The sequence below is a fragment of the Psychroserpens sp. AS72 genome (assembly GCF_038900375.1).
Taxonomy (GTDB): Bacteria; Bacteroidota; Bacteroidia; order Flavobacteriales; family Flavobacteriaceae; genus Psychroserpens.
Window position 1 is genome coordinate 115,343 of sequence record NZ_JBBMRC010000007.1, and the last position, 52,239, is coordinate 167,581.

The 52,239-nt window shown below is 32.0% G+C and carries 43 protein-coding genes and 1 pseudogene (1 of these 44 running past the window's edge); 25 read left to right on the plus strand and 19 right to left on the minus strand.

Annotated elements, in window-relative coordinates:
• On the minus strand, positions 1 to 1,698 hold the 5' portion of the coding sequence (locus WNY78_RS13550) for a putative LPS assembly protein LptD (protein ID WP_342873744.1). 1,080 nt of this gene lie to the left of the window's left edge; 1,698 of the gene's 2,778 nt are visible here — the first part of the coding sequence; its start codon is at positions 1,696 to 1,698; its stop codon lies beyond the left edge, outside the window.
• Positions 1,699 to 1,820: 122 nt separating this feature from the next.
• On the opposite strand from WNY78_RS13550, the gene WNY78_RS13555 reads away from it, so the two are divergent.
• The 14 genes from WNY78_RS13555 to bshA all read left to right on the plus strand — a co-directional run bounded on the left by WNY78_RS13555 (position 1,821) and on the right by bshA (position 16,466).
• Entirely contained in the window at positions 1,821 to 2,924 is a 1,104-nt protein-coding gene (locus tag WNY78_RS13555; protein WP_342873745.1) for an N-acetylmuramoyl-L-alanine amidase, read from the plus strand.
• 126 nt (positions 2,925 to 3,050) lie between these two features.
• The gene (locus tag WNY78_RS13560; RefSeq protein ID WP_342873746.1) at positions 3,051 to 3,995 is read left to right on the plus strand and encodes an MlaD family protein; all 945 of its coding nucleotides are present in this window, start codon (positions 3,051 to 3,053) and stop codon (positions 3,993 to 3,995) included.
• 8 nt (positions 3,996 to 4,003) lie between these two features.
• On the plus strand, positions 4,004 to 5,332 hold the full coding sequence (locus tag WNY78_RS13565) for a 4Fe-4S dicluster domain-containing protein (protein ID WP_342873747.1): 1,329 nt from the start codon (positions 4,004 to 4,006) through the stop codon (positions 5,330 to 5,332).
• 2 nt (positions 5,333 to 5,334) lie between these two features.
• Complete coding sequence (locus tag WNY78_RS13570) at positions 5,335 to 5,676, plus strand: hypothetical protein (RefSeq protein WP_342873748.1); 342 nt, start codon at positions 5,335 to 5,337, stop codon at positions 5,674 to 5,676.
• Between the two features lie 67 nt (positions 5,677 to 5,743).
• Positions 5,744 to 6,535: a (Fe-S)-binding protein gene (locus WNY78_RS13575; protein WP_342873749.1), complete on the plus strand. Its 792-nt coding sequence runs from the start codon at positions 5,744 to 5,746 to the stop codon at positions 6,533 to 6,535.
• Position 6,536: 1 nt separating this feature from the next.
• Positions 6,537 to 6,737: a hypothetical protein gene (locus WNY78_RS13580; RefSeq protein ID WP_342873750.1), complete on the plus strand. Its 201-nt coding sequence runs from the start codon at positions 6,537 to 6,539 to the stop codon at positions 6,735 to 6,737.
• Entirely contained in the window at positions 6,734 to 7,405 is a 672-nt protein-coding gene (locus tag WNY78_RS13585; RefSeq protein ID WP_342873751.1) for a hypothetical protein, read from the plus strand. Before WNY78_RS13580 ends, WNY78_RS13585 begins: the two co-directional genes overlap by 4 nt.
• A 15-nt stretch (positions 7,406 to 7,420) precedes the next feature.
• A complete protein-coding gene (locus WNY78_RS13590) occupies positions 7,421 to 7,936 on the plus strand; it encodes a PH domain-containing protein (protein WP_342873752.1) in 516 nt (171 codons plus the stop codon).
• On the plus strand, positions 7,923 to 9,419 hold the full coding sequence (locus tag WNY78_RS13595) for a PH domain-containing protein (protein WP_342873753.1): 1,497 nt from the start codon (positions 7,923 to 7,925) through the stop codon (positions 9,417 to 9,419). The genes WNY78_RS13590 and WNY78_RS13595 overlap by 14 nt, the downstream gene beginning before the upstream one ends.
• 45 nt (positions 9,420 to 9,464) lie before the next feature.
• Entirely contained in the window at positions 9,465 to 9,950 is a 486-nt protein-coding gene (locus WNY78_RS13600; protein WP_342873754.1) for an ABC transporter ATPase, read from the plus strand.
• 68 nt (positions 9,951 to 10,018) lie between these two features.
• Complete coding sequence (serB, locus tag WNY78_RS13605; RefSeq protein WP_342873787.1) at positions 10,019 to 11,242, plus strand: phosphoserine phosphatase SerB; 1,224 nt, start codon at positions 10,019 to 10,021, stop codon at positions 11,240 to 11,242.
• 77 nt (positions 11,243 to 11,319) lie between these two features.
• Positions 11,320 to 12,108, plus strand: a complete 789-nt coding sequence (locus tag WNY78_RS13610) for a PhzF family phenazine biosynthesis protein (RefSeq protein WP_342873755.1) — start codon at positions 11,320 to 11,322, stop codon at positions 12,106 to 12,108.
• 141 nt (positions 12,109 to 12,249) lie between these two features.
• Positions 12,250 to 15,207: a glycoside hydrolase family 3 N-terminal domain-containing protein gene (locus WNY78_RS13615; protein ID WP_342873756.1), complete on the plus strand. Its 2,958-nt coding sequence runs from the start codon at positions 12,250 to 12,252 to the stop codon at positions 15,205 to 15,207.
• Between the two features lie 122 nt (positions 15,208 to 15,329).
• Positions 15,330 to 16,466, plus strand: a complete 1,137-nt coding sequence (gene bshA, locus WNY78_RS13620; RefSeq protein WP_342873757.1) for an N-acetyl-alpha-D-glucosaminyl L-malate synthase BshA — start codon at positions 15,330 to 15,332, stop codon at positions 16,464 to 16,466.
• Between the two features lie 211 nt (positions 16,467 to 16,677).
• Here the strand turns inward: bshA and WNY78_RS13625 are convergent, their stop codons facing one another.
• Together WNY78_RS13625 and WNY78_RS13630 are read right to left on the minus strand one after the other, a co-directional pair.
• On the minus strand, positions 16,678 to 17,295 hold the full coding sequence (locus WNY78_RS13625; RefSeq protein WP_342873758.1) for a LysE family transporter: 618 nt from the start codon (positions 17,293 to 17,295) through the stop codon (positions 16,678 to 16,680).
• Positions 17,296 to 17,405: 110 nt separating this feature from the next.
• A complete protein-coding gene (locus WNY78_RS13630) occupies positions 17,406 to 17,915 on the minus strand; it encodes a YetF domain-containing protein (RefSeq protein ID WP_342873759.1) in 510 nt (169 codons plus the stop codon).
• 130 nt (positions 17,916 to 18,045) lie between these two features.
• Here WNY78_RS13630 and WNY78_RS13635 point away from each other — a divergent pair, with 130 nt between their 5' ends.
• The gene (locus tag WNY78_RS13635; protein ID WP_342873760.1) at positions 18,046 to 19,572 is read left to right on the plus strand and encodes a GH3 auxin-responsive promoter family protein; all 1,527 of its coding nucleotides are present in this window, start codon (positions 18,046 to 18,048) and stop codon (positions 19,570 to 19,572) included.
• Here WNY78_RS13635 and WNY78_RS13640 read toward each other — a convergent pair.
• Entirely contained in the window at positions 19,569 to 20,177 is a 609-nt protein-coding gene (locus tag WNY78_RS13640; protein WP_342873761.1) for a hypothetical protein, read from the minus strand. The genes WNY78_RS13635 and WNY78_RS13640 overlap by 4 nt on opposite strands.
• Before the next feature lie 157 nt (positions 20,178 to 20,334).
• Here WNY78_RS13640 and WNY78_RS13645 point away from each other — a divergent pair, with 157 nt between their 5' ends.
• Positions 20,335 to 21,597 carry a putative DNA modification/repair radical SAM protein gene (locus tag WNY78_RS13645; protein ID WP_342873762.1) on the plus strand — a complete coding sequence of 421 codons (1,263 nt, stop codon included), beginning with the start codon at positions 20,335 to 20,337 and terminating at the stop codon, positions 21,595 to 21,597.
• Complete coding sequence (locus tag WNY78_RS13650; protein ID WP_342873763.1) at positions 21,598 to 22,374, plus strand: TIGR03915 family putative DNA repair protein; 777 nt, start codon at positions 21,598 to 21,600, stop codon at positions 22,372 to 22,374.
• Here WNY78_RS13650 and WNY78_RS13655 read toward each other — a convergent pair.
• Together WNY78_RS13655 and WNY78_RS13660 are read right to left on the minus strand one after the other, a co-directional pair.
• Complete coding sequence (locus tag WNY78_RS13655; RefSeq protein ID WP_342873764.1) at positions 22,371 to 24,086, minus strand: FAD/NAD(P)-binding protein; 1,716 nt, start codon at positions 24,084 to 24,086, stop codon at positions 22,371 to 22,373. The two genes, WNY78_RS13650 and WNY78_RS13655, sit on opposite strands and share 4 nt — an antisense overlap.
• A gap of 84 nt (positions 24,087 to 24,170) precedes the next feature.
• Positions 24,171 to 24,983, minus strand: a complete 813-nt coding sequence (locus tag WNY78_RS13660) for a DUF1853 family protein (protein WP_342873765.1) — start codon at positions 24,981 to 24,983, stop codon at positions 24,171 to 24,173.
• A 247-nt stretch (positions 24,984 to 25,230) separates the two neighbouring features.
• Between WNY78_RS13660 and WNY78_RS13665 the strand changes: the two genes are divergently transcribed.
• On the plus strand, positions 25,231 to 26,352 hold the full coding sequence (locus tag WNY78_RS13665; protein ID WP_342873766.1) for a DEAD/DEAH box helicase: 1,122 nt from the start codon (positions 25,231 to 25,233) through the stop codon (positions 26,350 to 26,352).
• 232 nt (positions 26,353 to 26,584) lie between these two features.
• Positions 26,585 to 28,138 carry a DEAD/DEAH box helicase family protein gene (locus tag WNY78_RS13670; RefSeq protein ID WP_342873767.1) on the plus strand — a complete coding sequence of 518 codons (1,554 nt, stop codon included), beginning with the start codon at positions 26,585 to 26,587 and terminating at the stop codon, positions 28,136 to 28,138.
• A gap of 86 nt (positions 28,139 to 28,224) precedes the next feature.
• Here the strand turns inward: WNY78_RS13670 and WNY78_RS13675 are convergent, their stop codons facing one another.
• From WNY78_RS13675 to WNY78_RS13690, 4 genes are all read right to left on the minus strand, one after another.
• A complete protein-coding gene (locus tag WNY78_RS13675; RefSeq protein WP_342873768.1) occupies positions 28,225 to 28,977 on the minus strand; it encodes a hypothetical protein in 753 nt (250 codons plus the stop codon).
• 68 nt (positions 28,978 to 29,045) lie between these two features.
• Positions 29,046 to 29,801, minus strand: a complete 756-nt coding sequence (locus tag WNY78_RS13680) for a DUF6090 family protein (protein WP_342873769.1) — start codon at positions 29,799 to 29,801, stop codon at positions 29,046 to 29,048.
• A gap of 316 nt (positions 29,802 to 30,117) precedes the next feature.
• On the minus strand, positions 30,118 to 30,411 hold the full coding sequence (locus WNY78_RS13685) for a hypothetical protein (RefSeq protein ID WP_342873770.1): 294 nt from the start codon (positions 30,409 to 30,411) through the stop codon (positions 30,118 to 30,120).
• A gap of 10 nt (positions 30,412 to 30,421) precedes the next feature.
• Entirely contained in the window at positions 30,422 to 30,574 is a 153-nt protein-coding gene (locus WNY78_RS13690) for a YqaE/Pmp3 family membrane protein (RefSeq protein ID WP_194507304.1), read from the minus strand.
• Positions 30,575 to 30,758: 184 nt separating this feature from the next.
• Here WNY78_RS13690 and WNY78_RS13695 point away from each other — a divergent pair, with 184 nt between their 5' ends.
• The gene (locus WNY78_RS13695) at positions 30,759 to 31,187 is read left to right on the plus strand and encodes a PepSY-like domain-containing protein (protein ID WP_342873771.1); all 429 of its coding nucleotides are present in this window, start codon (positions 30,759 to 30,761) and stop codon (positions 31,185 to 31,187) included.
• A gap of 127 nt (positions 31,188 to 31,314) precedes the next feature.
• On the plus strand, positions 31,315 to 31,866 hold the full coding sequence (locus WNY78_RS13700; protein ID WP_342873772.1) for a DUF4251 domain-containing protein: 552 nt from the start codon (positions 31,315 to 31,317) through the stop codon (positions 31,864 to 31,866).
• Here WNY78_RS13700 and WNY78_RS13705 read toward each other — a convergent pair whose 3' ends face one another.
• The gene (locus WNY78_RS13705) at positions 31,867 to 32,496 is read right to left on the minus strand and encodes a TMEM175 family protein (RefSeq protein ID WP_342873773.1); all 630 of its coding nucleotides are present in this window, start codon (positions 32,494 to 32,496) and stop codon (positions 31,867 to 31,869) included. It abuts the gene before it with no gap.
• Positions 32,497 to 32,544: 48 nt separating this feature from the next.
• Positions 32,545 to 32,736: a hypothetical protein gene (locus WNY78_RS13710; RefSeq protein ID WP_342873774.1), complete on the minus strand. Its 192-nt coding sequence runs from the start codon at positions 32,734 to 32,736 to the stop codon at positions 32,545 to 32,547.
• Between the two features lie 81 nt (positions 32,737 to 32,817).
• Here WNY78_RS13710 and WNY78_RS13715 point away from each other — a divergent pair, with 81 nt between their 5' ends.
• Complete coding sequence (locus tag WNY78_RS13715) at positions 32,818 to 33,396, plus strand: hypothetical protein (protein ID WP_342873775.1); 579 nt, start codon at positions 32,818 to 32,820, stop codon at positions 33,394 to 33,396.
• Positions 33,397 to 33,554: 158 nt separating this feature from the next.
• Here the strand turns inward: WNY78_RS13715 and WNY78_RS13720 are convergent, their stop codons facing one another.
• Both WNY78_RS13720 and WNY78_RS13725 read right to left on the minus strand, forming a co-directional pair.
• The gene (locus WNY78_RS13720; protein WP_342873776.1) at positions 33,555 to 34,145 is read right to left on the minus strand and encodes a hypothetical protein; all 591 of its coding nucleotides are present in this window, start codon (positions 34,143 to 34,145) and stop codon (positions 33,555 to 33,557) included.
• Between the two features lie 9 nt (positions 34,146 to 34,154).
• On the minus strand, positions 34,155 to 34,718 hold the full coding sequence (locus WNY78_RS13725) for a YceI family protein (protein ID WP_342873777.1): 564 nt from the start codon (positions 34,716 to 34,718) through the stop codon (positions 34,155 to 34,157).
• A 79-nt stretch (positions 34,719 to 34,797) separates the two neighbouring features.
• Between WNY78_RS13725 and WNY78_RS13730 the strand changes: the two genes are divergently transcribed.
• On the plus strand, positions 34,798 to 35,718 hold the full coding sequence (locus WNY78_RS13730) for a winged helix-turn-helix domain-containing protein (RefSeq protein WP_342873778.1): 921 nt from the start codon (positions 34,798 to 34,800) through the stop codon (positions 35,716 to 35,718).
• Positions 35,719 to 35,724: 6 nt separating this feature from the next.
• Here the strand turns inward: WNY78_RS13730 and WNY78_RS13735 are convergent, their stop codons facing one another.
• Both WNY78_RS13735 and WNY78_RS13740 read right to left on the minus strand, forming a co-directional pair.
• On the minus strand, positions 35,725 to 36,423 hold the full coding sequence (locus WNY78_RS13735) for a LytTR family DNA-binding domain-containing protein (RefSeq protein WP_342873779.1): 699 nt from the start codon (positions 36,421 to 36,423) through the stop codon (positions 35,725 to 35,727).
• Complete coding sequence (locus WNY78_RS13740) at positions 36,420 to 37,214, minus strand: histidine kinase (RefSeq protein ID WP_342873780.1); 795 nt, start codon at positions 37,212 to 37,214, stop codon at positions 36,420 to 36,422. The genes WNY78_RS13735 and WNY78_RS13740 overlap by 4 nt, the downstream gene beginning before the upstream one ends.
• Before the next feature lie 203 nt (positions 37,215 to 37,417).
• On the opposite strand from WNY78_RS13740, the gene WNY78_RS13745 reads away from it, so the two are divergent.
• Together WNY78_RS13745 and WNY78_RS13750 are read left to right on the plus strand one after the other, a co-directional pair.
• Complete coding sequence (locus WNY78_RS13745; RefSeq protein WP_342873781.1) at positions 37,418 to 38,311, plus strand: ABC transporter ATP-binding protein; 894 nt, start codon at positions 37,418 to 37,420, stop codon at positions 38,309 to 38,311.
• A 2-nt stretch (positions 38,312 to 38,313) separates the two neighbouring features.
• Positions 38,314 to 41,592, plus strand: a complete 3,279-nt coding sequence (locus WNY78_RS13750) for a M1 family aminopeptidase (RefSeq protein WP_342873782.1) — start codon at positions 38,314 to 38,316, stop codon at positions 41,590 to 41,592.
• 30 nt (positions 41,593 to 41,622) lie between these two features.
• Here WNY78_RS13750 and WNY78_RS13755 read toward each other — a convergent pair whose 3' ends face one another.
• From WNY78_RS13755 to WNY78_RS13765, 3 genes and pseudogenes are all read right to left on the minus strand, one after another.
• Positions 41,623 to 42,618 (minus strand): type IX secretion system membrane protein PorP/SprF, encoded by a 996-nt coding sequence (locus tag WNY78_RS13755; RefSeq protein ID WP_342873783.1) that lies wholly within the window; start codon positions 42,616 to 42,618, stop codon positions 41,623 to 41,625.
• Between the two features lie 31 nt (positions 42,619 to 42,649).
• Positions 42,650 to 50,860, minus strand: a complete 8,211-nt coding sequence (locus WNY78_RS13760) for a T9SS type B sorting domain-containing protein (protein WP_342873784.1) — start codon at positions 50,858 to 50,860, stop codon at positions 42,650 to 42,652.
• Between the two features lie 72 nt (positions 50,861 to 50,932).
• Positions 50,933 to 52,239: pseudogene (locus WNY78_RS13765) on the minus strand (hypothetical protein); the annotation flags it as partial.

A 52,239-nucleotide genomic window follows, 5' to 3' on the forward strand; every position in this document is an offset into this window, starting at 1 on the left:
AATACTTGTACTAAAATTATACGTAAAAAAGCGATCAAATTGATTTAGGTCTTCAGTAACAATAATGTCTTCCTCTTGGTCATAATATTTATTAATGGTATTAAATGTCCAATTCTCTTCAAAATTCATACTAGCACTCATACTAAAGTAATTAAATACTTTAAAGTTTGTTGAGACAGGAATAGAATGTAAAGCGCCTAATTGCGCATCATCAAACATTTCAGATTTAAAAAATAAGGAGTCTGTTGTTTGAATTCTGTTTTCACCTCTTACATTATACTGAAAGTTTATATTTTGAATAATCCCTTTTTTCGTTCCGGTTTTTGGCGCAAATGGAAACATTCTGCCAACACTTGCTTGTACTGTTGGCAACGTCATATTTACTTCTTGAGTATTTGTGTTTTGAGAATGTGTTGCAGTCACATTCATGTTTACTTGAGGCTCACCTTGAAACGTTTTAGAGTAAGAAATGGAGGATGATAACGTATTGTTTTGTGTATTTGATAAGTTTAATTGATTAATTGATTCTCTATAATATTGACTACTACCTAAATTAACAAAAGCAGAAAATCTAGAACTCGGATTTGCTTTGGTGTCTTGAGAGTGAGACCAACGAATGTTGTAAATTGTTGATTTAGCAAAATCTGGAAAACCAGGTTCACTATTAATTAAGTTTTCATACCTTAAACTTACATTGCCTTTAAATTTATAGCGCAATGCATAATTAGATTCAAAACGTAAACCATAACTTCCATTGGTGTAATAATCACCTAAAACAGCTAAATCCACAAAGTCACTAATTGCAAAATAGTAACCACCATTTTGTAAAAAGTAACCTCTATCATTTGCTAATTCTTGTCCAGGTGTTGGCATAATCACACCAGATGTACGTTTTTTAGACATTGGAAAATATGCAAAAGGTAAACCAATTGGAGTAGGTACATCGTAAATAAATAAGTTGGTTAAACCAGTAACTACTTTTACTCCAGGTACTACTTTGGCTGTACGCATTAAAAAATAATATTCCGGATCATCGAGATTCTCTGAAGTAGTGAATTTCCCATCTTTTATAAAAAGGGTGGAGTCGTTTTCTCGTTTAGTAACTGCAGCTATAATGGTTCCGCCACTTTGTTCTGTTGTAGAATTAAAAATGATGGCTTTTTTTGTCACGGTATTAAAAATAACCGAATCTGGCTCCACAACACTTTGTCCTTGTGTGAACACAGGCGCTTGAGAATAATTACCCAAACTATCCTTTACTCGTCCGGCATACACCAAATCTTTACCATGATTAATCACAATAATACCGGCTTTGATGTTCATGTCGCCATAATTTACTTCGGCTTCATTATATAAGGTTGTGGTATTTTTGCGTTGATTCATACGCACATAATCTGTGGCTTTATATTTTACAATGCTTTCAAGCGTTTCTTTTTTCTTCGGAATTGAATCTGTTTTCGTGCTATCAGTTTCCCTTATGTTTTTTGGAGTGTCTAGAATATTACCAATGCTAACAACAGTTGTGTCATTTTTTATTGTAGGCTTAATCGGTTCCTTAGGTTTAGGCAATTCTTGAGCCAAGCAAAACATGTTAATAAACATGGTAAAACTTAGGGTAAAAAGTATGTGTAAGCTTTTTGTACGCAACGCTTTTAAATGTATTTTTGCTAAAGTATGGCTCGGTTTTTGAATTCCCAAAATTACATAGATTTTTTATGATTAATTTATAATTCATTCAATTTATAAAAAGCGTCAAAACATTAGAAATCCTAATGTGGTGATACTTAAAATAAAACGAGTTGATAAAACGTTAAACACGTATGAAAACGACATCTCATTATATATTCGTATTGGTAAGCTTCTTATTTACCAGTATTTTAACATCTGCGCATGCATTTCAAAAAAACAAAGACAAGTTTGTTGTTGTTTTAGATGCTGGACATGGTGGTCATGATTCTGGTAATAAAGGAAATGGACACAGGGAATCAGATATAGCTCTAAAAATTACACTTCAAGTTGGTAAAGAATTAGAAAAGGATAAAGACATTAAAGTTATTTATACAAGAACCAAAGATGTTTTTGTAACCTTAAGAGGACGTGCTAAAATCGCAAATGATGCAGATGCCGATTTATTTGTGTCTGTACATTGTAATGCACATCACTCCCAAGCCTCAGGAACTGAAACTTTTGTGCTTGGAGTTGCTAATACAAAACGTAACATGGAAATTGCCAAAAAGGAGAACGAAGTTATTTTTCTGGAAGCAGATTATGAAAAACATTACGAAGGCTTTGATCCAAACTCGCCAGAATCACTAATTACGCTTAGTTTCCTACAGGAAGAATATACTGAGAATAGTATCAAGCTCGCTAGAATGGTTGAGGATAATTTTGAAAAAGAAATCAAACGTAAGAGTAGAGGCTTAAAACAAGCGAGTTTATGGGTTTTACACAATACGTATATGCCAAGTGTGCTTATTGAGGTTGGTTTCTTAACTAATAATTCTGAAGGAAAGTTTCTTAACACAAAAGCAGGTCAAACTAAAATGGCAACTGGTATTAAAAAAGCGATATTGGGATATAAATCTTATATAGAGCAAAATGTAGGAGAAGATATTTATCAAGGTACAGAAATTGAAACTGTTGAGACTGTTGGTGAACCTCAAATCATAGAAAATGTGGTTTTTAAAGTACAAATTGCAGCAGGCTCAAGAGAAATAGCTCCTAAGTCCTATAACTTTAAAGGTCTATCTGAAATCTCTAGAGAGAAAGTAGGTAATATCTACAAGTATTATTATGGTTATACTTCAGATTATAATGCAGTAAAACAAATGCAAGAGCAAGCCGTTTCAAAAGGTTATAAAGACTGCTTCATTGTTGCATATAAAGATGGAATTAAAATTGATGTTTCCGAAGCCATAAAATAAGCAACTAATTAGAAGGGTTCTTTATTTCTAATTAGAAACATTCTTTATATTTTTATCATTAATTTTGTTATGAACTCATTTTAACTTTTGTGATTAAACGAGTTCTATAACCCAAAATTGAAAAATTTGAAAATCTCAAGAGAAGTAAAAGCAGCAGTACTCGTACTTTCGGGTTTATTGTTAATGTATTTTTTAATCAATTATCTTAGTGGAGAAAATCTATTTAGCTCTGATGACACCTATTACACAGAGTTTGATTACAATGCTTTAACTAAAGCGTCACCAGTTACTGTAAAAGGAAATGGTGTTGGTAAAATAAAGGATATTGTCTATGATTTCAACACTGGCAAAACAAGAGTATCGTTTACTGTAGATGATCAATTAAAATTCTCTAAGCAATCAAAAGTCAGACTATATAAAACGGGTTTAATGGGTGGAAATGCTTTAGCAATTGTTGTAAGTAATGATGGTGAAGCTGCTAAACCTGGCGATTTTCTAACTTCAGAAGTTGAAGTAGATTTAGTATCTAGTCTTTCTACTAGTTTTTCTGGTGTAAGTGATAATCTCGATTCTACATTGTCATCTGCAGATTCATTATTAATCAATCTTAATGGTTTAGTCCTTGATGAATCTGATAACGGAATAAAAAATGCAATTGCAGAGTTAAATGCTACGATGAAGTCTTTCCAATCTGTTGCGTATTCTATTAATTCTTTAGTGAGTAAAAATGACGATAAATTAGCATCAGTGCTAACAAATTTTGATTCTATAACTAAAGATTTATCTGTTATTACTAGTAATTTAAAAACGGTTGAATTTTCTGAAATAGTAGCAAAATTAGACAATACTCTAGCATCAGTTAATTCTGTAATGTCAAGTGTTAATAATGGCGAAGGCTCTTTAGGAAAACTCCTTAAAGAGGATAGTTTATACAATAATTTAGAAGCTGCTTCTAAAGAAATGGAAGAGTTAATTAGAGACATTAAGCTTCATCCTGCTCGATACAGACGTATACTTTCTAAAAAAGAAATACCGTACACACCACCACAAGAAGAAGACCAAAATAATTAAATTGCAATATGGAATATATACCACAAATTTTATTTGCCATAGCACTTTTTATAGGTATTGGATATTTTGCCAATAACGTTAGAAAACTAAGACGTAACATCAAACTAGGTCAAGATGTAGATACTAGTGATAACAAGCCTCAGCGTTGGAAAAACATGGCAAGAATTGCCTTAGGTCAAAGCAAAATGGTCACACGACCAATTGCTGGGTTTTTACATATCATTGTGTATGTAGGATTTGTCATTATCAATATTGAGGTTCTAGAAATTATTATTGATGGTCTGGCAGGAACACACCGTATATTTTCGGGAGCAGGTCAAACATATGATATTTTAATAGGAACTTTTGAGCTCTTAGCTTTTGCTGTACTTGTTGCAGTTATTGTATTCTGGATTAGAAGAAATATTATAAAACTGAAGCGTTTTATGAGTTCAGAAATGAAAGGTTGGCCTAAAAGTGATGGTAATATCATTCTTTATTTTGAAGTCGTACTTATGTGTTTATTCTTAACCATGAATGGAGCAGATTTACAATTACAACTCAATGGAGCTGCAGGTTACCACACAGCTGGTTCATTTCCAATAAGTCAATGGTTCTTACCAATTTTTGATGGTTTATCAAATGCAACTCTAATTATTATTGAGAGAACTGCTTGGTGGTTACATATTATAGGAATCCTTGCTTTTTTAAATTACCTATACTTTTCTAAGCATTTACATATTTTATTAGCGTTTCCAAATACGTTCTACGGAAATTTAAAACCTAAAGGTCAATTCGCAAATCTAGATGCTGTGACCAAAGAAGTAATGATGATGATGGATCCAAATGCTGATCCTTTTGCAGCTGCTCCAGAAGGTGCCGAAGATGATGTTCCTGCAAAATTTGGAGCTAGTGATGTGCAAGATTTAAGTTGGGTTAATTTGCTTAATGCCTACACGTGTACAGAATGCGGACGATGCACAAGCGAGTGTCCGGCAAATCAAACGGGTAAAAAGTTATCACCTCGAAAAATCATGATGGATACACGTGATCGTCTTGAAGAAGTTGGTAAAAATATAGATGCAAATAAAGGTGTGTTTAATGATGATGGTAAACAATTGTTAGGTGACTATATCACAAACGAAGAACTTTGGGCTTGTACAAGTTGTAATGCTTGTGTAGAAGCTTGTCCTGTGAGTATAGATCCTTTAAATATTATCATGCAAATGCGACAATATTTGGTTATGGAGCAAAGTGCAGCACCTATGGAACTCAATAATATGATGACCAATATCGAAAATAATGGTGCACCTTGGCCTTATAATCAAATGGATCGTTTAAACTGGAAAGACGAATAGATATGAGCTTTTTTCTTCGGAAATATCAACTCTTATGTCTTGTAGTCTTTTTAATAAATACTATAGCTTCAAGTGCGCAATCTTATAAAAAGGATTCATTGCAAATCAAATCCTATACACTTATAGAATATCGTCAAAGCGAAGTTAAAGATGTTAAGCTAATAAAAGTACTTTGTGATTATTGTACAGACATACAAAAGGAAGCTATTGGTATTGAAGCTATGCGAAGAGCAAAGTTGGAAAGTTATGATCCAATAAACAGAATGAAAGAAGGCGATAAAAAACTCGCCATTTACATAAGAATTGCTAAAAAGGATTTTGCAGCAATTAAAGAAGACTATTAATTAAACAGATCTCCTATCAACAAAAACAAGTTGTGTTGTTGTTAGATAAGAACTTAAAAATATAAGTATGAGCGAATTACTCAAAGTGCCAACTATGGCAGAATTTATGGCAGCTGGAAAACAACCCGAAGTATTATTTTGGGTAGGATGTGCAGGAAGCTTTGATGACAGAGCAAAAAAAATAACTAAAGCATTCGTTAAGTTACTAAACAAAGCAAACGTAGAATTTGCAGTTTTAGGAACTGAAGAAAGTTGTACAGGAGATCCTGCAAAACGAGCAGGAAACGAATTCCTATTTCAAATGCAAGCAGTGACTAATATTGAAGTCATGAATGCATACGAGGTCAAAAAAATTGTGACGTCTTGTCCGCATTGTTTTAATACCATTAAAAATGAATATCCAGGATTAGGTGGTAATTATGAAGTGATGCATCACACGCAGTTTTTAAAATCTTTATTATCAGAAGGTCGTCTAACTATTGAAGGCGGAAAATACAAAGGCAAGCGTATCACGTTTCATGACCCTTGCTATTTAGGTCGTGCTAACAATGTTTATGAAGCTCCAAGAGATTTAATTAGAAAACTGGATGCTGAACTGGTAGAAATGAAAAGCTGTAAATCCAGAGGTTTATGCTGTGGAGCAGGAGGTGCGCAAATGTTTAAAGATGCAGAGCCTGGAACTAAAGAAGTTAATATAGAGCGTACAGAACAAGCCTTAGAAGTGAAACCTCAAATTATTGCTGCTGGTTGTCCGTTTTGTAATACGATGATGACAGATGGTGTAAAAAATAAAGAAAAAGAAGGAGACATCGAAGTTATGGACATAGCAGAATTAATTGCTAACGCTCAAGATTTATAAAATGGCAGAGATTAGCAAAAAACGAATCATAACTACAGGTCTTATAGGTGGAACAATATTTTCTGTAATAGTAACACTCTTTGATTATTTCTTCGGAAGAGGATTTTCTTGGCCAAGACTTTTATTTTACTTTATATTTGGTTGTTTGATGTACGGATTTTTAACTTACAGAAATTTTAAAAAACATAATAAAAAATCATGAAAAAACAATATACTCTAATTTGCCTATTCTTAACAATGGGTTTTGCTTTTGGACAAGATCTATCAAAAGAAGAAGTACTTCAATTAATAACAGATGATACATGTACCTGTATTAATGAAGATAAAACGTTGTTCACAGAAGGTAAATCTTTAAACCAAAAGAAAATGGCCTTAGGCCTTTGTTTACTTAAAGGTTACAACAATCACAAGGCAAAATCAAATGCGTTTGCAGGTAAAGGCTTAGAAGATTTTGAGTCTATTGGAGAAGAAGTAGGTATGTTGATGACAACAACATGTTTAGATGATTTCATGGCTTTGTTTTCAGAAGATCAATTGATAGATTTTATTGAGGAAGACGATGAGGAAAATGAGTTTAATGATGTTCCTCCACCACCTCCAGCACCACCAACAGAAAATGATTTGAATATAGAAGGTAAAATAGTATCTTTAAATAACGATGCTATTTCTTATATAGAAGTTGTAGATTCTTTTGATAAAAAGCATATATTTTTAGTTCACGGACAATTTGTAGGTGCCAAACTTTTAAAGAAATCAAATTTGAAAAAGGATTTTAAAATTTACTTTAAAGAAGATCACTTTTATGATTTAAGTGAGAGTCGTTACGTAAAAAAGAAAGTAATTACTTTTATTGAATTAGTAGAAAACTAAACTCAAACCCATACAATGTTTATAAACCAACAAATTGAGATTGATACGTTGCCTAAGATCTCTTCTGTTGAGCTCAAACCTATATCAAAACATTATTTTAAGATAATAATCTTAAATAAACTGTTTGTTTATGCTGTTTTTACAGGGATTTTAGTTGTTGGTAAATTCATAATTGAAAAGGAAAAGTTCCAAGATAACTTTATATATATATTAGGCATCTTTATAATTGCATGTTTATTAAATTTTGGTATTGCATATTTAGCTTTCAATAAAAGAAAATATGCAATAAGAGATAAAGATGTCATTTATTCTAAAGGACTTATTGTAAATTCTATCACTACAGTACCAATTTCAAGAATCCAGCATATAGAAGAATCCCGAAGCTGGTTAGCTAGGAAATTAAATCTTGCTACATTAAAAATTTTTACAGCTGGAGAATCTGGAAGTGATTTAAAAATTGATGGTTTGCCACATGAAGAGGCTAAACAAATAAATGATTTTTTAAGTACACGAGTCGATGGAAACAACTGATTTCTCACAACCGATTAGGCAATCGTCAAAAGGAATCATTATCATTTTTGCGTTGAATGCTTACAAATTTTTTAAGCGATTCTTTGTTCTTTTTGTTGCATTTGGGGTGTCATTGGCTAGAAAGAAAACCTTTGCTAGTGTAACAACTCAAACACTTCTTTTAATTATTATTGGTCTTTTAATTGTGATTCTTATTATCGCAATTTTAAAATATTTAAACTTTAAATTCCATTTAAGTAAAGATGATTTTCACTTATCTACTGGTATCATAAATAAGGATAACACTATTATTCCGAAGTCAAAAATTCAAAACGTTTACATTAATCAAAATTTCTTACAACAAATTATCAATGTCGTTTCTTTAAATATTGAAACAGCAGGTGATAACAAATCTGAAATTTCTATCAAAGCTCTAGATAAGCCTACTGCTTTGAGATTAAAAAAAGAACTGTTTAATAAATCAAATCTCACAGAAGAGCAAACTAAAATTACCGAAGAAACCAATACTGTTTTTTTTAGAGTCTCCTTAAAGCGACTATTCTTAGAAGGTATTTCTCAAAATCACCTACAAAGTTTTGCTGTTATTGCTTCGTTCGTTTTTGGTTTGTATTATGAGTTCAAGGATTATTTTAGAAACTTACAATTGAAGCAACGTATTGAAGGTTTTATTAATTTAGATAAAGAGAGTATACTCAATATTATCATTCTAAATGCTGTATTTATTATTCTTGCGATTCTAATTTCTTTATTGTTTTCTGTTCTCAAAACAGTGGTTACAAACTTTAATTTAGAAGTTGTTGAAAACCAAAAAACAATTGAGATCAATAAAGGGTTGTTTAATAAGGTTTCATTGAGTTTGACGCCTAGCAGAATTCAGAATATTGTCATTAAAACTAATCGTATCAAGCATTATTTTGGTCTGCATACACTCTCTGTAAAACAAGCAATGGTCAATGCCAAACAGAAAAAAAACTTTGAGATTATTGCTTTAGAGAAAGACCAATTAAAACATTTAGTTGATAAGCTTTTAACCAATTACAGTAGTGATATAGAGAAATCAAAGCCAAGACCGTATTACAAACGCATATTGGCTTTAAAAGCGTTAGTTTTAGTCTCAATGATTAATATTCCTGGTTTTCTTATCCTCGGAAATAGGATGTGGTACATCAATTTCGTCTTATTGTTATTTTCTATCTTATATATTATAACAAGCTATAGAAAATCCTATTATAAGATTGATGATGAATTTATTACTATAGGAAGTGGATTCATTGATACCACAACCAATATTTTAGAAATTCATAAGATCCAAGCTGTTAAATTAAAGCAGTCTATTTTTCAGAAGCGACGACAAATTTCATCTGTCATTATATATACGGCATCTAAAGCTGTTAAAATTCCTTATGTTTCAGAAAGTGAGGCACAATATATTTATGATTATTTGTTATTTAAGGTAGAATCTCAAGATAGAGATTGGATGTAAAACCATATAGAAATTGTATTTTTGCAATACCTAAAAATTAAAAAAATGTTAGTTGATTTTAATACACTTCCCGAAGAATCTCGCGTTTGGATCTACCAAGCTAATAGATCATTCTCTGATGAAGAACTTTCAGAAATAAAAGAAAAATTAGATATCTTTATTGAGAATTGGACGGCTCATGGTAGTGATTTGCAATCTGGATATACTATTGAATATAAACGATTTATAGTTATTGCTTTAAATCAAAACTTAAATAATGCTACAGGTTGTAGTATTGATGCCTCAGTACATTTTATACAGCAATTAGAAAAAGACTATAATGTTGATTTAATGGATAAAATGAATGTTTCTTACAAGCAAGGTGAATATGTTGCTCATAAAACATTAATTGATTTTAGGAAGATGGCTAAAGATAAAGCGGTTTCAAAAAACACGATTGTATTTAATAATATGGTCAATAATATAGCTGAGTTTAAAGAAAATTGGGAAGTACCTGCAAGTGAAAGCTGGCATAGTCGTTTTTTAAAATAATGTATTGAAAAGGATTGTTGATGAATAAGAGTAAAGAAGCTGTTTTAAAAGAATTAGAAGAGAATATCATGTCTAATGAGATTTTCTTATTAAATATATCAGGACAAGATAAACCAGGATTAACCTCTAGCTTAACAAGTGTTTTGGCACAATACGATGCTAAAATTTTAGATATTGGTCAGGCAAATATTCATGACACTTTATCTCTAGGGATTTTGTTTGAAGTGCAATCTGGAGCAAATTCAGCTTCTGTTTTAAAAGAGTTATTGTTTAAATCTTATGAATTAGGAATAACTGCAAAATTTAGCCCAATTACATTAGAAAACTATGAAAATTGGGTGACTCAACAAGGTAAAGACAAATACATCATTACCATTTTAGGCGAAAAATTATCTGCTGAGCAAATTTCCGAAGTCACAAAAGTCATTTCAGAAATCAACCTGAATATTGATTCTATCAAAAGACTTACTGGTCGTATCTCATTGACAAACAATGATGATTATCCTCGTTCATCGATCCAATTATCTGTTAGAGGTAAAATTGATTGTAAAGAAGAAGTGACTAAAAAATTCATGCAAATATCTAGCGATTTAGATGTTGATATTGCGTTTCAAGAAGATAATATCTACAGAAGAAATAGACGTCTCGTGTGTTTTGATATGGATTCTACATTAATCCAAGCCGAAGTTATTGATAAATTAGCAGAGCTTGCTGGTGTTGGAGATGAAGTAAAAGCGATTACAGAATCTGCAATGCAAGGTGAGATTGATTTTAACGAGAGTTTTAAACAACGAATGCAGTTGCTTAAAGGATTGAGTGAAGACGTACTTCATGATGTTGCAGTTAATTTACCGATTACAAAAGGTGCAAAACGATTGATTGATACATTAAAAAGTTACGGATTTAAAACTGCAATCCTCTCTGGTGGATTCACCTATTTTGGACATTATCTTCAAAAAGAATTAGGTATTGATTACGTGTATGCTAATCAATTAGAAATAAAAGATGGTGTATTAACTGGAGGTTATCTTGGAGATATTGTAGACGGAAATAGAAAAGCAGAATACCTCAAAGATATAGCCAAAAGAGAAGGAATTCATATAGATCAAACCATTGCTGTTGGTGATGGTGCAAACGATTTACCAATGCTTAATTTAGCAGGATTAGGCATTGCTTTTCATGCAAAACCTAAAGTTAAAGATAGTGCACAAAGTTCAATTTCTAGTGTTGGATTAGATGGTGTACTGTATTTGCTAGGCTATCATGATAGGCATATTGATTTGATTAAATAGACGCATTGATTTAGCCTTTGTTTAGGTGAAAATTGATGACATTTCTCAAAATGTGTTTAGAGTATAAACTATAAACAATGAAATTTGAATTATATCAAATAGATGCATTTACAGATAAAACATTCAGCGGAAATCCTGCTTGTATAGTTCCTCTAAACGAATGGTTACCAGATGAGATTCTATTAGAGATTACAAGAGAAAATGCGGTTGCAGAAACTGCTTTTTTTATTGATAAAGGCGATAAAATACATTTGAGGTGGTTTACACCAGAAACTGAAATGGATTTATGTGGTCATGCAACTTTAGCAACGGCTCATTGTTTAAAAACTATTCTCAATTATCCTAAAGATACTATCGTTTTTGAAACACGAAGTGGCGAATTAACTGTTATTGCCAAAGGAGATTCTTATGTTATGAATTTCCCTTCTAGAATGCCTATACCTTCAGAATTACCGGAGAATATAAAACAATCATTAAACATACTTCCTACGGAAATATTAAAATCTAGAGACTATGTTCTAGTTTATGATTCTGAAGAGCAAATTAAAAATATCAAAATAGACAGAGCTAAATTTGATGAAATAAACCTTGATCCAGGAGGTGTTATTGTTACAGCGAAAGGAAATACTAGTGATTTTGTATCTCGATTTTTTACACCTCAAGCTTCAATTTTAGAAGATCCAGTAACGGGTTCTGCGCATTGTTCTTTAATTCCGTTTTGGGCTTCTCGATTGGAAAAAAATGAACTTATAGCTGAGCAGGTCTCAAAACGAACAGGAAAATTAGAATGCCAAGATAAAGGTGATAGGGTACTTATTTCTGGTAAAGCTAAAACATATTCAGCTGGTCATTTTTGGATAGATTGAAAGGTTCATCCTCACTTTGCCATATTTGTTCACAAACTTCTTTATAAATCTATCTTAAAGTCTTTATTCTTCTACTCAAAAATACTATTTTGGCATAGTTTTTAGTTCTTTATTAGAACAACTCTCAAAGACCTTTCTTTTATGCGATATATATTGTCCCTTATTTTATGTTTTACTTTAATACCATTCTTAGTTGCACAAGATGCTAATCATCCGTTAGCCCATAAAGATTTACAAGCACAACAAAAATGGGTTGATAGTGTTTATAGTAAAATGACAATTGAAGAAAAAGTCGGACAACTTTTCATGGTAAGAGCGTTTTCAGATGCAAAAAAGTCTAATCAAAAGACCGTTGCAAATCTCATCAATGAATATCATATTGGTGGATTAATTTTCTCAACAGGAGGTCCAATTGCACAAGCCAAACAAAATAATTTATATCAAGCCATTTCTAAAACACCGTTATTAATTGGTATGGATGCAGAATGGGGTTTAAGCATGCGCTTAGATTCTACCTATGCTTTTCCTTGGAATATGACTTTAGGAGCCATTAGCGATAATTCATTAGTAGAAAGAACAGGTTATCATATTGGTGAACATTGTAAACGTATAGGTGTTCATTTTAATTTTGCTCCTGTTGTTGATATTAATACAAATCCTAAAAATCCAATTATTGGGAATCGCTCTTTTGGAGAAGATAGAGATAACGTGACTAATAAAGGGTTGGCCTTTATGAAAGGGATGCAAGACGCTGGAGTATTGGCAAATGCAAAACATTTTCCTGGTCATGGAGATACAGATAGTGATTCTCATAAAACCTTACCAACAATTAATTTCAACGAAAAGCGTATAGATTCTATTGAGTTGTATCCTTATCGAGAACTCATAAAAAAAGGTTTATCGAGTGTGATGGTAGCACATTTAAATGTGCCGAGTTTAGAGCCACGTGACGGATTTCCATCTTCACTATCAAAGCATATTGTAACTGATATATTAAAAGATACATTAGGATTCAAAGGACTTATTTTTACTGATGCTTTGGAAATGAAAGGTGTTTCAAATTATAGCACACCAGGTGAAATCGACCTGGCTGCTTTAAAAGCTGGGAATGATGTCTTGCTCATTTCCGAAGACGTACCAAAAGCTATCGAGAAAATTATTGAAGCTTATAATAGCAAAGATATTTCTGAAGAACGTCTTGCACATTCAGTCAAAAAAATATTAATGGCTAAATATAAAGTAGGTTTAAATCATTACGAACCTATTGGAACAACGACATTAGTTGCCGATTTAAATCGTTTGCAAGATGATGTGTTGTATGAAGAATTGATGGAAGCATCAACAACTGTTCTTAAAAACAAAGAAAATATTTTACCACTTCGTCATTTAGAAACTAAGAAAATTGCTTACGTTGAATTAGGTGATAGCTCAGGTACTACATTTTATAATGAACTTAAAAAATATACTAAAGTTCATAAGATCGAAGCCGATAAACTAGATGAACTCATTACCAAACTTCAAAACTACAATACGGTTATTGTTGGTTTTCATAAAAAGAATGATAACCCTTGGCAAGGTTATAAATTTACAGATAAAGAAATGGTTTGGTTATATGAAATTGCAAGAACGAATACGGTAATTCTTGATGTATTTGCAAGACCTTATGCTATGATTGATCTAACAACGATAGAGAATATTGAAGGCGTTGTGATGAGTTACCAAAATAGTGACATTGCTCAGCAAATATCTGCTCAAACAATTTTTGGAGGAGTTGCTGCAAAAGGAACAATACCAGTTACTTTAGGCGAACATTTTAAAGTTGGTGATGGAATTAAATATACAGCTTTGCAATCACTTAGCTACGGATTGCCAGAACGTGTTGGAATGAATTCTAAAAAATTAGAGCGCTTAGATTCTATTGCACAATATGCTGTTGATCAAAAAATGACACCAGGTATTCAATTATTGGTAGCTCGTAAAGGCAAAGTGATTTATAACAAAAACTTTGGGAAACATACTTATGATGGTAAGGAGGAAGTGAAATTTGAAGACATGTATGATGTCGCTTCATTAACTAAAATTCTAGCAACACTTCCGTTATTAATGGAGCTGGAAGAAAAGAAAGCCTTGTCATTAAATACTAAGTTATCGCAAATACTTCCAGAATACGCAAAAACAAACAAAAAGAATGTCACCATCAAGCAAATGTTATCGCATTATGCAAGATTAAAACCTTGGGTTCCTTTTTATGTGGCAACACTAGATTCTACAACAGGAAAACCAGATCCTAAATATTACAGACGTTCAGCAACACCAAAATTTAATATTAAAGTTGCAGAGCAAATGTATTTACGTTCAGATTATCCAGATTCTATTCAAAAAATAATTAGAGAAACCGAATTACTTTCATCCCAACGTTATCGCTATAGTGACTTACCTTATTACATTTTAAAAAAGTATATAGAAGGCTATTATAAAAAGCCATTAGATGAGTTGGTACAAGAACACTTTTATCAATCTTTAGGTGCTAATTATACAACTTATAATCCGTCACCAAAGTTTTCTGATCGCAATTTAATTCCTACGGAAATAGATGATTATTTTAGATATAAAGAGGTTCGTGGTTATGTACACGACATGGGAGCAGCAATGCAAAACGGAGTTGGTGGTCATGCAGGAGTGTTTAGTAATGCTAATGATGTTGCCAAAATCATGCAAATGTATTTGCAAAAAGGATTTTATGGTGGCAAGCGCTATTTAAAAACTGAAACCGTAGATAAATTCAATACCACCTATTATAAACATAAAAATGTAAGGAGAGGAATTGGTTTCGACAAACCACAACTAGGAGATGAAGGTCCAACATGTGGTTGCTTGTCAATGAAGAGTTTTGGACATTCAGGATTTACAGGAACATATGCTTGGGCAGATCCAGATGAAGAAATTGTATATATCTTTTTAGCCAATAGAACCTACCCAAAAGCAGGTAAAAATTTATTGCTAAGAGAAAATATTAGAACAGAAATACAACGACTAATTTACGAAGCGATTATAGTTGAGGATGAAGCTGAAACTTCAGTAATAACCCATAGTAATTAAAGTTATAATTTAGAAAATAGAAAATAGAGAAAAAAGTATAGAGGTTTGTTTCATTATGCAATTTATGAACTAGCTAAAAATGTCTTTTTTCTTTGTTCTTTTTTCTCATATCTAAAAAAAGAATGCGAATAGGAATAGTATGTTACCCAACCTTCGGTGGAAGTGGAGTTGTTGCTACAGAGTTAGGATTAGAACTCTCAAAACGAGGTCACGAAATTCATTTTATAACGTATAGTCAGCCTGTGCGTTTAGAATTATTGAGCCACAATGTGCATTACCACGAAGTTAACGTTCCAGAATATCCATTGTTTTTATATCAACCATATGAGTTAGCACTATCCAGTAAATTGGTAGATATGGTGAAGCTACATAAGATTGAAATATTACACGTGCATTATGCGATTCCTCACGCTTATGCTGCGTATATGGCAAAGAAAATGCTACAAGAAGACGGTATTTATGTCCCAATTGTAACCACGCTCCACGGAACAGATATTACTCTTGTTGGAAGTCATCCACATTACAAACCTGCAGTAACGTTTAGCATCAACAAATCTGATGCTGTCACTTCAGTGTCTCAAAGTTTAAAAGACGACACCTTGCGTTTATTTGATGTTAAGAAAGAGATTCATGTGGTGCCAAACTTCATAGATTTAGAAAAATATGCACCTAAATTTACCGACTGTCAACGTGCTATGATGGCAACAGATGATGAGAAAATCATCACACATATCAGTAATTTTAGAAAGGTTAAACAAATTCCAGATGTGATAAAAATCTTTTATAACATCCAAAAGGAAATTCCAGCAAAACTCATGATGGTTGGAGAAGGACCAGAGCGTGAACCTGCAGAACGTTTATGTGAAGAATTAGGAATAAGTGATAAAGTTATTTTCTTCGGAAATAGTAATGAAATAGACAAAATCCTCTGTTTTAGTGATTTATTTCTGTTACCATCCTTAACGGAAAGTTTTGGATTATCAGCTTTAGAAGCCATGGCATCAGGAGTTCCTGTTATTTCTAGTAATACAGGAGGAATTCCAGAAGTTAATGTACACGGAGTTTCAGGATTTTTAAGCGAGATTAATGATGTAGATGATATGTCTAAAAATGCACTTCATATTTTAAAAGATCCTATTTTATTAGCTGAGTTTAAAAAGAATGCAAAAGAGGTGGCCAAAAAATTTGGTATTCATGAGATTGTACCACAATACGAAGCCATATATGAGGATACTTTGAAACAGTGTTTGATATCATAAAATATGACTCGATGCAAAAACTAATTTTACTCTTTCGATAATGATTTCGCTTGGTTTAAGCCAGATGATAAATTTACGATTTATAAGGCTTCCGATTATAAGTTGAATTGTTCACGTTACTTTGTAGATTATGAAAACGGAATTTGTTACGTTTATGAATCTCTAGGTATGTAAATAGATAATAAATTTAATATTACTATTTTCTATGCATTTACAGCAAATAAATCAAATTACCAATCCCAACGAGACCTGTTAAACAACCAATAATAAAATTTATTTTGGTAGCTACATAAGTGAGCTTATGCTCAATTCTACTAGCAATAGTTGCAAACAATGCGTAAATTGTAAATGAACCAATAGTAGAACCAATTGAAAAATAGAAGCTATTTAGTATAGAGTATTCAAAATAATCTAGACCAATTAAAAAAGATATTGTTGTAAAATAAAATGGGATAGCAAATGTATTTAATAACGACATACCTATACCATGTAAATAAGCCTTAGACTTTTTGACTTCCACTTTTTTTGTTTGATGTTTAGACGAAAAATGTAATCTGAAAAAGTTGATAGATAAAAGGATAAGTATTCCAGTACCTATTTTTTGAATAGTGGTGATGTATTCAGAGTTTTTCATTAAAATACTTGATAAATAAGCACCAATATTCGCTTGGAAAAACAATACTGTTGCAAAACCTCCAATCAAATAATAGGCTGATTTCTTTCCGCTTTTTAAACTAAATTTAACAACAGTTAGGTTTAAAAAACTAGGAGTCAAACTACCTGAAGCAGCAATAATAAATCCTAAGAGTAAGCAAGTGATAAAGTTCATAGTTTAGTCTTGATACAAATAAATAACTAAGGACATTGATAGATTGACACAATTGAATATTAATGTAGCTCAATAAGTTCTAAATTGCTTGTGTTAGATTTAAGTGAATATCAAAAATCCATAATCCAATCGTCTAATTCTTTGTCATCACTTCCATGCAATACAGAAATATCTCCAGTAGATTCAAAAACAACAGCTTTAACTTCAGATAATTGAATTACATTAGCTTCGCGTAATTTTGCTCTTAAATCAGATGCTGTCACATGACATTTTTTAAGGTTGTCTTCAATAACTTCTCCATCTTTCATTAATAACGTTGGTTTGTTGTCCATAAGGTTTTGAATAAAATTCCATCGTCTGGCATAAGCAACAAATATTTGAATGACATAAATACTCAGTAATCCAATAATACCTTGTTGTAGTGAGACAGATTTCGATACAATTGCAGTTGCTAAAATTGATCCAATGGCAACAGTTATTGCAAAATCAAAACTCGACATTTTTGAAAAACTACGTTTTCCGCTAATTCGCGTCATAATGACTAGCGCAATGTAAATGCCAATTGCAGTAAGTATAATTGCTATTAAACTTTCCGAAGATATTGTAAACCACTCTTTCATAATTTGTTTTTTGTTTAAAGTAAATAATATCAATAAACATCACAAATGATTAAGTCATTTGAATCAAACCTTTTATTAATAAGGTTAAAATAGACTGTTTGTTTACATGATATTTGAAAAAAAAACATAAATGGCAATCCTCGGAAATATTATCAAAAGCTTCATACAATTAAAAGACACATTTTCTTCGGAAATCATCCACGGAGAAGCTCAGCAAGATGTATTAAAACAATTGCTTGAAAAAGCAAAAAACACCCAATTTGGTGTATTCTATAATTTTGAAGGGATTTTAAACTCTGATAATCCGGCAAAAACATTTGCTCAACTAATTCCTTTCTTTGATTATAACAAAATGAATGAAGATTGGTGGTATAAACTACATGAGGGTGAAATAGATGTGACTTGGCCAGGAAACCCGTCTTATTTTGCATTAAGTTCTGGTACAACAGGAAAAACGAGTAAACGTATTCCTGTTACAGATGATATGATTGAAGCTATTCGTCAAGCAGGAATTAAGCAGGTTTTTGCATTAAATAATTTTGAATTACCTGCTGATTTTTTTGAAAAAGAAATTATGATGCTTGGAAGTTCAACAGATCTTGATGAAAAAAAGGACCATTTAGAAGGAGAAATTAGTGGCATAAGTGCAAGCAGAATTCCGTCGTGGTTTAGAAGTTATTACAAACCAGGAGAAGAGATTGCTAAAATAGACGATTGGGATGATCGTGTGCAACGTATTGCAGAACGTGCTAAAGATTGGGATATTGGTGCTTTGAGCGGAATTCCATCTTGGATTGAACTCATGTTGCAAAAAGTGATTGAACATCATAATCTCAATACTATTCATGACATCTGGCCAAATTTGCAAGTGTACACTTCCGGTGGAGTCGCATTTGGACCATATGAAAAGAGTTTTCAAGCGTTAATGGGAAAACCAGTGACTGTGATTGATACATATTTAGCTTCTGAAGGATATATTGCAACTCAAGTGCGTCCAGAAACAGATGCCATGCAACTTAATACAGACAACGGAATTTATTTTGAGTTCGTCCCTTTCAAACCTGAGTATATAAATGAAGATGGATCTCTAACTGATGATGCTCCAGCGCTAACACTGAGTGAAGTAGAATTAAATCAAGATTATGCTTTAATTATAAGCACAGTAAGTGGTGCTTGGCGATATTTGATTGGTGATACTATAGAATTTACTGAAATTGAACGTGCTGAAATAAAAATTACGGGTCGCACAAAATTCTTTTTAAATACAGTAGGTTCTCAATTGTCTGTGAATAAAATGGATACAGCTATTAGAGAATTAGAGAACCAATTTGATACAACAATTCCAGAATATACAATATGTGCTAAAAGAGGTGAGGATGGAGAATTTTACCATTATTGGTATTTAGGAACAGAGTTAGAGAATAAAAATAAAGAACAAGTAGCTCAAGCTTTAGATAAAAGTTTGCAAGAAGCAAACAAAAACTATAAAGTAGCAAGAAGTAAAGCTTTAAAAGGAGTCGTAGTTAATTTAATATCTCCAGACAGTTTTTATGATTGGAATGCTAATAACAAGAAAAAAGGCGGACAAGTAAAAATGGAACGAGTCATGGGAGAAGATAAATTTGCAGACTGGGAAGCTTTTGTGTCTAAGAATTAATCTTCAACTGTTTTTAAATCTCGAGTTTTAACGAGTTCCATAATTTCTTCAGGTGACAAGTAATACTTCTTTATTCTGTCTTTATATGACGTTGTGATATTTGCATGATTGAGAATGAAATCTTTAGTTTTTAAGATGTAATCTTCCATGCCATGAGAAACTGCAAAGCTGTCTGCAGCACGTTCAGCCTCAACAATGTGGCTGTCTGATAGCACGTATTTTATGCCAAACCAAATGAGATTAAGTTTACTTCTATCTTGATAATCCATTATATGTCCTAATTCATGACCAATCCAACCCGTAAAAATATCAAATGGAATATCACGTGTTCTAAATGTTGTGTCAGAAATTTTAAAAGTTTCACTTATTAAAATAACATATTTACGATTCTTTTTACTTCGGAAAAAACTTCCAAACCTTGGTCGAGCTTGCATTGTAGATTTTTTAATATTTTTTTTGAATCTAAATTCAATGTTAATAGAATCCAATTCTGGATAAAAGGATAATGCTGTTTCGACTTCTTTATTAATTGAATCTGGTATAATGTGTTGTGAATTCATAAATAGGCAAGAAATAAAAATTAGAGTTTGTAAGGTTGATTTCATTGAAATACAGTTTAATTAAATCTTAAGTCAGTCATTGTAAGATTTAATGCAATTATTAACGCATATCATATGGTATCATAATTTAAAACATATGTTTGAATATAGTTTGTAAAATGTGTGGATAATGACGATATTTGCATTCTAAATAATCCTACTTATGTCATTTGAACGTACCCAAGAAAAATTAAAGATTCTAGCAGATGCAGCAAAATATGATGTTTCTTGTTCTTCAAGTGGCAGCAATCGCGCTAACAAGAACAAAGGCTTGGGAGATTCTACAGGAATGGGAATATGTCATTCATACACTGAGGATGGTCGTTGTGTTTCACTTTTAAAGATTCTCCTTACCAATTATTGCATTTTTGATTGTGCATATTGTGTCACTCGAAAAAGTAATGACATCAAGCGAGCCGCATTTAAAGTTCAGGAAGTTGTCGATTTAACCATTAATTTTTATAGACGTAATTATATTGAAGGTTTATTCTTGAGTTCTGGGATTTTTAAAAGTGCAGACTATACTATGGAACGTTTAGTGGCTGTGGCTAAGAAGCTCAGACTAGAAGAAAACTTTAATGGCTACATTCATTTAAAATCTATTCCAGGAGCTTCAGATGAATTAATGAGAGAAGCAGGTTTATACGCAGATCGATTAAGTGTTAATATTGAAATACCTACAGAAGCTGGACTCAAAAAATTAGCTCCAGATAAAAATAGAGCAGACTTTATCAAACCTATGGTAAAGGTTAAAAATGAGATCATTCAATACAAAGCAGAAAAGAAACTCATTAAAAGCACTCCAAAATATGCACCTGCAGGACAAAGCACGCAAATGATTATTGGAGCTAGTGGAGAAAATGATTTTCAAATTATGCAAACCTCAAATCATTTTTATAAATCTTATAATTTAAAACGTGTCTATTATTCTGGTTATGTACCAATTAGTTATGATAATAGATTGCCTAAAATTGGGAGTGAAGTCCCAATGCTTCGTGAAAACCGACTTTATCAAACCGATTGGCTCATGCGTTTTTATGGCTTTGATGTGAGCGAAATATTAAACACACAGCACCAAAATCTAGATTTAGATATTGATCCAAAATTGAGTTGGGCTCTACGAAATCTTCATGAGTTCCCTGTAGATGTCAATACAGCAGATAAAAGAATGCTGGCTAGAATTCCTGGTTTAGGAATGAAATCTGTTTACAAAATAATAAATGCTCGACGTTTTAGACGATTAAATTGGGATCACCTTAAAAAGATAGGAATTGCTTTAAACAGAGCTAAATATTTTATGATTTGTGATAGTAATCAATTTGAAAGACGGGATCTTTCTGCCGAAAAAATTAAAGGTTTGATTCTTCAAAATTCAACAAGTAAGTACACAAAAACATTAAGTAATCAAATGAGTTTATTTGGATAGATGCAAGAAAAGAAACTCATATACGATGGAACTTTTGACGGTTTTTTATGTGCGGTATTTTATGTGTTTGAACACAAGTTAAATGCTGTGTGTATTGAAAATGAATTTGTTGTGCAAAATGGTCTATTTTCCGAAGATATCATAATTACAACAGAAAATGATAAAGCCAATCGAGTTTGGACTGGACTTAAATTAAAATTATCATCTACAGGAAGTTTTCAACTCTATTATACTTTTTTAAGTGAACAAGTTGGTGTAGAAAACATATTGCTTGATTATATGAGATATGCGTTTACTAAATCTAATAAAAAAATAGATAAAGACTTTTCACATCCTTCTGTATTAAAAATTGCACAAATTGCTAAAATGGTAGGTCGAGAAAAACATCGCATGGAAGCATTTGTACGATTTAGATTGACAAAAGATGATATTTATTTTGCTAGTGTTGAACCAGATTTTAATGTGCTTCCGTTAATATCAAAGCATTTTAAACGACGTTATGCTGATCAAAAATGGATGATTTATGATATTAAAAGGCATTATGGTTTGTTCTATGATTTAAAAAAAGTTGAAATAATCAATATGGATTTTCCTAAACTTTTTGATTTTACAAAAACGGATAGTGATTACTTTGCTGAGCAAGAGTTCGAGTTTCAAAGATTATGGAAAGACTATTTTAAAAGTACCAATATAGAATCTAGAAAAAATATGAAACTCCACATTCGTCATGTACCAAAACGGTATTGGAAATATTTAAGCGAGAAACAACCTGATTAATCTAGTCGCTCTACAAAGGATATTGCCCAATCCTTGATTCTATCTCCAAAACATTCCAAAATAGCGTCAACACCAATAACACTTCCTTTTGCTAAGCGTCCTAAAACAGCAATAGGTATTGGTTTTTCAATTTCCGAAGAAATAACAATACCATTCTTTTTTGTTTCAATTCCTAGTTTTGTGTGAATAGGCTGGATTAAATCATCTACAATCAAATTTTCAATAATTGAAGAATTAACTTCTAATAACTTAGGTGAATCTAATACAGAATTGATCATTACTGAGGTCGTTATATTTTCACCTTTAGTGTTTTTTAAATACCAACCTTCATTTATAAATTCAATATCAGGATCATTTGTAAAATCTAATGATAGAACATCTGCATCTACAAGAGCTAGAACTTGTTGCATACTTTCAATTGGTGGTCCATAAGAATAGCACTTTGTGCTTTCATCTAAAGCAATTACTTCTTCAATGAGTTCATCATCTAAATTTGAATGAGAAAATGATGTATATAATGTAGGTTGGCAATGTCTCCAAACTTGTCCGATACAAAAATCGAGACTAATAGATTGTTTACCCAAAGCCATGTTAATGTATGATTTTATAAGATCATAAGTAGCAATTGTTCTATCTTGAATAAGTGTATGTTTATAATCTTGATTCTTTAACCAAGCCAAAACAATAGCCTCTAATTGTTGAGAGTCTAAATTATGAGGCATCGCTTTTGAACCTAAATCTTCATAAATTCTGGAGATGATTTTAGCTATTGGTTTTATAAGAAAATCGATAGAATCTGTTTGCAAATTACCTTGTGCATGTCTTTCTATTTCCGATTTAAAAAATGATAGTTCATCATCTGTAGGTTGAAACCAAGAATCAATTTCAGGATTCAATGGCTTCGGAATTAAAGGCATGCCATCAAGAGAAAAGGGAATTAATTTTAAATTCTGAATTTTTGATTTATAATATATAGATTCAAAAGTTGAAGGATCTATAATTTTAAAATTTCCGAAGTCATTAATAACTAAAGCTCGCATCACATCAATCATTGCCAACCCAAATCCTCTCAATCCAATGGTTCTATTCGTTTGATTTTTTAAGTCATCAAATTTTGAAACTGGATAAGGTTCGTCAAAAACCAATAACCCATTAGTTGTATTTACATGTTCATGCCACGACTTTAATTGCTTAGACTGCTTCGTAGGTTGGTGTCCAATTGTGAGTAAAGTTTCATCACATGTATAAGATTCATTTTGAGTTTTCACAACCAGATCATCATTGATGTATTCTAAGGAAACGACTTTTGATTTGATGAATTTATAGTTAGGACTAGATTTTAAAATAGTATGCAACGATTCAAATCTCTCATTGAGATATTGTCCGATTTTATGTCTAGGAGGAAAGGTATCTGGTTCGGTGTCTTTTTGTTTATAATTTGCCCATTCATGATAGGATGGAAAGGCTGGAATTTTAAAATCCAGATAGTGAAACTCAGTTCTCCCTTTTAAGTCAATAAGCGCACGCTCTGTGATATTTGTCCAATTAGAATCTACTTGTTCCAAATGCCACACAGATCCAGCTCCAGGGAATTCTGAAGGTTCAAAAATCAAAATTTGTAACTCCTTTTTTGAAGCTGATACATTATGAAGTAAATTTTCTAATGCGAATAATCCTCGAGGACCTAAACCTATTATTGCTAATGTTTTCAATAGAGTCGATATTTTATTATAGTAAAATTACCTCGAATTCTCATCAATACTTAACTGTATTCATTTTTTTACGGACTTAAAACACTACCACCACACCAAAAAGCCTTTAGATAATTCTCCAGCTTCAGTTTTCATCCAAAATAAAGGCGATTGATTATTCTCTAAGAATCCATTTGATTCACTTCGGAAATTTGAAAACTCCAACCAATCAACTTGTTCATGAGGCTCTAGAAACCAATCCAACTTTGACGGAATATAGAAAAGATGATTTTGTAATATTTCTAACTGTGATAAGTTGATGTAAAATCCGCAGACACACTCTTTATTTATTAGTTTAAATTCTACATTATTATGATATGGCACAAAAAGTTGTGCCTTAAACAAAACATTCTGTTCAAAGCTGTAACTATTTAACTCTAATTGTTTTAAATGTGATTTACAATCTTGAGAATAGAGTAGAGGTAACTGCTTTTCTTGAAGTTTATTTAGTTTTTCTATGAGGCTATCTTTTCGGTTTGGACCAATCCATTTTTCAATTTCTAAATCTCCCAAACGGTCATCATAAACATAAAATTTATAGATAATTTCTAAATGTACAGGTTGATTGTTTATAAGTAATAAGGTATCTAATTCTCCTAATGTCTGTTTGTTTTGTTGGATTTGTATGTTTTCTGCCAGTAACTCAATAGACTCACAAGTTTCTAATTGGTTGAAGACAAACTGTTCTGCCAATTGACCTAAACGGAGTCGTTTCTCCAATTTCCGAAGAAAAACAGAATCATAGTCACTAGGTGTTTTAAATTGCTTGAGATTGTTAACATCGGCACGTTTCCAAAGTAAATGTGTTTTACAATAGGCTTGGTATAAGGCTTGGAGATGTTGCGGACTTAAATTCATATAAAATCGAAAATACGAATAAGTTTTGATTTTTAATTCTGAAAACCTAAGAACTCATTTTACTTTTTGAGTTTAGCGAAAATTAGAGGTTTTGTGATAAGTTGAAGTCATTTTTTTCTTGCATAGCATTGCTACGGAAGTAAAAAATGCCAAAAATTTAGTGGAAAAAATTGATTTTTTAGCAAATTGAAAAAGTTTAAATGAGTTCTAAAGAATAACAATACCTTTGCAGACAATTAAATTGATTATGGATACTACATTTTTTGACTTAGGAATTTCTAAAAATCTCATCAAAGGATTAAAAGAACTCAATATAAAAACGCCAACTCAAATACAAGAAGAAGCGATACCTGTGTTATTGAAAAACAAAACAGATTTTATTGGCTTAGCACAGACAGGAACTGGAAAAACTGCTGCTTTTGGTTTGCCAATTTTACAGAATATCAATCCGAAAAAAGACCATATACAAGCCTTAATTTTAGCACCAACGCGAGAGTTGGTTCAGCAAATACAAAAACAATTGTTTAGGTTCACAAAATATAGTGATCACAAGATTTTTGCAGAAGGTGTTTATGGTGGTGAAAAAATGGATGTACAATTAAAACGCTTACAACGAACAACTCATATTATTGTGGCAACTCCAGGTCGTTTGCTTGATTTTATTGAGCGTGGTGAAATAGATATTAAAAACATCAATACATTGGTTTTAGATGAAGCCGATGAGATGTTGAGTATGGGTTTTAAACAGGATTTGAATAAAATCTTAGCACATACAAAGGGATCTAGACATACGTGGTTGTTTTCTGCGACAATGCCTGAGGAGATTCAAAGTTTGGTAAAAACGTATATGTCTCCAAATGCTGTTCGTGTTGAAATTGATAAAAACAGCTTAGTCAATGCAAATATTAGTCATAACTATATTGTAACATCAATCAAAGAAAAAGCAAATATAATAGCTCGTTTATTAGATAAATATGACGATGATAGAGGGATTATATTTTGCAGAACTAAAGCAGGAACTGTTCAATTGACTGAAACTTTGAAAGCTGAAGGGTTTTCGGTAGATGCACTTCAAGGTGATATGCAACAAAAAGAACGTGATAAAGTGATGAGAGCGTTTAAAAATGGTTCATTGCAATATTTGATTTCAACAGATGTTTCAGCAAGGGGAATTGATGTCAATAATCTAGCTTTTATAATTCACCATCAATTACCAGATCAATTAGAATATTATACGCATAGAAGTGGAAGAACTGCAAGAGCAGGAAAAACGGGAGAATCTATTGCACTTATTATATCTGGAGAAGAACAAGAGATTCAGAAAATTCAAAAAGATTTAGATATTAAGTTTAAGCAAATGACATTTTAAAATATTATTTAAAAAATGACGTCTGTAATCATTTAATAAGCGTACTTTCGCAGCCACTTAAATGAGTAGCAATACTTGTTTAGGTATTACACAAACTAGAACTCCTTGGTATGGTCACCAAGGAGTTCGCTTTTTTATACTAGTTTGGTTTTATGATTTTCGATTTATTTTTTTTAAAATTATTCGATAAACGCTTATAAAGGTTTTAATTTTGCAAAACTTAAAATATAGTATGAGCCAAGATAATTTAGCACTTCAAGAAAAAAAAACCGATAAAGAACTATATAGTTATCAAAAAGGAGCCATAGACCAAATTTTCGAAAAATTTGAGACTGCTCCAGATGATTACCATTTATTGTATCAACTTCCAACAGGTGGAGGTAAGACGGTTATTTTTTCTGAAATCGTACGTCAATACTTAAAAACACACAAGAAAAAAGTACTTGTTATGACACACCGAGTTGAGCTATGTAAGCAAACTTCTGTGATGCTTACAAGTTTTGGTGTGACTAATAAAGTCGTTGATAGTAAAGCTAATTTGGATGATCAAGAAGATTTTAGTTGTTATGTTGCGATGGTAGAAACGCTAAACAACCGACTTAATGATGATATTCTCGATATTTCTGATGTAGGTTTAGTCATTATTGATGAAGCGCATTACAACTCATTTACAAAATTATTTAAGTTTTTTGAAAACTCCTTTATCTTAGGAGTTACTGCTACACCTTTAAGTTCTAATAAAGATTTACCAATGAAAGGTAACTACAGCGAACTTATTGCTGGAGAAACTATAGAGTCATTGATAGAGAATGAGTTTTTGGCTAGAGCAGAAGTGTTTCAATATGATATGGGATTAACATCTCTTGAGGTTGGTAGTAATGGAGACTATACAGTTAAATCATCTGAAGATTTATATACAAGTCCTGCCATGCTAGATAAGTTGCTAGAAGCTTATAAAAAGCATTCCGCAGGCAAAAAAGCATTGATATTTAATAATGGTATTAATACTTCAATAATGGTGTATCACACTTTTAGAGAAGCAGGTTTACCAATTATGCATCTAGATAATACAGCAACAAAAAAACAACGTAAAGAAATCTTAAAATGGTTTAAAAATACACCAGATGCTATTTTAACGTCTGTAAGTATTTTAACAACAGGTTTTGATGAACCAACTATTGATACGATTATTCTTAACAGAGCAACAAAATCACTCACCTTATATTACCAAATGATTGGTAGAGGGTCGAGAATCTTAAACAACAAATCTAAATTTACAGTTATAGATTTAGGAAATAATAATTATAGGTTTGGTCCTTGGGGAGCAGATCTAGATTGGCAAACTATTTTTAGATCGCCAAATTATTTCATGGATAGACTTAAGGATGACGAAGCTATTGAAGGTGACTTTAAACATGAAATGCCAGAAGAACTTCGTGCAGAATTCTCAAAATCTGAGGATGTTTATTTTGATGTAAAACAAGTATATAAAGACGCTACATTTGGAGGAGAATCTTCAAAAGTTGTCTTAGAGCGTTCTATTGAACAGCATGCTAAAATTTGTATAGAGAATAGTGAAGATCTATATGATGCTTTAGCATTGGCAAAATTATTAGGAGGCGATATTGATGTGAGAATTGATGTGTATGCAAAATGTATCAGTAAGAGCACCTATAATTTTTTAAGCTGGCTTCGAGATGATTATCGTAAAAAATTAAATAGTTACTTACGTGCTAATTTTGACGAGGTATTTGAGCAAATTCATGGTCATCCACCAGAAGATTGATGATATTTGGAGTAGAGGAGAATGTTTAGGGTTTTCCGAGTAGGCGAGAACTCAATAATTAATTATACACGTGTTTTGAGCTTTCGTTATTTATTCTGCTCAATCAAATAAACTTCAATTTGATTAATCAATTTTGTTGCATTATTGATGGCGCGTTTTGACCATTTTATTTCAGACATTGTTTTTGATTTTCTACCTAGAAGTAAGTTTTCAAAAACAATACTTTCTTTAATTAAAGTGGTATTATCTATTCTAGGAATTCGTTGGTCATCATATGGGTTTAAATCGGAGAAATAAGTTCCTAATTCCCATTCATCATAAACAAATTTCTCTATCTTTTCTCTGGCAAATTGGTTGTTATATTCTACCATTTTTGACATTCGATCTGTGTCAGCATAATATAAATAAATAGCTTCAATTAGATTTTGGTCTTTAATCCATTTAAAGTGAGCTCCTGTTTCCATAGATTTAAATGCTGTTTTAACAGTGTAGAAATCTCTTTCTTTAACGATGCCACCTATTTGGTCAATTGTGTAATTTTCATCTTCTGGTAAAAAAATAATTCTAAATGAAATATCAATTGCTTCCTGAATATGTTCGTTGTATTCAATCTGCTTATTCAGATTTTTGATATCTTCATTAAGATTCTGCTTTACAAATTCAAGTGAAGATTTTAATTGACTTTGGTCTTGTCTAGATTGGTTTAAATTATTGATTTGCAAGGCTATAAGTATCCCAATAACAACTAGTAGAATTTCACCAATTGCATAAAGTAGATATTTACTAAACCTATTTTCATTTAGCATTTTTTGTCTAATTTTTCTAAAGAATTTTATCATATTTATTTCCCGAGAAAGTGGGAATCATATTGGTTGGTGTTTTTGTTCGTTGTTATGCTTTCGTTATTCTAGTCGTACTCCTCCATTAACTTATAGAGGTTTTCCAATTCATTTTTAAGTTGTAAATAATTACCAATTTGAAAATTAGAATTATAAAATATATTATCTATTAAGCTCTCAAATTTTAAACTATTCAGCACATCTAAATTATTATGATTGCTAAATTTTGAGGGTCCAATTTGTTCAGCATATTCAGAGTGTTCAGAGTCCATCTGTCTAAAACTTATATGATCGTAAATAAAGGGATAGAAATATTCGTTAAGGTCATCATTAAAATAATTTTCTCCTATTCTAACTTCTTCAACTAAAGATGGTAATCCATACAAAAGCGTTTTTAATGAATCGGATTTAATAAGTGCTACTTTTCCCGTATTTAATCCTTCGTTCAAAGTTCCATCTTTAAAACCCATATTACCATTTGCCATACATATCATAACAAGACTATCCAATGTTCTAGAAGAGAGTTTGGTTATGTCTTCATTGAACATTTTTAAAATTGCCAACGAACTCTTTTTTTGATTTTCTTTACGTTTAATTTGTTCATTGGTAAAACCTATATTACTCTGTATTTCTGATTTGAGCCGATTTACAAATTCACTAGATTCTTTTAAATTACTTTTATTAATATTCCAATTGTTTATTTGTAAGGCTATTAATATTCCAATAATTACAAGAACAATTTCACCAATTGCATAAATCAAATATCTACTAAACTTATTTTCATTTAGCATTTTTTGTCTAATTTTTCTAAAGAATTTTATCATATTTATTTCCCGAGAAAGCGGGAATCTTATTGGTTGTCATTATAAAGGCTAACGTGTTCATGTATGGTTAGTTGCGTTGGCTAGGTCTAAGTTAGTAAAAGAAAATGAACCAGAGGAAAATCTGTGAAATTTGATGCTCATAATGTTGTTAATTTAAACAAATAACTATTATGAGTCCTAATCAAAAGCTATATGGTCAATCTGTATATAGAAAAGAACTAGAATCATTGTTCTAACCTATAATATGTTGACATAAAAAAAAGACTGCTAATTTAATTTTAGCAGTCTTTTCTTTTAAGTAGTAATATGATTATTACTATTTAAGATGTTCGGTTGTTTGTTCAAGACTTTCATTTGATTCTCCACCTTGACTATACAATTGGTTTTCCTCATCTTTTAATTCAGAATTAGAACGGTTTTTAGGTAATGTACGACCTGGAATATCTAGATTTTTACCAGTAAAATCTGCTGGTCGTTCTCTATTTTTTAAAATATCGTCTTCACTAAGTTCTGTTTTTAGATTCCCAGTTTTATCACCTAAAGCTTTCTTATCGTCTTCTGTAATTTCTGGATTATAATCTAGTTTTTCTTTTTTATCTGTCTTTTTCATAATAACTATTTTATTTGTTAACGATTAGTGCATGTATTACACCTGGAACCCATCCTAGAATTGTAAGTATAATATTTATTAATAAATTTTTACCAACTCCATGTTTCATAAATACTGCAACAGGTGGTAAAAGGACACTTAATATAATTGTAAGTAATGACATTTTATAATGTTTTAATGGTTCAACTAATTTCTATTCCAATATACAGAGAGTCAGGATGTTCGTTTGTCTTATATGCTTATAATTTTGACGTAATTCAAAATAATTGATACGGTTATAATTTATAGCTTATGAGCAAAAGTGATGCGTCAATGAACAATACATTTACATGAATAAAAAAATTGATATGAAAAAAAACATAATTTTAGTCACCATATTTACAATTATAGTACTTGCTTGTCAAAACACGATTAATGCTCAAGCACCAGATGCTGTTAAAGCCACATTTCAGAATATGTATCCTGGAGAAAATGATCCAGATTGGCACAAAGATGACAACGGTAATTACGAATCCAATTTTAAAATTGACGGAATTAAATATAGAGCCGATTTTTCTCCTAACGGAAATTGGATTGAAACAGAAACTAGCATAGATGTCAAAGACTTACCAAAAGCCATAAGAGATATAATCAAAGCAGATTACGGAAGTGAAGATATTACTGAAATAGAAAAAGTAGAGCATCATTCTAAAGGACTCTTTTATGATGTAGAGTTCAAAAGAAAAGGTAAAAATAGGGATGTAGAGTTTAAAGAAAATGGAGATATTATAAATTAATACATCTCACAACTAATTTTTAAAATCGCAAACACTTAGTTTGCGATTTTTTTATTCTGAAATGTTAATTAACATCTGTTTAAATCAACAATTTCGTATCTTATAGTTCTATTAAAAGAGATTAATTATGAAAAATTATATAACAGTGTTTTTGCTCTCTTTTGGATTGTTCCTAAACTGTAGCGCTTCAAAAACGACAGCAACACCATCACAAATTGCTGCACTAGATGAATTGGTAGAAAACCAATCTTTCGTTATTGAGTCAGATTGGGCTTTACCTCAAACGACCAACACGTTAATGGCTTTACAAAATGCTGGATTTTTCTCAACAGGTGATAGTGCTAGTCGTATTAGTCTTTCAGGAAATCCTAACGAACTTAAAATAGATAATGAAACAGTTTCGTCTCAACTGCCTTACTTTGGTGAAGTACAATCTACTTCAGGATATAATGGATCAGATAATAGCATAAGTTTTGATGGAGAACTAAAAAATTATCGAGTTGTAAAGAATGATAATAGCAGTTATACGATACGATTTGATGCAAGAAGTCACTCAGAGAATTTTGATGTGATTATTCATTTATATCCAAACCTTAGAAGTGAAATCATACTAAAAGGAGCAAAGCGTTTTCCAATTAGATATACTGGTTATGTGAGTCCAATTTCCGAAGCGAACTAACTACTCATTTACTATTAATCGATTTTCTTTTACTCTGTAATTTCGGTTTATAAAAAACTGAATTATAAAAATTAAAATAAATATCATTCTTGCCACTAACGGAAATATAAATGCTAATATTCCTGCCAATATCCAAATAATCAAAGCGTTTAAAGCTGTGAACTTATACCATTTAATTGCATTTGGTGTTAATTCTGGATGGTCTTTTTCTTGTTTAATGATATATCTAATTAATAGAAAATTAAATATTCCTATAGCAGATAAATTGAAGCAATAGAAAGCAAACGGACCAACAAAATCAAAACCACCAACGTATAGTCCAGTAGAAAAAGGCATTAGCACAATAAAAAGTAATAAAAATATATTAAGCCATAACAGTTTAGAATCTACTGTAGTCACAAATTTCATTGATCTTAAATGAGATACCCAATATAAAGCTGTTACCAAGAAACTAACTACAAAGCCTATGAAATTTGGAATTCGAGATTGTAATAATTCCCATGTATCATAGGTGGTAATTGCTTCTACTGATGGAATTCCAACTTCTAAAACTAATAAAGTCATAGCGATTGAAAATACTGCATCACTAAAATTTATAACACGGTTTTTGTCAAACGTAAGGTCTTTCATATAATTAAGGTATTCTCAAATATAAGATTTCAGTTTAGAACAACTTAATTAATCAATATCTAATTTATCTTTAAGCTCATCTAATTTTTCTTTAGCATTTTTTAGAGCTGCTTTGTTGTCTTCATAAGATAACGTAATTTTTATATTGCAGGTCGTGCAAGTGAAATTCTTACTATTTAAAATGTCTTTTAAATCAAATTCAATTTGCGTTTTACAATTCGGACAAGGGATACTAGGCATATATTTAGGTTTTTATGAAGTTGAAGATAGTCATTTATTGAGTAATATATAGTAACTTTCCTTTGTCTTAAAACCATGACTATGTCTTTAACAATAAAATCATTATTCTTTTGCTTATTAATATCTGTTGCGACTTCTGCTCAAGAGACCGAAACAGAAACACCTTCTAAACAATTCTGGAATACGCTCCAATCACATTGTGGTAAAGCATATCAAGGACAATTAGAATTACCAAAAGAGGATAAAGATTTTGGAGGCAAGACTTTGGTAATGCATGTTCGTAAATGCACAAAAAATGAAATAAAAATTCCTTTTTTTGTTGGAGAAGATAAATCTCGAACTTGGATTTTAACCTATGAAAATGATCGTATCTCACTAAAACACGATCACAGACACAAAGATGGAACAGAAGATGACGTCAATTTTTATGGAGGAATTACAACCAACTCAGGTAAAGCAGATATTCAAATATTCTCTGCAGATGCACATACACAACAAATGATTCCTGGTGCAGCAACCAATGTGTGGTGGATTACTATTGACGAAACTACATTCACATATAATTTAAGACGCTTAGGTACAAATCGTGTTTTTAAAGTTGTTATGGATATAACTCAAACTATCAATACTCCAACTGAACCTTGGGGTTGGGAAGATTAAATCCATTATAAGTTTATGAAAGTGACAATATGAAAAGTAAGTATTTAGCATGAATGTCACATTGAGCGTAGTCGAAATACTTTGTCTTTCAAAATATTAAAACTTAGACTGCGCTCAGTTAGACAATTATAAATTTACTTTTTACAAAATCTATTTTGTTATTTCTCACACAAATCATCAATAAATGTCACTTCATTAAATCGTTTCCAAATTTCGTGATCAAAACCTTGAGGTGATAATTTAAATAGGATAGTAGAAGATTCTGTTTGTATACAATAATATGACTTAACTCTCACATTTAAAGTCATCATAGCTTCCGAAGTAAAAGAATCATAAACATATAATTTACCTATAAAATCTGTGTCTTTGTTAGCTTCAGTTTTGATGAATAGCACAGTTGTTTCTGGGACAACGAAATCTTTCTTCTTATTAACAGCTTTCATAATACCATCATAATAGAATTTGATGTTTGTTTCTAAAGTTTCCACTGTTTGCTGTTCATTACTATTTATATGCCAAGCAAACATATAAGCCCAAAAATCATCGTGAGCAGAATCTCTCCATTTTTTAGCAAACCTGAGGTCTTCATAACCTTCATATTTAATTTCTGGTGCAAACCCAATAGGGAATTTAATAATCTCCTTCAACCATGTAGTATCAGATTCTAAAACGCCTAATTTTGCTTCATCTTGTCCGAAAACGAGTATAGTACATAAAAGAAGAACTGTTGTTAAGATTCTATTTTTCATTCTTTAAATTTATAAACTTAATTTAACTTCAAATCCAATTCCGTCAGAAATGGCTCCATCCTTCATTTTGCTATTATAACTAATTCCCCAAAGCATTCTATCAATTTTAAATTTTGTCGTCATTATTTTATCTTCATAATTAACTTCTGCTTGAAAAGAAATAGGGTTTGTAACACCTTTAATTGTTAAGTCAGCAAAGATTTTCATCTTAGAATTATCATGATATTGGACACTTGTAATGACTAATTTTGCAGTTTCAAAATTTGCAACATCAAAAAAATCTGGATCTTTAAGATGGTTAACAAGACTTTCATTTGGCTCTTCGTCTTCTATGTCTAAACATATAATTGAATTCATATCTATAATAAATTCACCACCAGAAATCACATCATTAGTTTTAACAAAATAGCCTTCTTTAAAATCTATAGTACCAAAATGTCCACCAAAATAAAAGGTGTATTCACCAGACCATTTCATTTCACTCTTTGCAGTGTCAATGTTTAATTTTTCTTGTGCATAACTATTAGAATATAGAGCTATAGCTATGATTAATACTAAAATACGTGTTTTCATCAGTTTTTGTTTTTTGAATTATTTATGATGTAAAACTAGATGTAGGTCATGTGAAGAATGTCAAAAAAATGTAAAAGAAGTGTCAACAGTTGCAAAAAGTCATGAATTATTGTGTTATTTACACTCAATTATGAATGATCAATCTATTTATTATAAAACTGTTTTAGCAATGGTTGTTTTTTTAGTCGTGATGACCTCATGCACTAAAGAGAATACCAATGATATTAGTGGTACAACAAAAGTTGCATTACGAGAAGCAGGACATCAATTATTACTTCGAAAATTGGATTCCACATCACTCGTCCTTCCTGTTAAAGAAATAGAGCCTTATATCTACAGCTTATCTTTTGAAAAGCAAATCTCTTTTGAACCAAGTGATATCGTCACAGTAATTGATAGTAGTTTAAATTTAGCAAGCATTTCTAAAAATTATCGTGTAGAAGTTATACAATGTACAGATGGAGAAGTTGCTTATAGTTATGAAATGTTTGTAGAGCAGGAGCGAACCATCATACCTTGTGGTGGACGAAATCTTCCTGAAGCATGTTATATAATTCAAGTTGAATTTTTAGATATCCTACCAACAAGTAGTTTCACAAAACGTTTAACACCTTTCGTTTTAGTTTTTGGAGTGTTGTTGTTTCTAGGTTTTAAATATTGGCAGAAACGAAATATGCAGCCCATTTCCGAAGAAAATACGAGTAGTTATTCTGAAATTGGAACCTTCAAGTTCTATCCAGAACAGAACAAACTCGTTAAATCGGCAACCGAAATTAGCCTCTCAAAAAAGGAATGTGAACTTTTAGAAATATTTGTTGCAAACCCAAATCAAATTATAAAACGTGATGAACTCACTAAAAAAGTGTGGGAGGATAATGGTGTTTTTGTAGGCAGAAGTTTAGATACGTATATTTCAAAACTACGTAAAATATTAAAGGATGATGATTCTATACGAATCTCAAATGTACATGGTGTTGGCTATAAATTAGAAGTAGATTAAAAGCTTTTACTCCAATAAGGTGTTGATATTCATCTTGTACAATTTACCAATTGGTACGACATAATCCGCAATATGAATTCTGTTACCTTCAATACTTCCAATATGTGTTTTAGCAATAGCAAATGATTTGTGTACTTGCATAAATGCTTCAGAAGGTAAGGATTCTAACATATCAGAAATTTTCTCTCTCACAGTAATCGTGTCATTTGTAGTAATCACTTTGGTATAATTACCAGAGGCTTCAATAAATAAAATTGAATTGATATCAACCTGAATATAGCTTTTATTCTGTCTAAGAAATATTTGATTGGTAGTTGATTTGTTGTCTTGTGAAAGTTCTTGTGTTTTAGAATGATTTGAACCAATCACTTTATTAACAGCTTTTAAAAAGCGTTCAAAACTAAATGGTTTTAATAAATAATCAACAATATTAAGTTCGTATCCTTCTAAAGCAAATTCACTATAAGCTGTTGTTACAATGACTTTTGGAGGCGATTTTAAGGTTTTTAAAAATTCAAAACCTTTTAATTTAGGCATATTAAGGTCTAAAAAAATAAGATCGACTTCATGCTGACTTAAATACTCCAAAGCTTCAATAGCATCATAACAATTGGTCATGTGCTGCATATTTGGCAATATATCACAATATCCTTTTATAATATCATGAGCAATATGCTCGTCGTCTATAATGATATAATTTATCATAGTTTGCTAATCGTGAGTTCTGCTTTATACACTTCATTTTGTTTAGAAAATGTAAGCTTATGTCGTTTTGGATATACCAATTCTAATCGTCGTTTTAGGTTTTTTAAACCAATCCCTTCCTGTTCATTCTCTAGTGTTTTGTCAAAATTATTTTCAATATTAAAATGAACTTCATTGTTTTCAGATTTCATATGGATATAAACATAAGCATTCTCTCTTAAATTTTCGACACCATGTTTAAATGCATTTTCTAAAAGAATTATAAAAAGAAGTGGCATGATGTCATAATCGTTATCAGCTACATCTATTTTAAATTTAATGTCTATCATCTTGTGATAACGCATTTTATGAAGTTCAATGTAGTTTTGCAAATAACTAATTTCTTCGGAAAGTTGAACCGTTTCTTTTTGTCCGTCGTAAATACTATAGCGCATCATGTCAGAAAGTTTCAAGATCAGTTCTTGTGCTTTTTTCGAATCTTTATCTACCAAACCATATAGATTATTCAGCATATTAAAAAAGAAATGCGGATTCACCTGACTTTTTAAATGCAGTAATTCAGTTTGTGCTTTTTCAGTTTTGAGTCTGATTATAGATTTGATCTGTTTAAAAATCCATCTAATAATAAGTAGAAAGACCAATAAAAAGTAAATGAAGGCGAGTATCGAAAATAGTTCATTATCACCAAAAGCATCATTAAAAATGATAATCAATAAAGCGAATAACACAAGAAAGGATGTGTAAATCCATTTTGGAATTCGCTTTACATATTTGCTTAGTAGATGTTTCATAGTCAATATTAATTAAATAATAAGCCTCAAACAAATTAGTTGACAAACAGTTTGTATGGCGTGATGAACGTTCTTAAATATGAAACAAAAAGTTTTAATGCGATGCAACCGTGTTTATGTCACTCACTAGAAGTCGTATATCCCAAATCTTTTTTTGTTAAGAACATCCTAGATAAGTTTGTTGCAATCAAAAATCGAACAGTATGGAACTCATTATTGACAATCTATCAAAAACTTATTCTAATGGCATCAAGGCATTACAAAATATTTCCTTAGAAATCCCAACTGGAATGTTTGGCTTGCTTGGCCCAAATGGTGCAGGAAAATCAACTTTTATGCGAACATTAGCAACGCTTCAAGAAGCAGATAATGGAACGGTGTTTTTAGGAAAGATTGATGTATTGCAACAAAAAAACGAGTTGCGACAGGTATTGGGATATTTGCCTCAGCAATTTGGCTTATATCCTAAAATATCTGCCGAATTTCTTTTAAATCATTTTGCTGTTCTTAAAGGCATTTCAAACAAAAATCAACGCAAAGAATTAGTTGATGCACTTTTACATAAAACCAATCTTTATGAGGTAAGAACCCAAAAATTAAGTGGGTTTTCTGGAGGTATGAAACAACGCTTTGGGATTGCGCAAGCGTTGCTAAATAATCCAAAACTCCTTATTGTAGATGAACCAACTGCTGGTTTAGATCCTGTAGAACGAAATCGGTTTTACAATATTTTAAGTGAATTGGGAGAACAAACCGTAGTTATTCTATCAACACATATTGTAGACGATGTAAAAGAATTATGTACCAATATGGCAATTATAAATAAAGGTCGAGTGTCTTTAAAAGGAAACCCATTACAACTCATAGACAACCTCAAAAACAAAGTGTATCAAAAAACGATTTCCAAGCTAGAATTAGAGGATTACAAACAAAATTATCAAGTCATTAGTGAAAAGCTGTTTCTTGGAAAACCAACCATTCATATCTTAAGCGATACGAATCCAAGAGATGGCTTTGTACTAGTTAATGCCGAATTAGAAGATGTGTATTTCTCGCAAATTTTTGGTAATCAGTCTAACCTTAAATCTATTGCTTAGTTATGTGGTATCCAATATTTAAGTTTGAAATTGCCTATAGAATTAGACGTGCAGACACTTACATTTTCTTTTTATTCTTGTTTTTATTTTCAATTGCAGGAGTCGAATTTATTTTTCAAGGTGCGGATTTAGGCGGAATAAAAAAAAACTCACCAATTGTTATCGCAAAAACCATGGGAGCAATTACAGGTATTTTTATGATTTTGGCTTCAATGATTATGGGAGTTTCTGTATTGCGCGATTTCGAATATGAAATTGAGTCGCTCATGTTTGTGAATCCAATTAAGAAAAAAGACTATCTCATTGGTCGATTTTTAGGCTCATTTACAGTACTTTTATTTGTATTCTCTGGTGTTTTCTTCGGAATGATATTAGGGGAATTCATGCCTTGGTATCATCCAGAAGACTTGGTTCCTTTTAATGTTTTTAATTATCTAAAATCATTTCTAATTGTAATCTTACCAATCTTGTTCTTTGGTGCAGCACTATTTTTTGTAACTGGTGCTTTGAGCAAAAAACTAGTCGTTGTCTACACACAAGGGATTATCTTTTTTGTGATTTTTATGCTTACAAAAGCGATTACTAATGACACTATTCAAGCGTTATTAGATCCATTTTCATTAACAACACTATCATTAGCCACAGAATCATGGTCAACTCTTGAGAAAACAACTCAGAGCATTCCAATGATTGGTATTCTATTATATAACAAACTATTTTGGGTTGCACTTGGTATACTTGTTTTGGGTTATGGCTACAAGAAGTTCAATTTTAATGTTGTACAAACAAAACGATTTAAAAAGAAACATAAACTTACTTTAAAACCCGAAATAACCAATAACGACGTAGCTATTCCAAATGTTGAAAAACAGTATGATCTCAAATCGAAATGGAAACAACTCAAGCATTTTTCAGGGTTTTATTTTTTGAGTATTTGTAAGCAACCTTCATTTTGGGCGATTGTAATTTGTGGTATGATAATCATTCTCATTAATTCTGTAAACCTAGGAACCGTCTATGGTGTTGATAGTTATCCTGTAACGTATTTTATCGTCGAAGAGCTTCAAGAAACTTCTATGTATTTCTTTATCATTATTTTAGTTTTTTATTCTGGAGAACTGATCTGGAAAGAACGTGGTGCGAAACTCAACTTAATTTATGATGCCACACCAATGTCCAATTTTATACAACTCGCTGGAAAATTCATTGGCCTCAATCTTATTTACATGTTGCTCATGCTTGCTCTAATTTTATCCGGAATTATCTTTCAAACAGCAAATGGTTACTATACGTATGAATTTCAAGTCTATTTTTATGGTTTCTTTTTGGAGATATTGCCATTCTTAACCTTGTATACATTCATTGCCTTTTTTGTTCAAGTGATGGCCAATCACAAATTTATTGGTATTATTCTAGTTATTATATTTTTTATTTCGACCATCTTACTCAGTGCATTTGGCTTTGACCATGAGCTCTATTTGTTTGGAGGTAGTACACTTGGTAGCTATTCTGATATGAATGGTTATGGACATTTTTTAAAACCATACCTACTAATAAAATCATATTGGTTGTGCTTCGGAATAACATTACTTATCGTTGCGTCTTTATTTTCAGTTAGAGGAACAGAAACGAATGTTATAAAGCGATTAAAAATGAGTAAGCATAGGATTAGTAAATCATTGCTAACATTTGGGAGTAGTGTCGTTTCCGTGTTTATTATCCTCGGAAGTTTTATTTTTTATAACACCAATATCTTGAACGAGTATTGGACCAATTCTAAAGCTACAGATTTTAGAGTCGCTTATGAAAATACACTGAAACAATTTGAATATCTACCACAGCCAAAAATCGTGGATGTCAATTTGAAAGTGGAATTATATCCTTCCACAAGAGATTACACTGCAGAAGGTTATTACATTCTAAAAAACAAAACGAACCAAGCTATTAATGCGATTCATATTCAGAAGCAAATTGAAGCTAATGTCACTTTAGATGCTATCAATTTTGAAGGAGGAGCGAAGGAAAATACTAGTTACAACGTTTTTGATTATCACATCTACGAATTAACTACAGCTTTGCTACCAGGAGATTCTATTACAATGAATTTTAAACAAACTTTTACTACGGAAGGGTTTGAGTCTGGTCAATCAAATTCTAATATTGTAGCCAATGGTACATTTTTTAATAACAACAATTTTCCAACAATTGGATACAACAGAAAATATGAACTAAGTGGTAACGAACGTTCCGATTACAATTTACCTGAAAGATCAAATAAAGCGAACCGAGAAGATATTAATGAATTGGTTAATGCGAGATCTGGAAGCGATTCTGATGGTATAAATTTTGAGATGATTATAGGTACAGATATAGATCAAACGGCTATTGTTCCTGGTGATTTATTAAAGCAATGGACCGAAAATAACCGTAGTTATTTTCATTATAAATCGAATATTCCAATGATGAATTTCTATGCTATGGTTTCTGGACGTTATGAGGTGAAGACAGATAAATGGTTGTCAACTTCAAACGCTAAACCAGTTGATTTGGAGATTCATTATCATAAAGGACATGTTTATAATATTGAAAGAATGATGGCTTCAATGAAAGCATCGTTGACATATTATTCTGAAAATTTTAGTCCGTATCAATACAATCACTTAAGAATTATGGAGTTTCCGCGTTATGCGAAATTTGCACAATCGTATCCAGGAACAGTACCTTTTTCAGAATCTATAGGATTTGTTTTAGACATCAATGATAAAACAGATGTGGATATAGCATTTTATATCACAGCACATGAAATTGCACATCAATGGTTTGGAATGCAAGTAGAAGCTGCAAATGTAAAAGGACAACATTTTATTTTGGAAACCATGTCGCAGTATGCTGCTTTGATGGTGTTAAAGCAAAATTATTCCGAAGACAAAGTGAATCAGTTTTTAGAATTTCAGAAGGAAACCTATAAAAAAAGTCAGCAAAAAGAAGCGATTGAAGAGCCATCATTGGCTTTGGTAGAACATCAAGATTATGTGTATTATGCTAAAGGAGCAATAACGATGTATGAATTTCAAAAAGTAATAGGAGAGGAGAATGTGAATCGTGCTTTAAGGCGTTTTCTTGAAGATTGGAATACGAATCATGGCAAACTAAAAACTAAAATCGATCGATATGCAACTAGTAAAGATTTGCTTCACTATTTTAGAGAAGTAACACCAGAGGATAAGCATTATTTAATTGCGCAACTTTTTGAAACAGTTACAGAGGTAGAAAATGATTGATTGTATTTTTATATTAAATCCTTCATGTCATTAATAATTAGTACCATTATTTTTATACTTTCTATAGCTTGTTCCTTTTGTACATGGGCAATCACTAATCCCTTGTAATAAATCAATTCCTATAGTGATACTATGCGTTCCAGAGTTGTAACCTGAAAGATCATTGATTGTCATTTGATAAGAATAAGCGAAATAAAAGTTATTTTTCATGATGCCAGCCATTGGTCCAAAATTAAGAGGCTTTAAGTATTGATCATTCAAAAAACGATACGATCCACCAACCCAATAATAATCACCATCTCTATTAAATTTTCTGTATTTAAAATTTAAATCTGTTGCAGATCGTCTATCACTATTAAAAAATTGGAAAAACGCTGAAGGTTCATACTCAACATTCTTGTTATATTTATTAGTGAAAATATATCCAGTATAAGCTTGAAAATTTAAAAGCTTACTTGGTTCTGTACCTAAAAAATCATCAATACCTTTATCTAAAATATTATTGGCATTCAAACTCAAGTAATACCTGTTAAAACGGTATAGGAAACCAACATCAAAATTATGATTTGAAACGGCTCTATCATCTCCAACATTTACTACTGGAATTTCTGCTGTAGGCTGAAAATTCTCTATATCAATTCTAAAGCTATTTATGTTATAAGATAATCCAAATGATAAGTATTGTTTTGATGTATAATCTAAAATTATGTGATGCGCAAATGAAAATTTGACACCTTTTTGACGCGTATTTCCGTTTCTATCATTGTATAATGATAATCCAACTCCAGATTGTTTAGCTATTCTGAAATCGGCATATAATGCTTGATTGTCAGGTGCATTTTTAATACCTACCCATTGTGTAAGTCCGTTAAGTCGCACTTTTAAGTTATCACCAATTCCTGCATAGGTTGGAGATATCACAAAGTCATTATCTGCTAAATATTGTGTCCATACAGGTAAATTTAATTCTTGTGCATAACCAAACGTGCAAGAAGCTAAAACGAGATATATTATAATTTTTTTCATTTGAATCGTTATTTAGTTTGAGGGTTTTTGATTATCTGTAAAGTGTAAAATGTCCTACGTAATCTTTTTCAATTAACGCACTGTTAGGTTTTACAACATACCAATAATCACCAGTAGGAAGTTCTTTGCCATTATATTTACCATCCCAAAATTGTCCTACAGTATAGGTTCCAACTTTACGTCCATATCTATCAAAAATATCGAAGGTTAAGTTTGGAAAATCTTCTGTACAACCAGGAGCCCAAGTATCATTTTCATTATCTCCATCTGGTGTGAACCAATTTGGAATACATGGTCCTAAAAATTCTATTTCTATAGTAGCTTCTGCTTGACAACCACTACTATCTGTTACAATTACATTATATGTTCCTTCTTCTGTAACGAAGTAAACATTTGTGTTTCCATAATTTTCGCCATTAAGCGTATATTCATTTCCACCTGTTCCACCAGTTGTCACTGCTATTATTTCACCAGGTTCACTACCTTCTTGTAGGATAATTGCTAATGGATCAAAGTTATATATGTCAAAAAATTCGGTAGTTTTAATACAACCATCTGTATGTCTTACATCTATAAAATGATCTGTTCCTGGAACCACATTATTAAAGATATTACTCGTTTGATAATCTCCACCATCAAGTGAGTAATCTAAATCTGAAAGATCAACAGAATCTCCATTCACTATTACAGTTACTGTATTTACTGAAACATTGTTTTCACAAGCATATTCTATTTCAATAATAGGATCAAAACTCACTGAATCTGGGAACGTAATATTCCATTCAGTCTCACAACCTTGAGAATCACGAACAAAAACAATATGATCACCACCACCTAAATCTGTAAAATCAAATTCGGTTTGCGTTGCAGATCCTGTTGTGTATGGACCATCATAATCATCTAAACTTACACTGTATGGCAATGTTCCTCCAGTAATATCAATACTAAACTCAGCATTGTTTTCGCCTTCGCAAGTTTCTTCAAAAAGAGAATCTGGTACAATACTTAAAATAACTTGTTCAGGATTGTTGATTGTAAATTCGAAGATCTCGTAACATCCTAATTGATCTTGCACGATCACTGTATAGGTGTCTGGAGCAAGATTTTCAAAAACATTAGTTTCAAAAAATTGATCTAATTGTGGAGAAATTGCATATTTAATGATTCCTGTTCCTCCAGAAGCATTAATGGTTAAAACACCATCATTATTTCCACTACACGTCACATCGTTAACTGTGAAATCAATCGTAAGTGGAGCAGTAGGTTCTGTAATTGTTATAGGAGCAGAGGCTGTATCACAATCACCACTTTCTACATGTACTACATAAGTTCCTGCAACGAGTTCTGTAAATACACCAGGTGAATCTTGTGTTGCAGTAATTGTATTTCCTAAGGTATCTTCAAGTGTGTACACATAGTTTCCTAAACCACCTTGAGCATCTGCTACAATCGTTCCTGTATTATCACCCGAACAATTAATTGTTGGATTCATTGACATTAAATTAATAGTCAAATCTAATAATGGATCTATTGTAATGTCATTAGACACATTTGCAACACAACCATTAGCATCTCTCACATAATACTGATAGGTTCCCACAGGAACAGAAAATGTGGTTGCTGTTGTAAATGAACCTAAGACTGTTGTAAAAGCACTATCGTTACTATATTGATACGTTCCTGTTCCACCAGTAGCACTTAAGGTAATTGTAGATTCTACATCACAAGTTTGTGTTGTGGTTACGACTAAATTTGCTGTAATAGGTGTAGGTTCTGTAATTACAATTTCCGAAGATAAAAGGAAACATTCGTTACCATCACTAACTGAAATCGTATAAGTACCAACTCCTAAATCTGTAAACACATTAGACGTTTGAGGTCCAGATGTTGATGTTGCAGAATTCAACGTATAAATATAATCTACACCTTGACCACCTGCCACATTCGTTACTGTAATTGATCCATTTTGATCTCCAAAACAAGATAATATTGATGCACTTGGAGTAAAAGTAGCATCAATTGGTGATGGCGCAATAAGCGTAATATCTTCTGAAGCTACGCAACCTTCAGCATCCATAACATTTACCGTATACGATCCAGCAGATAAGTCTGTGAATGTTCCGTTAGATGAAAATGCAACTGTTGCAGCTCCTGTTAATTCATATTGATAATCTCCCCAACCACCAGTTGCAATAGCAGTAATTGTCCCTTGACTATCATCACACGAGACGTTAGATGTTTCCGAAGCATCAAGAATTAACGCTTGAGAAGGAGAAGAAATTATAACGGTAGATGTTGCGTTACAAAACGGACTTTCAGTTTCTGTAATCACTACTGTGAAAGATCCTGCAGTCATTCCTGTAACTGTTAGTGGGTTTGTTGACGTATTTGCATTTACAACACCAAAAACTGATGTTGACGTACTATCAAAAACTTCATAATTATAAGTACCAGAATATCCAATAACATTAATTTCAAATGAACCAGAATTGTCTCCAAAACAGGTTACTGAAGTTGAATTTGTTGTAAATGTTGGAGGCGTAGCAGCTTGTAAAGAAACGGTTACATCCTCAGTACACGATGTCACTGTATCTGTAATTGTTACTGTGTAAATTCCTGATGGTACTCCAGAAAACAATCCGCCAGTTTCAGAAATTGAAGCTGGATTTGGACTAATACTATATGTATACGTTCCAGATCCACCAGATCCAATAACTGTAATTTCACCATCATCATCGTTACATGTTGCAGATGCTGAAATTGTAGGTGTAATATCTAAAGGTGCTAAAATATCAACAGTTACTGTGTTTCCACAACCGTTAGCATCTTGAATTTCTACAGTATGCATTCCAGAAAATAGGTTAGAAATTGTAAAAGGTGTTGATTGAGTTTGAAAAGCTCCACCATCAATACTAAAGCTGTAAGGTGCAATTCCAGGTGAACCTAAAGAAACGAGGATTTCATAATCACCATCACTAACATCACATGTTGTATTTATTACTGCGGAAATATTAGGTTGATCATCCATTGGTAAAATAACTACAGGACTTGAAACGATACAACCATAAGCATCAATAACATGCACATAATAATTTCCTGCATCTCTATTGAATGTACTTGCAGATGCCCAATTTGTGTCAGTATCTAAAGGAGCAGCAGCTGTTGTTGTAATTTGATATTGATAAGGTGCAGTTCCATTTTGAGCAATAGCGCTAATGACTCCTGAATTTGCGTTACAATTTGCATTTTGATCTACAGACGTTTGTAATTCTAATAAGAAAGCAGATTCAGTAATATTAAAAGGTACAGTTACAACACCACATCCAGAATTTGAACCAGAAGTCTCACTAATAGACACAAAGTAATTCCCGAAAGGTAAAGGACCTAAATCTGTGACTGTTAAGTTTCCATTAGCTGGAACTGTTCCAGATCCTGTAATACCTGTTGAGATTAAAGATAAAGAATCGAATATTTCGAAATTCACATCTACATCAGATCCATAAACACTGTTAATTGTAAATGTTACGTTACCATCATTACTTCCTGTACATGTTATATTATTAGAACTTACAGCACTAAGCGATAATGTAGAATTTGTAGGTATTGGCGCAGTTGCAGGTTCATAATAGCTACATAAAGTTGACGCATCATAAACAATAAACGTATAGGTAACTCCAGGTATTAAACCATCAAATGTAGCCGACTGACTTCCAGGCATATCTTCTGATAACCAAGTTCCAACTGATGGATATGACGTGGTTGGTCCTTCATAAATTGCAAAGAAGAATGGTCCTGCACTACTTAACGTAGAACCTACACTCACAACAGCTTGACCACCTAAGGCACAATCAACTGAAGCAGTTATATTAATATCTAAATCGGTAGGAGGTGAGGCAACCAAAACATCTTGTGTTAAGACAGAACATCCATTGGCATCAACAACATTAATTTCATATAAACCAAAATCTACAACATTAAAACTAATTGAAGTTGTACCTGTATTATTTAATTCTGAATTTGAGTAGCCGTTAGATCCAGTTACAAAATAGTTGTAAGGCGCTGTTCCACCAATTACAGAGTTGATAATTACAGATCCTTGTGAAATTCCACCAGATGTACAGGTAATGTCAATCGTATCTACATCTACTACAATTGGGTCTGGTTGGTTGATGGTTACAATTTCCGAAGAAAAACAAAGGTTTGCATCTGTAATCGTAACAGTATATGTTCCTGCTGGTAATCCAGAGGTTTGTGTACCGTAATCTGTACCTGTTGTATCGTTATTTACATTGATAACAAAAGGAGGTGTTCCAACTGTGTTATCAATCGTGATATCTAAAGCTCCATTTTCATCTCCATTACATAATATTGGCTGTGATTCTAAAACTAAACTCAATGCTGGAGGTGTGATTGGATTTACAGTAATGATACTAGATTCTGCAATACATCCATTAGCATCAGTAATTTGAAACTGGTACGTACCTGCAGTTGATGTATTATATGTAAATGGTGTTCCTGTTGCACCTAAGTTTGAATACCCACTTCCATCAATGGAAACCGCATAAGTAAATGGTGCTGTTCCTGTGATATCACCTGTAATTGTAGCATCTGGTGTTGCCGTACAATCTAGTCCAGACGTTAAAACGACGTTGACTATTGGTGCTGGGATTGGATCGATAGTAATTGATTCTGTATACTCACAATCGTTTTCATCTCTCACTTGAAACGTATAGGTTCCAGGTTCTAAACCAGCAAAACTAGTTGTTGTTTGATAAGCTGTTGCACTTGCAGTTGGTGCTATAATTTGATATTCTAATACACCTGTTCCACCAATTGTATTTGTAATGGTAACTGTTGTTGCGTTTGATGGGCAAGTAACTGGAGCAATATCAAATTCCAAATCGGTAGGCGGATTTAAAGCCTCAACAATGATCTCATTAGTAATTACGGTACAATCATTAGCATCTTGAATTGTGATTGTGTATGTTCCAGATGTTAATCCTGTAAATTCATTACTAGCTTGAAAGTTAACACCATCAATACTATAAGAATAAGGTACATCACCACCTGTAACTGTGGTTACTGTAATTGTTCCGTTTGATATACATGTGAAAGGAGCAGTTAATTCTGCAGTTCCTGAAATTGCATCAGCTTCTAAAATAGTTACAGTTTGTGCAACTGTTTCACATTCTGATGATCCAATAGAATAGGCTACTACAACTTCATAATCGTCTGCGATTAGCCCAGTAAATACTGGAGAATTTGAAAATGTGGTTCCACCATCAATACTATATGTCAGACTATTTCCATTAGTTGCTGTAACATTAATTGTAATTGTTCCAGTATTTCCAGATCCACCACAAGCAATATCTGTAGTATCAATTGTAAATTCTGGTTGATCAATAGCTTCAATAGTAATTGTTGTTTCTGCACTACAATTGTTAGCATCTACAACTAAAATGTCATAAACACCTGCAGTTGTTACTACGATTTCTGGAATAGTTTGAAAATCTGTAGACCCATTTACGAAATAGAAGTAAGGAGGTGTTCCACCAACAGGATACACTGTAATTTCTCCTTCATCACAAGTTAAAGGTACTGTGATAGCAGCAGTAACTGTTAATAATGATGGTTCTATGATAATAATTTCTTCGGAATAAAAGCAGCCATTTTCTGTTTCTACGGTTGCTGTATACGTTCCTGCATTTAAGTTTTCGAAAATGTATGTGTTTTCTAAAATTGGTCCAACACTATTTACTAATGTACCACCTTCACTTAACGTATAAGAATATTGCGGATCAACATCATTTGCAGCCAATTGAATACTTCCTTTGTCACCATGACATAAAGGTTGCAATATCGTTGTAGATACCGTAAAATCACGATCTCTAATTAAAACGTCTAGTACAGTAAACACACAAGGATTTGTAGGAACTCCAATTTGTCTTACATAAACAGTATACGTTCCTGCAGTAGCAATCGAAAATACATTACTTGGTTGGAATGTTATATTATCTAAACTGTATTCGTAACCTGATGGTACATCTAAAACTGTAATACTACCTAAAGTTGTACAAATAATATCTGTTGCTATAACTGTTGGATTTAATGAGTTTTGATATACATTGAAATAGAATTGTACAAAACAACCACCTTCATAGTTGATTGTAAGTCTATATTGACCAGAAGTATCTACTAGATAGTTTGGTCCATTCGCAACTTCATTCCAAGTACATGTGTCATCTTCATTAGCACAATCTGAATTTGTAACTGCATCACAACTCGATTCATCTAATTTTTCCCAGATAATAGAAGATGCTCCTGAAATATTGGTTTGAATATCTCTAGTATCATTTTCTCCACATAAAAATATATTTGGGAGAAGTTTACCGTCATTAGGACACGTAACCACTTCATCTGCATAAGGAATAACTGGATTTTCTATATTACCTCCAAAAAGTTGTACAATATATTCTTGTACAATAGATTGACAAGGTGCTACAGCTGTATTGAAAGAGTAATAGGTTCCTGTTTCAGTAACTGTGATTGTTTGACCAGTTCCAATTACTGGAGTTCCTGTAGAACTTGTTGACCATGAATATGAATCATAACCATTTGCTGCTGTGATATCTAAACTGTTACCACAAAGGATTAAGTTTTCTGAAAATTGACAATCAAGATCAGCTAAGAAATTAGTGGCTTGAGGAGATAATAAACAACCTGTATTACTATTTAAACTAGGGTCATCTGTAATTTGAAATGTAGGATTAAAGAACCCATTATATGTTGCATAGGCTTGATTGTTGATTATATTAGAACAAGCATCTGCTAATTGATTACATTCATCAACAACTTGTACTTCAATACGAATTTCGTAAACTGGATCATTTTCTTCAACAAGAGAATTATCTACAGCTAAAATTAATTCACGAGTAGTTTCATTATAACTTACAACGGTTACACCTGGAGGTAATACTAAATCTGTTGGATGATTATAAATAATATTTACTGGAAGAATATCTCTAATTTGAAAATTGGTAGCATTATCATTTCCGGTATTTTGAAAACCAATGACATAATTTAGCGAAGAACCTAAACCTACTGTTTGTCCGCCAATATCATTTCCAGCATCATCCTCAACAATTTTTGTCAATACAATATTTGGCTCTATAATATCTACTGCAAACGCAAAGAAGTATGGGAAATAAGTATCTCCACTTGTTTCTAATCGTATTGTTGCAGCAGTTGCATCGTTAGCAATTACTGCATTTCCTGGATTAGGTATAGCCATTACTCCAGTATCAAATCCTAATGTATTTGTACTATTAGGTACTCTTGAATTTACAGGAGTCGCATCTAATTGAGTTACTGAACTATTAAAAAAGTTAGCAACAGGACGATCTACCGTAGATAAACTCACACCATTTAATCGTAAACGATCACCTAAAATTGGACTATCACCTTCAAGAGTTGCAAACGCAAAATTTGCTCTTACAGGTGCAGGAGCAGGAACGGTTCTAAATCCGTCAACAGGAATATCCAATTGTGTGTTATTTCCTGCGACACTGATTGCACTAAATCCGTCAAAACTTGTAATAGATTTGCCAGGAAGTGTTGGATCTTCATAAACAATAAATAATGACCAACCAGCCGATTGACCAGTTCCATTGTAAGGTGTGAAATTTGCAGTTTCACCAACATCAGAAGATACATTTGCAACAGTATATGTTCCTAAATCATCACCAGAACCAAAACTCGTTACAAAATCGGTGACATCTGCAAAACAAGCATATGAAAAACTATCTCCTCCATCTACTGTTGTTCCGTTAGCATCATAAATTATAGTACCAGTAATATCATTGTATCCTCCAGTAGGTCCTTTTAGTTTTACATTTGTTATCGGTTCATCACCAGGATTAACAGCTCCCCAATATAGACCTGCATAAATAATTCTGTAGCAATTTGGATTAGGTATATCTAAATCTGCACTAGATGAACTAAAGGTTGAACCATCACTATCAATATCAATATATTGCATATTAACATTGTGGTTATATACTGAATTGTTATTAAATGCATTATTGTCTGGCCCTAAAATATTATTACCTATTAAAACAATGTCACCTTTAAGGTCCTCATTAAATCGAGGAGCAAAAGGTTCATAGTTTTGCGCATAAGATTGTAGGCCAATCAGTAGTAGTGAAACAATAATTACTAATCTTGAAAAAGTAGGTTTTTTCATGGTGTTAAATTTTTTGTTATTCCGAAGTTAATGAGGGCACATCAACTTAAGAATAGGGCCTTATTTTATATATTAATTCTCTATTTTCACAAGAGATAGTTTTTGATTATATGGTCTATTACCTTTTGATTCTAGAGCTTGATTTGCTTGATCTATGCTTTCGAATTTATCGTAATAGATATAGTACTTACTCGTTTTTACATCATAAAAGAAATCAACATTTGAACGTCCAGAAGCAACAACTTTAGTTATAAAGTCATTTCTTTTACTAATATCTGAATGTACAGCTAGTACTAAGTAATAGCCATTATCTACATTTTGTACATTCTCTAAAATTTGGATATTACCACTTTGTTCCTCTCCAAAATCAAAATCGTCTTTTGTAATTGGAGTCGTAGTCAAGGTTGTTGATTGTTTAATGTTTTCCAACATTGCTCTATCTTGAGAATAACGTTCTTCTTCATTATCAAATGCTGCTTTTTTAATACGACGTCTTCTTTCAAACTCTGTAGCAATTTTAATTTCAGCTAATCTTGTATCTAAATCTATTCTTGCTTGTGTTGCTTTAAGTTGTTCAGACTCTAAACGGTTTAATGCTTTTTGATAATAAAGGTATACTTCGTCATTTGTAATAGTGTCTGCTTTATATTTATCATCATATAATGCTTTTAGTTCTTTGATTTTATTATTTCTGTTGTTAATTACATCATCTAACTGTGACTTTATAATTTCTAATTTATTATTCTCTTCTGTAATACTTTTAAAAGGCTTTGGACCAACAGTAATTCCTTGTTCACTTAAATCATTTTCTTCCTTTAAATCTTTAAGATCTTCATTTTTAACTTCTATAATAGCATCAAAATCTTGTAACAATTTAGTTTGTGCCTTTTTAGATTCTTCTGCTTGTTGACTAATCTCATACATAGATCTACTAATATCATCCTGAGCATTTGAAATTAATTCTTCTTTTGCTTTTTGTTCTGCTAACAGTGTTGCTTCAGCATCAGCTTCTTCGTTAGCCTTTTGTTCAGCTAATAGTTTCGCTTGAGCATCAGCTTCTTTTTTAGCGTTTTGTTCTGCTAATAGTTTAGCTTGAGCATCAGCTTCTTGTTTAGCTTTTTGTTCAGCTAGTAATTTAGCTTGAGCATCAGCTTCTTGTTTAGCCTTTTGTTCAGCTAATAGTTTCGCTTGAGCATCCGCTTGTGCTTTGGCCTTTTGTTCAGCTAGTAGTTTAGCTTGGGCATCCGCTTGTGCTTTGGCCTTTTGTTCAGCTAATAATTTCGCTTGAGCATCCGCTTGTGCTTTAGCCTTTTGTTCAGCTAATAGTTTCGCTTGAGCATCCGCTTGTGCTTTGGCCTTTTGTTCAGCTAGTAGTTTAG

What these genes read in the sequence shown, in the direction of transcription:
- WNY78_RS13670 (WP_342873767.1), top strand. Translation starts at nt 26,585, where the DNA reads ATGAGCCAAGATAATTTAGCACTTCAAGAAAAAAAAACCGATAAAGAA.
- WNY78_RS13570 (WP_342873748.1), top strand. Translation starts at nt 5,335, where the DNA reads ATGAGCTTTTTTCTTCGGAAATATCAACTCTTATGTCTTGTAGTCTTT.
- WNY78_RS13575 (WP_342873749.1), top strand. Translation starts at nt 5,744, where the DNA reads ATGAGCGAATTACTCAAAGTGCCAACTATGGCAGAATTTATGGCAGCT.
- WNY78_RS13600 (WP_342873754.1), top strand. Translation starts at nt 9,465, where the DNA reads ATGTTAGTTGATTTTAATACACTTCCCGAAGAATCTCGCGTTTGGATC.
- serB (WP_342873787.1), top strand. Translation starts at nt 10,019, where the DNA reads ATGTCTAATGAGATTTTCTTATTAAATATATCAGGACAAGATAAACCA.
- WNY78_RS13735 (WP_342873779.1), bottom strand. Translation starts at nt 36,423, where the DNA reads ATGATAAATTATATCATTATAGACGACGAGCATATTGCTCATGATATT.
- WNY78_RS13690 (WP_194507304.1), bottom strand. Translation starts at nt 30,574, where the DNA reads ATGTCATTACTTACAATTATATTAAGTGTCCTTTTACCACCTGTTGCA.
- WNY78_RS13590 (WP_342873752.1), top strand. Translation starts at nt 7,421, where the DNA reads ATGTTTATAAACCAACAAATTGAGATTGATACGTTGCCTAAGATCTCT.
- WNY78_RS13680 (WP_342873769.1), bottom strand. Translation starts at nt 29,801, where the DNA reads ATGATAAAATTCTTTAGAAAAATTAGACAAAAAATGCTAAATGAAAAT.
- WNY78_RS13760 (WP_342873784.1), bottom strand. Translation starts at nt 50,860, where the DNA reads ATGAAAAAACCTACTTTTTCAAGATTAGTAATTATTGTTTCACTACTA.
- WNY78_RS13685 (WP_342873770.1), bottom strand. Translation starts at nt 30,411, where the DNA reads ATGAAAAAGACAGATAAAAAAGAAAAACTAGATTATAATCCAGAAATT.
- WNY78_RS13755 (WP_342873783.1), bottom strand. Translation starts at nt 42,618, where the DNA reads ATGAAAAAAATTATAATATATCTCGTTTTAGCTTCTTGCACGTTTGGT.
- WNY78_RS13710 (WP_342873774.1), bottom strand. Translation starts at nt 32,736, where the DNA reads ATGCCTAGTATCCCTTGTCCGAATTGTAAAACGCAAATTGAATTTGAT.
- WNY78_RS13700 (WP_342873772.1), top strand. Translation starts at nt 31,315, where the DNA reads ATGAAAAATTATATAACAGTGTTTTTGCTCTCTTTTGGATTGTTCCTA.
- WNY78_RS13695 (WP_342873771.1), top strand. Translation starts at nt 30,759, where the DNA reads ATGAAAAAAAACATAATTTTAGTCACCATATTTACAATTATAGTACTT.
- WNY78_RS13625 (WP_342873758.1), bottom strand. Translation starts at nt 17,295, where the DNA reads ATGAACTTTATCACTTGCTTACTCTTAGGATTTATTATTGCTGCTTCA.
- WNY78_RS13750 (WP_342873782.1), top strand. Translation starts at nt 38,314, where the DNA reads ATGTGGTATCCAATATTTAAGTTTGAAATTGCCTATAGAATTAGACGT.
- WNY78_RS13740 (WP_342873780.1), bottom strand. Translation starts at nt 37,214, where the DNA reads ATGAAACATCTACTAAGCAAATATGTAAAGCGAATTCCAAAATGGATT.
- WNY78_RS13665 (WP_342873766.1), top strand. Translation starts at nt 25,231, where the DNA reads ATGGATACTACATTTTTTGACTTAGGAATTTCTAAAAATCTCATCAAA.
- bshA (WP_342873757.1), top strand. Translation starts at nt 15,330, where the DNA reads ATGCGAATAGGAATAGTATGTTACCCAACCTTCGGTGGAAGTGGAGTT.
- WNY78_RS13715 (WP_342873775.1), top strand. Translation starts at nt 32,818, where the DNA reads ATGTCTTTAACAATAAAATCATTATTCTTTTGCTTATTAATATCTGTT.
- WNY78_RS13635 (WP_342873760.1), top strand. Translation starts at nt 18,046, where the DNA reads ATGGCAATCCTCGGAAATATTATCAAAAGCTTCATACAATTAAAAGAC.
- WNY78_RS13580 (WP_342873750.1), top strand. Translation starts at nt 6,537, where the DNA reads ATGGCAGAGATTAGCAAAAAACGAATCATAACTACAGGTCTTATAGGT.
- WNY78_RS13660 (WP_342873765.1), bottom strand. Translation starts at nt 24,983, where the DNA reads ATGAATTTAAGTCCGCAACATCTCCAAGCCTTATACCAAGCCTATTGT.
- WNY78_RS13645 (WP_342873762.1), top strand. Translation starts at nt 20,335, where the DNA reads ATGTCATTTGAACGTACCCAAGAAAAATTAAAGATTCTAGCAGATGCA.
- WNY78_RS13615 (WP_342873756.1), top strand. Translation starts at nt 12,250, where the DNA reads ATGCGATATATATTGTCCCTTATTTTATGTTTTACTTTAATACCATTC.
- WNY78_RS13555 (WP_342873745.1), top strand. Translation starts at nt 1,821, where the DNA reads ATGAAAACGACATCTCATTATATATTCGTATTGGTAAGCTTCTTATTT.
- WNY78_RS13705 (WP_342873773.1), bottom strand. Translation starts at nt 32,496, where the DNA reads ATGAAAGACCTTACGTTTGACAAAAACCGTGTTATAAATTTTAGTGAT.
- WNY78_RS13640 (WP_342873761.1), bottom strand. Translation starts at nt 20,177, where the DNA reads ATGAAATCAACCTTACAAACTCTAATTTTTATTTCTTGCCTATTTATG.
- WNY78_RS13745 (WP_342873781.1), top strand. Translation starts at nt 37,418, where the DNA reads ATGGAACTCATTATTGACAATCTATCAAAAACTTATTCTAATGGCATC.
- WNY78_RS13720 (WP_342873776.1), bottom strand. Translation starts at nt 34,145, where the DNA reads ATGAAAAATAGAATCTTAACAACAGTTCTTCTTTTATGTACTATACTC.
- WNY78_RS13565 (WP_342873747.1), top strand. Translation starts at nt 4,004, where the DNA reads ATGGAATATATACCACAAATTTTATTTGCCATAGCACTTTTTATAGGT.
- WNY78_RS13675 (WP_342873768.1), bottom strand. Translation starts at nt 28,977, where the DNA reads ATGATAAAATTCTTTAGAAAAATTAGACAAAAAATGCTAAATGAAAAT.
- WNY78_RS13725 (WP_342873777.1), bottom strand. Translation starts at nt 34,718, where the DNA reads ATGAAAACACGTATTTTAGTATTAATCATAGCTATAGCTCTATATTCT.
- WNY78_RS13630 (WP_342873759.1), bottom strand. Translation starts at nt 17,915, where the DNA reads ATGAAAGAGTGGTTTACAATATCTTCGGAAAGTTTAATAGCAATTATA.
- WNY78_RS13595 (WP_342873753.1), top strand. Translation starts at nt 7,923, where the DNA reads ATGGAAACAACTGATTTCTCACAACCGATTAGGCAATCGTCAAAAGGA.
- WNY78_RS13585 (WP_342873751.1), top strand. Translation starts at nt 6,734, where the DNA reads ATGAAAAAACAATATACTCTAATTTGCCTATTCTTAACAATGGGTTTT.
- WNY78_RS13610 (WP_342873755.1), top strand. Translation starts at nt 11,320, where the DNA reads ATGAAATTTGAATTATATCAAATAGATGCATTTACAGATAAAACATTC.
- WNY78_RS13650 (WP_342873763.1), top strand. Translation starts at nt 21,598, where the DNA reads ATGCAAGAAAAGAAACTCATATACGATGGAACTTTTGACGGTTTTTTA.